At 55.5% G+C, this 43,030-nt stretch carries 36 protein-coding genes; 21 read left to right on the forward strand and 15 right to left on the reverse strand.

The features are described 5' to 3' along the window. Positions 1-163: 163 nt before the first annotated feature. The 7 genes from mgtE to GX839_07470 form a co-directional block, all read right to left on the reverse strand. The gene (gene mgtE, locus GX839_07440; protein ID NLB05284.1) at positions 164-1,522 is read right to left on the reverse strand and encodes a magnesium transporter; all 1,359 of its coding nucleotides are present in this window, start codon (positions 1,520-1,522) and stop codon (positions 164-166) included. A 92-nt stretch (positions 1,523-1,614) separates the two neighbouring features. Next, positions 1,615-1,995, reverse strand: coding sequence for a RidA family protein (locus tag GX839_07445; protein ID NLB05285.1), 381 nt, complete (start codon positions 1,993-1,995; stop codon positions 1,615-1,617). 92 nt (positions 1,996-2,087) lie between these two features. Beyond that, a complete protein-coding gene (gene lpdA, locus GX839_07450; GenBank protein ID NLB05286.1) occupies positions 2,088-3,449 on the reverse strand; it encodes a dihydrolipoyl dehydrogenase in 1,362 nt (453 codons plus the stop codon). A 112-nt stretch (positions 3,450-3,561) separates the two neighbouring features. Then, positions 3,562-4,536 carry an ABC transporter permease gene (locus GX839_07455; GenBank protein NLB05287.1) on the reverse strand — a complete coding sequence of 325 codons (975 nt, stop codon included), beginning with the start codon at positions 4,534-4,536 and terminating at the stop codon, positions 3,562-3,564. Next, positions 4,533-5,741: an ABC transporter permease gene (locus tag GX839_07460; GenBank protein NLB05288.1), complete on the reverse strand. Its 1,209-nt coding sequence runs from the start codon at positions 5,739-5,741 to the stop codon at positions 4,533-4,535. Before GX839_07460 ends, GX839_07455 begins: the two co-directional genes overlap by 4 nt. After that, on the reverse strand, positions 5,738-7,270 hold the full coding sequence (locus GX839_07465) for an ABC transporter ATP-binding protein (protein NLB05289.1): 1,533 nt from the start codon (positions 7,268-7,270) through the stop codon (positions 5,738-5,740). The genes GX839_07460 and GX839_07465 overlap by 4 nt, the downstream gene beginning before the upstream one ends. A 212-nt stretch (positions 7,271-7,482) precedes the next feature. Beyond that, entirely contained in the window at positions 7,483-8,676 is a 1,194-nt protein-coding gene (locus tag GX839_07470) for a BMP family ABC transporter substrate-binding protein (protein ID NLB05290.1), read from the reverse strand. Positions 8,677-9,085: 409 nt separating this feature from the next. Here GX839_07470 and GX839_07475 point away from each other — a divergent pair, with 409 nt between their 5' ends. The 3 genes from GX839_07475 to GX839_07485 all read left to right on the forward strand — a co-directional run bounded on the left by GX839_07475 (position 9,086) and on the right by GX839_07485 (position 13,896). Beyond that, entirely contained in the window at positions 9,086-9,889 is an 804-nt protein-coding gene (locus GX839_07475; protein NLB05291.1) for a hypothetical protein, read from the forward strand. A gap of 267 nt (positions 9,890-10,156) precedes the next feature. Next, positions 10,157-11,329 (forward strand): threonine synthase, encoded by a 1,173-nt coding sequence (thrC, locus tag GX839_07480; GenBank protein ID NLB05292.1) that lies wholly within the window; start codon positions 10,157-10,159, stop codon positions 11,327-11,329. Positions 11,330-11,409: 80 nt separating this feature from the next. Then, entirely contained in the window at positions 11,410-13,896 is a 2,487-nt protein-coding gene (locus tag GX839_07485; protein NLB05293.1) for a DUF87 domain-containing protein, read from the forward strand. Positions 13,897-13,906: 10 nt separating this feature from the next. On the opposite strand, the gene GX839_07490 is transcribed toward GX839_07485, so the two are convergent. Beyond that, on the reverse strand, positions 13,907-14,989 hold the full coding sequence (locus GX839_07490) for a lipoate--protein ligase (GenBank protein ID NLB05294.1): 1,083 nt from the start codon (positions 14,987-14,989) through the stop codon (positions 13,907-13,909). A gap of 68 nt (positions 14,990-15,057) precedes the next feature. Here GX839_07490 and GX839_07495 point away from each other — a divergent pair, with 68 nt between their 5' ends. From GX839_07495 to GX839_07515, 5 genes are all read left to right on the forward strand, one after another. Beyond that, positions 15,058-15,534 (forward strand): NUDIX domain-containing protein, encoded by a 477-nt coding sequence (locus GX839_07495; GenBank protein NLB05295.1) that lies wholly within the window; start codon positions 15,058-15,060, stop codon positions 15,532-15,534. Positions 15,535-15,571: 37 nt separating this feature from the next. Further along, positions 15,572-16,387 carry a nucleoside triphosphate pyrophosphohydrolase gene (mazG, locus tag GX839_07500; GenBank protein ID NLB05296.1) on the forward strand — a complete coding sequence of 272 codons (816 nt, stop codon included), beginning with the start codon at positions 15,572-15,574 and terminating at the stop codon, positions 16,385-16,387. Further along, entirely contained in the window at positions 16,377-16,622 is a 246-nt protein-coding gene (locus tag GX839_07505; protein NLB05297.1) for an RNA-binding S4 domain-containing protein, read from the forward strand. Before mazG ends, GX839_07505 begins: the two co-directional genes overlap by 11 nt. Positions 16,623-16,751: 129 nt before the next feature. Then, positions 16,752-17,072, forward strand: coding sequence for a hypothetical protein (locus GX839_07510; GenBank protein ID NLB05298.1), 321 nt, complete (start codon positions 16,752-16,754; stop codon positions 17,070-17,072). A 22-nt stretch (positions 17,073-17,094) separates the two neighbouring features. Further along, on the forward strand, positions 17,095-17,925 hold the full coding sequence (locus GX839_07515; protein NLB05299.1) for a deoxyribonuclease IV: 831 nt from the start codon (positions 17,095-17,097) through the stop codon (positions 17,923-17,925). Positions 17,926-17,944: 19 nt separating this feature from the next. Here GX839_07515 and GX839_07520 read toward each other — a convergent pair whose 3' ends face one another. Further along, complete coding sequence (locus GX839_07520) at positions 17,945-18,244, reverse strand: hypothetical protein (GenBank protein NLB05300.1); 300 nt, start codon at positions 18,242-18,244, stop codon at positions 17,945-17,947. 129 nt (positions 18,245-18,373) lie between these two features. Here GX839_07520 and GX839_07525 point away from each other — a divergent pair, with 129 nt between their 5' ends. Together GX839_07525 and GX839_07530 are read left to right on the forward strand one after the other, a co-directional pair. Beyond that, positions 18,374-19,096 (forward strand): DUF5058 family protein, encoded by a 723-nt coding sequence (locus GX839_07525; GenBank protein NLB05301.1) that lies wholly within the window; start codon positions 18,374-18,376, stop codon positions 19,094-19,096. Between the two features lie 2 nt (positions 19,097-19,098). Then, entirely contained in the window at positions 19,099-19,752 is a 654-nt protein-coding gene (locus GX839_07530) for a hypothetical protein (protein ID NLB05302.1), read from the forward strand. Positions 19,753-19,788: 36 nt separating this feature from the next. On the opposite strand, the gene GX839_07535 is transcribed toward GX839_07530, so the two are convergent. The 3 genes from GX839_07535 to GX839_07545 all read right to left on the reverse strand — a co-directional run bounded on the left by GX839_07535 (position 19,789) and on the right by GX839_07545 (position 23,606). Beyond that, positions 19,789-21,240 (reverse strand): TrkH family potassium uptake protein, encoded by a 1,452-nt coding sequence (locus GX839_07535; GenBank protein NLB05303.1) that lies wholly within the window; start codon positions 21,238-21,240, stop codon positions 19,789-19,791. A 2-nt stretch (positions 21,241-21,242) separates the two neighbouring features. Then, a complete protein-coding gene (trkA, locus tag GX839_07540) occupies positions 21,243-22,601 on the reverse strand; it encodes a Trk system potassium transporter TrkA (GenBank protein NLB05304.1) in 1,359 nt (452 codons plus the stop codon). 138 nt (positions 22,602-22,739) lie between these two features. Beyond that, the gene (locus GX839_07545; GenBank protein NLB05305.1) at positions 22,740-23,606 is read right to left on the reverse strand and encodes a hypothetical protein; all 867 of its coding nucleotides are present in this window, start codon (positions 23,604-23,606) and stop codon (positions 22,740-22,742) included. Positions 23,607-24,075: 469 nt separating this feature from the next. Between GX839_07545 and GX839_07550 the strand changes: the two genes are divergently transcribed. Then, positions 24,076-25,158, forward strand: a complete 1,083-nt coding sequence (locus GX839_07550; GenBank protein NLB05306.1) for a M42 family metallopeptidase — start codon at positions 24,076-24,078, stop codon at positions 25,156-25,158. Positions 25,159-25,167: 9 nt separating this feature from the next. On the opposite strand, the gene gatB is transcribed toward GX839_07550, so the two are convergent. The 3 genes from gatB to aspS are packed head-to-tail and all read right to left on the reverse strand — an operon-like array spanning position 25,168 to position 30,171. Beyond that, on the reverse strand, positions 25,168-26,598 hold the full coding sequence (gene gatB / locus GX839_07555) for an Asp-tRNA(Asn)/Glu-tRNA(Gln) amidotransferase subunit GatB (protein NLB05307.1): 1,431 nt from the start codon (positions 26,596-26,598) through the stop codon (positions 25,168-25,170). Next, positions 26,595-28,067, reverse strand: coding sequence for an Asp-tRNA(Asn)/Glu-tRNA(Gln) amidotransferase subunit GatA (gene gatA / locus GX839_07560; GenBank protein ID NLB05308.1), 1,473 nt, complete (start codon positions 28,065-28,067; stop codon positions 26,595-26,597). The genes gatB and gatA overlap by 4 nt, the downstream gene beginning before the upstream one ends. A gap of 10 nt (positions 28,068-28,077) precedes the next feature. Then, complete coding sequence (gene aspS, locus GX839_07565; GenBank protein ID NLB05309.1) at positions 28,078-30,171, reverse strand: aspartate--tRNA ligase; 2,094 nt, start codon at positions 30,169-30,171, stop codon at positions 28,078-28,080. Positions 30,172-30,406: 235 nt separating this feature from the next. Here aspS and GX839_07570 point away from each other — a divergent pair, with 235 nt between their 5' ends. From GX839_07570 to GX839_07615, 10 genes are all read left to right on the forward strand, one after another. Further along, a complete protein-coding gene (locus tag GX839_07570) occupies positions 30,407-30,883 on the forward strand; it encodes an RDD family protein (protein ID NLB05310.1) in 477 nt (158 codons plus the stop codon). After that, positions 30,870-31,760 (forward strand): patatin family protein, encoded by an 891-nt coding sequence (locus GX839_07575; protein NLB05311.1) that lies wholly within the window; start codon positions 30,870-30,872, stop codon positions 31,758-31,760. Before GX839_07570 ends, GX839_07575 begins: the two co-directional genes overlap by 14 nt. 2 nt (positions 31,761-31,762) lie before the next feature. Beyond that, positions 31,763-32,932, forward strand: a complete 1,170-nt coding sequence (locus GX839_07580) for an exonuclease SbcCD subunit D (protein ID NLB05312.1) — start codon at positions 31,763-31,765, stop codon at positions 32,930-32,932. Beyond that, positions 32,929-36,087, forward strand: coding sequence for an SMC family ATPase (locus GX839_07585; GenBank protein NLB05313.1), 3,159 nt, complete (start codon positions 32,929-32,931; stop codon positions 36,085-36,087). The genes GX839_07580 and GX839_07585 overlap by 4 nt, the downstream gene beginning before the upstream one ends. Positions 36,088-36,193: 106 nt before the next feature. After that, the gene (locus GX839_07590; protein ID NLB05314.1) at positions 36,194-37,267 is read left to right on the forward strand and encodes an alanine--glyoxylate aminotransferase family protein; all 1,074 of its coding nucleotides are present in this window, start codon (positions 36,194-36,196) and stop codon (positions 37,265-37,267) included. Between the two features lie 2 nt (positions 37,268-37,269). Beyond that, positions 37,270-38,166 (forward strand): 3-phosphoglycerate dehydrogenase, encoded by an 897-nt coding sequence (locus tag GX839_07595; GenBank protein NLB05315.1) that lies wholly within the window; start codon positions 37,270-37,272, stop codon positions 38,164-38,166. Continuing rightward, on the forward strand, positions 38,167-39,411 hold the full coding sequence (locus tag GX839_07600; GenBank protein ID NLB05316.1) for a DUF1015 domain-containing protein: 1,245 nt from the start codon (positions 38,167-38,169) through the stop codon (positions 39,409-39,411). An 83-nt stretch (positions 39,412-39,494) separates the two neighbouring features. Beyond that, entirely contained in the window at positions 39,495-40,478 is a 984-nt protein-coding gene (locus tag GX839_07605) for a tRNA dihydrouridine synthase DusB (protein ID NLB05317.1), read from the forward strand. 51 nt (positions 40,479-40,529) lie between these two features. Next, complete coding sequence (locus GX839_07610) at positions 40,530-41,480, forward strand: alpha/beta hydrolase (protein ID NLB05318.1); 951 nt, start codon at positions 40,530-40,532, stop codon at positions 41,478-41,480. After that, entirely contained in the window at positions 41,480-42,859 is a 1,380-nt protein-coding gene (locus tag GX839_07615) for a tryptophanase (GenBank protein NLB05319.1), read from the forward strand. The genes GX839_07610 and GX839_07615 overlap by 1 nt, the downstream gene beginning before the upstream one ends. The last annotated feature ends 171 nt before the right edge of the window (positions 42,860-43,030 follow it).

Raw genomic sequence — 43,030 nt, forward strand, 5'->3', positions numbered from 1 at the left:
ATTTCCTGTATGATTGCCATGAGATTCCTCCTTCAACCGCAAAGGCGGTGTGTGCTTTACTCACCTTAGCAGTTTAGGAAGGAATCTCTTTTTCTCCTACCGACCTACAAATACGTTACTCGAACTTTGTGGGGATTATGTGAAGATTTAAACCGGAACCGGATCAGATTTTCAGGAGGGCGACGGCGATGGCAAAATAGATGGCCAGGGCAGCGGCGTCCACCAGGGTGGTAATGAGGGGCGCAGCCATGATGGCCGGGTCAATTCTCAGTTTTTTTGCGATCAGGGGCAGGATGCCGCCAATGACTGCTGCCATGAAAACTGTCGCAATCATGGCCAGGGCCAGGATCAGGGCCGTTGTGAAATCCCGATAGATCAGATAGACCCGCACGAAGTTCACCGCGCTCAAGACCGTGCCCATCAGAAGGCTGGTCGCCGATTCCTTGATGATTACCCTGAAAATATCGCTGATTTTTATCTCACCCAGAGTCATGCCGCGGATCATGAGGGTGCTGGACTGGGAACCGACGTTGCCGCCGGTGTCGGTCAGCATGGGGATAAAAGAAACGAGCAGGGGGTAAGCGATGAAAGCTGCTTCATGTTTTTCCAGGATCAGGCCGTTAATCATGCCCGACACCATGAGGATGAAAAGCCAGGTGATGCGGTGCATGCCATGCTGCCAGAAACTGGTTTTCAGATAAGGTTTCTCAGAGGGGGCGATGGCGGCCATCTTTTCGAAGTCTTCCGTTGTTTCTTCCTGCATGACATCAACGGCATCATCGATGGTCACGATGCCGACCAGACGGTTTTCGTTGTCGACCACCGGAATAGCCAGGAAGTTATATTTGTGGAAAAGTCTGACCACTTCCTCACGGTCCATGGTGGTGTTAACACTGATGATATCGGTCTCCATGATGTCCCCGATTCGTTCCCCGTCGTCAGCCAGGAGGATGGCTTTGACAGAAATGACGCCCTCCAGAAAACGCTGTTCATCGGTGACATAGCAGGTGTAAATGGTCTCACGGTCTTCGCCGAAGGTCCGCAGATGGGTAATGGCCTGGGCCACAGTCATGTCCTGTTTCAATCGGGTGTACTCCGCGGTCATGATGCTGCCTGCCGAATCTTCGGGGTATTGGAGGTAGCGGTTGATGACCCGCCGTTTATCAGGATTGGTGAGCCGCAGGATGCGGTTGACCATATTGGCCGGCATTTCTTCAAGGAAATCGACTGCGTCATCGACGAAGAGTTGATCAAGCATCTGGGTGGTCTCTTCATCAGTGAATGCCTCGACGACGCGCCGCTGCGTGTCGGATTCGAGATGGGCGAAAACTTCAGCGCAGATCTCCTTGGGGAGCATACGGAAAACAAAAGCGGTCTCATCGTCCGGCAGGGTTTCCATGAACAAGGCGATATCGACTTCATTGTCTTCCCGGAGCTCGCTTAATAGAGAGGCGTAGTCCCTGTCATTCAAAAGTTCGGTCAAATGACTGATGTAGAGTTTTTCGTCCATTTTTTCACTCATGACATCCGCCTCCTTTGCTTATCCTGAAAAAAGAGAAGTCCGACGCTGGATGACCGGCGTCAGACTCCTGCTTGTTTGGGTAATCGGCCGGCCTATTCCATTGTCGCGATGCATTCGATCTCTACCTTGGCGCCACCCGGCAATGCTCGCACCTCATAGCAGGCCCGGGCGGGGTACGGACTTGGGAAGTAGGCGCCATAGATTTCATTGACAGCCTTGAAGTCGGCCATATCAGTCAGCAGAACGGTCGTTTTGACCACCTGTTCCGGTCCCAGTCCGGCTTCCTTCAAGAGGGTGTCCAGATTGGCAAGTGCCAGTTTTGCCTGATCTGCTGCTTTGTCGGGCATAACACCGGCCACGGGATCAATTCCCAGTTGTCCCGAGATAAAAAGGAAACCATTGGAGGCAACGGCAGGTGAATAAGGGCCGATGGCCTTTGGAATATGGTCGGAATGAATCGCAATTTTCGGCATGGCATTCTCCTCAATGCTAACTGGATGCACATACGCGTCAGGCTCTGGCGCCCACATTATTCTGTCTTAGTTTACCACAGGTGCGGGCGTCGCTATTTGAGCTGAAAGAGCGCTTCACGTACGATTTCGCAGACCGTGGGATGAGGGAAAACGGTCCGCTTCATGGCATCCAGGGACATTTTCTGTTCGATCATAATCCCGAAGGCCAGGATCATCTCAGAGGCGTAGGGGGTCAGCAGATGGCAGCCCAGAAGCACCTTGCTTTCCTGGTCGAAGAGCAGTCTGCAAAGACCGGTACCGCGCTCCGTTTCCGCCTGATAGCGACCGGACCAGCCCATGGGAATCTCGACTTCCAGGTAAGCGCAGCCCTGGGCTTCCAGTTCTTCTTTTGTTTTCCCGACACCGGCCACTTCCGGGTCGGTATAGATGACTGAAGGTATGGCGCAGTTGGACATGCGGTCGTCGATTCCCAGCATGTGATTGACAGCCACTTCGCCTTCCCGGCTGGCCGCATGCGCCAGCATGAATCCGCCGACCACATCTCCGATGGCGTAGACCCCGGGGCAGCTTGTCTCCATCTGCTCATTGACCACTATGGCTCCCCGGTTTACAGCTACGGGCAGCTGTTCCAGACCAAAACCGGAGGTGACAGGCCGCCTTCCACAGGATAAGAGGATGATGTCTCCGGACTCTTGATGCTCCGCGCCATCTTTCTCAAAGAATACCGTTCCGCCATCGACGCGGGTGACACAGGCCGAAAGGTGGAAAACCATGCCAAGATTCTCGTAAACTTGCTGCAGACGGCGGCCAATTTCAGAATCGATGGTGCCTGCGATATGATCCAGCATTTCCACGACCACGACCTGTGAGCCTACAGCCTGGTAATAACAGGCCATCTCCAGACCGATGACACCGCCCCCGATGACAACCAGCCTTTGAGGGATTTCTTCCAGGTCAAGGATCTCACGGTTGGTGATCACCGTCTTGCCCAGTCCTTCACGAATACCTGGGAGGGGGAGAATAACGGGTTCGGAACCCGTTGCGATCATGAGATTCCTGCCTTCGTAAAGCTCTTTGTCCGCTTGAACCCGAAAGGGATCTCCTTCCCGGGGGAGAATCATGGCCATTTGATTGATGACTTCGACGCCAGCTTCATTCATCTGATTCCTAATGCCGGCCACCAGTCTTCGGACCACCTTCTTTTTTCGCTTGATCACGGTCAGCTGATCGTAGGAAACTGCCTCGGCCTTGATCCCGAAAGCCGCACTGTCCACGGCATGCCTGTAGAGTTTGGCTGAGTTCAGCAGAGCCTTGGAAGGAATGCAGCCTTCGTTCAGGCAGACACCTCCCAGGTTTTCCTTTTCAAAGAGGGCAACGGAAAGGCCTGCCCGTCCAGCACGTTCAGCGGCGACATAACCACCGGGGCCTGCCCCGATAATAATAAGATCGTACATGGTTTACTCCTTTTGTCATGGCTGTTTTGATCCTGAATTACTATAACAGACCCCCGGGCATAAAAAAGCCCGCCGGTCCAAACCGGCGGGCCTGACATGAGATGTGCCGGAATCAACGCTCCTCCCGGAAATAGTTCAAGCCGGTGCCAGCGGGCTGCGCGTGTTCCTTGATCTGCATCATGCTGGTGATGATGAGGACAATAATGGTGGCGATGTAGGGAAACATGCGGTAAATCGGTACAGGCAGGCCCTTGATGGGAACGTACATGTACATGACGCTGAGGCCGCCGAATATGATGGCGCAGTAGATGGCCCGGAGGGGATTCCAGGTCGCGAAAATTACAAGCGCGATGGCAAGCCAGCCGTAGCCGCTGATGCAGTCATGAACCCAGATGCCCTTTTGGTCCACCATGGACATGTACATGCCGCCCAGGCCACACAGGCCGCCTCCAACCAGCGCTGCCAGGTAACGGTAGCGCGTGACGTTGATGCCGGCGCTGTCTGCCGTCGCCGGGCTTTCTCCGACTGCCCTCAGCGACAGGCCTTTTCTGGTCCTTCTTAAAAACCAGCCCATCAGGATGGCAATGGCCAGGGCCAGGTAGACCAGCCAGTTGTATTTGAAGAAAAGTGTTCCGATAACAGGGATTTCCGCCAGTTTGCCAAAATTAATCCGCCCGTACATGGCCTTGGTCTGGTCGTTGACCGTCACGTAGCCGCCGGCTTTGTGGCCCAGCACTTCCCCGAAAAACTTGCCAAATCCTGTTCCGAAGATGGTCAGGGTCAGGCCGGTGACATTCTGATTGGCCCGGAGGGAGACGGTCAGCACGGCATAGATCAAGCCGCCAAGCGCTCCGCATAGAAAAGCGAAAATGAAGGCGAAGACCGCCGCCAGCAAGCCGCCCTGGCCGAACCACTGCTCGACATACCAGGCACCGGCCAGACCCGCGATGGCCCCCATGTACATCATGCCCTCAACACCCAGGTTAAGGCTGCCTGACTTTTCCGTCAGGATTTCCCCGCAGGTGGCAAGCAGGAGCGGTGTACCGGCCAGAACAGCCGCATTGAGGAGATTGATAAGGGGATTCATACCGACACCTCTTCGATCATTTTTTCAATCCTGGCCCGGCTGTGCCGGAAGACCAGCTTGTATTCCAGGAACAGTTCACAGCCCAGCATGAAGAAAAGGATGATGCCGGTCAGCAGATCGGCGGCTGACGCGGGAATCTTCATGGTGGACTGGATGGCCAGGGACCCCTTTTTCAACATGGCAATAAAGATGGAAACGGGAATCATAATAAAGGGATTCAGCTTGGACATCCAGGCGACGATGATGGCTGTGAAGCCGACTCCCCCGGCGGTTGTTTCCGTCAGGGTGTAGTCGGCGCCGGCCACCTGGAAATAGCCGGCAAGGCCGCAAAGGGCGCCGGAGATCAGAAGTGTCCGGATCTGGATCCAGCCGGTACTCATCCCCGCGTAGCGCGCTGTGTTCAGTGAGTCGCCGATGACGGAAATTTCATAGCCGTGCTTGGTCTTTTTCAAATAAAGGTAGGCCAGAACAGCCAGGGCAAGCGCAAAAATCCAGCCGATATGGACGCCGAAGACCTTGGGCAAAACGATCTGGCTGAGCGAGCTTTTAAAGTTGATGATTTTGGGAAAAGTAGTCTTCTCCGGTTTCCAGCTGGTCAGGTTTTTGAGGTAGTTGATGTATTCAATGGCGATGTAGTTGAGCATGAGGGTGAACAAGGTCTCATTGGTGCCCCACTTGGTCTTGAAGAGAGCAGGCAGGAAACCAAAAAGAGCCCCGCCGGTAATGGCGGCGAGGATCAACAGGATATGAAGGGGAATGGTGCCGATTTTTGTTCCGCTGTTGATCAAAGCAACGACGATGTGTGACATAAAAATGGCGCCAGCCAGGATCTGACCCTCCCCTCCGATGTTCCAGAACCTCATTTTGAAAGCGAAGGCGATGGCGACGCCCGCGATCAGGAGGGGGACAGCCAACCGGAAAGTTTCCGCTGCCGACGTTTTTGAACCAAAGGAGCCGGTTGCCATGCTGATGTAGGCGTTGACGGGATTTTTGCCAATCAGAACGATCAGGAGAGCTCCGACGAGAAGCGCCAGAATGAAGCCGATCACATAGACCATAACCTTCTGCCCGGCCGGGACGACACCGCGTTTGGCAATTCGGACAAAGGGTTCCTTGATGATGCATACCAGCGGTTCATGTTCAGGCGGGCAGATCACAGCCTGCTCATCTGCCGCCAATTCATTCTTGTTTACGGGGTCTTTCATACGGCGGCAGCTCCTTCCTCTTCATCAACTCTGTGGCCCAGCATCATAAGGCCGATTGCCTGTTTTGAAGTTCTTCGGGGATCAACCAGGCCTGTAACCTGACCTCCGCTCAAGACCAGCAGGCGGTCCGAAATCTCCATCAGGACATCCAGGTCTTCGCCGATGAAGATGACGGCAACCCCCTTTTCCTTCTGTTCATTAAGCAATCGGTAAATGGTGTAGGAGGAGTTGATATCAAGTCCCCGGACAGGATACGCTACGATCAGGAGACGCGGGCTGGAGTCAATTTCCCGGCCGACCAGAATCTTCTGTACGTTGCCTCCCGACAGCTTGCGAATGGGGGTGAAAACATCGGGAGTGACGATTTCCAGCTCTTCGACCAGCCGTTCAGCGACCTTCTGGGGTGTCTTGCGGTCGACCAGAAAACTTTTTTTCCGTTTATAACTCTTCAACATGATGTTGTCGACCATGTCCAGTGACGGCACCAGCCCCATGCCCAGCCTGTCTTCGGGGACGAAGGCCATGGCAATTCCTTTTCTGGTAATTTCATTGGGGGATCTGCCGACGATGTTTTCCTCGACTTCAAAACCGTTGATAAAACTCCGGTACAGGATGGCCCCGCCCGCAACGGGGTGGAGTCCGGTAATGGCCTCACAGAGTTCTTTTTGTCCACTTCCGGTAATACCCGCGATACCCAGGATCTCACCTCCATAAGCTTCAAAAGAGACATCCTCGAGGGCTCTGGTTTTGTCCGGCGTCAGGCAGGTCAATGAAGCAACGCGGAGCACAGGCTTTTTATCTCCGATAATGGGGCGCTCAATTTCGAGCGAAACGGACCGGCCGACCATCATGTCGGTCAGGGATTGGATGGAGGCTTCCTTGGTTTCGACGGTATCGATGTATTCGCCCTTGCGGAGGACGGTGACACGGTCAGAAACGGCCAGCACCTCGTTTAATTTATGGGTAATTAAGATGATTGACTTATTGTCTTCTTTCATGGCCCGCAGGATTTCAAAGAGTTTCTCGGTTTCCTGCGGTGTCAGGACGGCCGTCGGTTCGTCAAGGATGAGAATATCAGCTCCCCGGTAAAGTGCCTTGACAATTTCCACGGTTTGTTTTTCAGAGATGGACATGTCGTAGACCTTTTTGTTGGGTTCAAGATAAAAACCGTACCGGTCCGCAATTTCCTTAACATGCCTGGCCAAAGCACGGCGGTTGACGGTCGTACCCCCCGGCAGGCCCAATACGATGTTTTCTGCCGCAGTAAAGACTTCGACCAGTTTGTAATGCTGGTGCACCATGCCGATGTTGAGGGCAAAGGCGTCTTTGGGTTCACAGATGGCCACAGGTGTCCCGTGTATTCGGATTTCCCCCAGATCGGGAAAGTAAATGCCGGAAAGAACATTCATTAAGGTGGTTTTGCCGCTGCCGTTTTCTCCCAGCAGGGACAAAATCTCTCCCTTTCGAAGTTCCAGATGGACATCTTTCAGGGCTTCAACCGTGCCGAAATTTTTGCAGATATGATTCATTTCGACGACATTGTCGAAATCAAGATGTTGCAACTCTTACATAACTCCCTCCAGCCGGCGCGCAGGGCCCGGAGAAACGTCCTGTGCCGGTCAGTTAAGGCTGCCGCAATGCGGTGTACGCCAAAAGCGACCACATTGCGTCGAAACGAGCATAGGCAGGGAGCGCGTCTCCAGGGCGCGCTCCCGCATTTTCCCGGTAAGCTGACTACTGATCAGTCACCGATCATGGTGATGCCTTCAAGGATGTGATCCCAAGCGGGTGATGAGGCGGGCTCAATATAGGTTTCACCCTCTTTGACGACCACTTCGCCTTCATTGTTGACCAGGGGGCCGGTGAAGACGTCCCAGTCGCCTGAGACAATTTTGGCGCGGGCAGCTTCGATCGCCTCAGCGGTGCCCGGGGCGACCAGGGCCTCGTTCAGCCGGGAGATATCAACGGCGCCCTCAGCCAGTCCTTCACCCCAATCCTTGGGGATAGGCTTGCCCTCCACGTAGTTGGAGACAGCAAGAACCAGATAACGCGACCAGTCCCAGATAGCGGACGTAAGCGTTGCCTTGGGGGCTGCGTCGATCATGTCGGAGTTGTAGCCGACGTGGAAAACGCCTTCCGCTTCTGCAGCCGTTGCAGGGGCGGTCGAGTCACAGTGCTGGCCGATCACATCACAGCCCTTTTCGATCAGGGCCTTGGCGACCTGAGCTTCTTTCTGGGGGTCGTTCCAGGAGCCGGTGTTCATGACGATCATCTCGACATCCGGGTTGACGCTTTTGGCGCCCAGGTAGAAGCCCGTGAAGCCTTGAATGCATTCAGCGAAAGGATGGGCATTGACATAGCCGAGGAGATTCTTTTCGGTCTTCAGGCCGGCAGCAATGCCGGACAGGTAACGGGCCTGATAGATCTTGCCAAAGTAGTTATGGACATTGGGCATGTCGCTCAGGGCGCAACGGAAACCGGAGGCATGGCAGAACTCAACTTCGGGATGGTCTTCGGCGACTGTCAGGACATATTCCTCAAATCCGAAGCTGGTCGCAAAGATCAGGTTACAGCCCTGCTCAACCAGTTCACGCAGGGCGGCCTCGCAGGCCTGATCCTCGTTGGTATTGAATTTGTTGATGATCTGATCATCTCTCAGTCCGAGTTCTTTGGCCATTTTCTGGGTGCCCAGGTCATGGTTGTAGGTGTAGCCCATGTCGCTCGGATCTGTAATATGGACGAAGCCAAGCTTGATGTTCTCAAGCGTCACACCATCCGAGGGTGGCGGCGGGGCCTCTGTCGGTTTTCCCGGCTCAGCTTGTGTCGGTCCGGGCTCGGTCTTACCCGGCTCTTCAGGTTTTTTGTCGCACGCCACCAGGGTCACCACAAAAGCGACGCACAGCAAAATAACAATCCATTTTTTGAAATGTTGCATAGCCTTTTCCTCCAAAAGGGTTATTGTATTGGGTATCATATCACAAAAAGCGGAAGGCAACCGGGTTAACTGAAAGGGATTGGGGCAATCTCCGGCAGGCAGCGGTTAGGATGGAAAATCATTTCAGGAGGGTTCCCGTTCCTTTTATCCGGCAATCCGGGTCTGGTTATCCGCTTCCCTTCAGCTTCAGCCGGCAACACACTCCCAATCTTCCCCGCCTTGAAGGATTTGGCGCAATTCTTTCGGACAAAAGGAGACCTTGCCGCCGGCCGCCGATTCAACAGAAAAATGTCAGGCAAGAGTGATCAAAAGACTGCTAGAGCGTATAATTGGCAGTATAATTAATCAAGGATCACCACTATTGATTCCAACGCATCACTGGCTGGAATTGGAAAGGAAGACGTTCACCATGAAAAAAAGCATAGGGGTTCTGCTTGTGGCGCTTATAGTTTTGATCTTTGCGCTTCCAGGCTGTTCCAGGAGTGTTCCGGAAGGCCCAGGCCAGCCCGCCACTGAAGCGGGTGGAGCCCATAAGACAGAGCCAGCACCGGCCAGGACAGAAACGGGGGGCACCAAGCCTCCAGCCGGCAACAAGGCGGCTGATTCCTACGCGGCATACCAAGAGGCAAAAAGCCAACTGATCACACGCTTGTCTGATGCCGTCTCCGGCAACCCTGAAGCCGGCATGGCCATGCTGTCCTTTCTTGGCATCACCGCGGTTGATCTGGTCATGCTTCCGGCAGCTTTTCTCGGCGCAGATGAAATGACCATGGAAATCGGTTTGGGGATGCTAGGAGCAGAAGGTTTCAAATACGATGTTGACGGCGACAAATCCACTGTCACTTTCAAGGATCAAAGCGGCAAGGAAACGGTTTTTGCAGGAAGGTTCGACAGCAAAGCGGGAGGCTCAATCTTCACTTCAGTTGTTGACGGCAGGGAGGCACTCTATTCCGAGTACCGGCAAACGCCTTATGGCTATGCCGGACAATACTATATTGTGAATGATGACGGCAGCGTCATGCTCTATCTGCTGGCGATTGAAGGCAAGGACGGAACGGTGGGATTTGAGCAGGAGGCAACAAAACCGGAGCCGCTTTCAGGCAATGAGGGACCGGACTTTCCCAAGGCTGCAAAAGAATGGTACAGCATCAAGGGCAAGCAGGTGACCGGGATCAACCCGGACGGCCAGGAGCTTGACTTCTTGATTCCTTAGTAATCAGGGCCATCCACGAAACAAAAAACCGCTTTGCGCCGGAAGATGAATCGGGGTAAAACGGTTTTTTATTCTGCAATGCCCAAGCGTGAGCACGAACGCTTGATGGGCGTGGCACAGGGTTTGTCGATTTGATAAACTGTAAACAATCAGTTGCCTTGTCAGATCCCAGAGGAGTTGAAAATGCCAAAAAACAAATCGAAAATCCCCCACCTGTTGGGATACACCTGCACCCTCTGCCAGCGGCATTATCCTTACAGGGAGGAGATGCTGACCTGCCCGGAGTGCGGCGAAACCGGAATTCTTGATATCGACTACGATTACGATATCATCAGGGAATTTGTCTCGCGGGAGCGTCTTCGCCGTGATCACGATAACAGCATGTGGCGCTACAAAGCTTTATTGCCCCTGGCTGAACGCGATTACTCAGGCTTTTTAAGGGTTGGCTGGACGCCACTTTATCCATCGCTGCGGCTGGGCAGCGAATTGGGGCTCAAGGCCCTTTACATCAAGGATGACGGCCTTAACCCGACCGCCTCGCTTAAGGACCGGGCCAGCGGGGTCGCGGTTGCCAAAGCCATCGAACTCGGCTATGACACAATTTCATGTTCTTCAACAGGCAATGCGGCTTCATCCTGTGCCGGCAACGCCGCCCGGGCAGGCTTGAAAACGGTGATTTTCGTTCCGGAAAGAGCCCCTCAAGGCAAGCTTGCGCAGATGCTTATTTTTGGCGCCCGCGTCGTTTCAGTTGTGGGGGACTACCGCGAAACCTTCAACCTGTCAAAAGCCGCCATCGCCAAATATGGCTGGTACAACCGCAATGCCGGCATCAATCCCGTGATGGCGGAGGGGAAAAAGACGGTATCGCTTGAGATCGCAGAACAGCTCGATTTTGAGCCGACCGACTGGGTGGCCGTGTCCGTCGGAGACGGCTGTACCATCGGCGGCGTCTATCTTGGTTTCAGGGACCTTTACGAACTTGGCCTGATCGAACGCCTGCCCAGGATCTTGGGTGTTCAATCAACCGGCTGTTCACCCTTTGTCGACGCAGCCCGTGACAAGGTACCTCTGAAACCGACACCGGAAAATACCCTGGCTGACTCCATCTCGGTTGGCATACCGCGAAACCCCGTCAAAGCCCTCCGTGCCGTCTCGGCTACCGAAGGCGCCTGGATGGCCGTCCCGGATGAGGCCATTCTGGCTGCTATGAAGGAGATGGGCGAAAAAGAAGGTGTTTTCGGGGAACCGGCCGGCGTCACTTCCTATGCCGGTGTCAAGCAGGCTGTCAGCGAGGGAATCATCAAGGCGGGTGAAACGGTGACCTGCATCTGTTCTGGCAGCGGTTTAAAGGATGTGGCAAATGCCCTGAAAGCTGCGGGAAGCCCGGTCCGGAGCCGGCCCGACCTGGAAGAATTGGAACAAACCGGCCTGTTTGCATAACAAATGTTCCCGACAGATCCGGTGATAATGGGAGATGATCTGAACATTACGAAGAAGCATTTCTGTGAGGAGGGGTTGCGATGAGTCAATATGAAAAACTGGGTGTCTTTTACCTGGGAACTGAAAACAGAGATTTGGACGGGGACGGACGCGCTGATTTCATGTTGTTCGATTCCCGTGATCTGGTCACGCACGCCATGATCGTTGGAATGACGGGCAGCGGTAAAACAGGCTTGGGTATCGACATGATTGAGGAAGCTGCCATGGATGGCATCCCAACCATTGTTGTCGATCCAAAGGGAGATATGGGAAATCTGCTTCTGACCTTCCCTGATTTGAATCCGCAGGATTTTGAGCCCTGGGTTCATCCGGAGGAAGCGGAGGCGGAGGGGCTTTCGGTCAGTGAGCTGGCTGCGAAAAAAGCGGAGATCTGGCGCAAAGGCCTGACTGACTCGATGCAAGACGGCGAGCGGATCCGCGCTTTGAGGCAAAATGCTGAATTTGCCCTCTACACGCCGGGTGGCCAGTTCGGCAGGCCCCTGTCGCTTGAGGGCATGTTTAAAAAGCCCGCCCCTGCCGCCATGGCCGATGCCGAGGTTTTTCAAGAGGTGGTTTCGACGACGGCGACCAGTCTTCTTCACCTGGTCGGCATTAAAGACGCTGATCCGGTTTCGAGCAGAGAGCACGTGTTCCTGTCGACCTTGATTCAAAAGACCTGGCAGGACGGCTATGACCTGGCCATCCCCACCCTGGTTCACTGGATCGGCAAGCCGCCTGTCAAGACCATCGGCGTCATGGATGTTGATACCTACCTGCCGGAGAAGGAGCGCTTTGCCCTGGCCCTTCGCTTTAACAATCTCATCGCCTCGCCTGCTTTTTCGGCCTTCATGGAAGGCGAGCCCTTTGACATCCCCTCCCTCCTTTACACGCCCCAGGGGAAACCCAAGATCTCGATTCTATCGATCGCGCACCTTGCGGATGCCGAGCGCATGTTCTTCGTGACCCTGCTCCTCAACCGCATGATCGCCTGGATGCGGACGGAACAGGGTACTTCATCCCTGCGCGCTTTGTTTTATATGGATGAAGTATTCGGATATTTCCCGCCTATCGCCAACCCCCCGGCAAAAAAACCGTTGCTGACTCTCCTGAAGACGGCCCGAGCCTACGGACTGGGGATCGTTCTTGCCACGCAGAATCCGGGGGATATCGACTACAAGGGTCTTTCCAACGTGGGAACATGGTTTGTCGGGCGGCTGACAACGGAACGGGACCGGACCCGTCTGCTGGAGGGCATGGCGGATGAATCCATTGAGGGAATCAGCCGCGCAGAACTGGGCAAGCTGATCGCCGGGCTCCAGCAACGGCAGTTTATTATGCGCTCGGTCCGCGGGGGTGAACCCCTTCTCTTCCAGACCCGCTTTGCCATGTCCTATCTGGCAGGGCCCCTGACCCGCGATCAGATCAAGTATCTGGCGGCCCAGTCAGGATATTTCCCTCATGCTGCGCCTGAGCCCATCGGGAAACCAGTTGCAGGGGGACCTGATACTGGCTTCTTCGTACCCGAACCCATGCCTGAGCCCTTTGTGCCCCAAGCTGCAGAAGAGGCGGTTCCGGCACCGGCTCCGCCGCCCGTGACCGGTCTGACAGGGCCCCCCATCGAGCAGGCGGCCGTGGCGCCGCAGGCAGCTTCAGGCATTCCGGTCAGTTATTTGCCGGCCACGCCCGGGCAGGTCTACAGGCCGGCCCTGGCCGGTTTTTTGACCGTCTATATCAAGGATGACAAACGGAATATCTCGCATACGGAGACAGTTACACGGTTTACACCACTGGGCGGCGGCGTTGTCCCTGTTGAGTGGGACAACAAGCTTGATCTGGATTTGACTCTTGATGATCTGGAAAAAGAACCCACAAGAGGCGCCACTTTCTCAGATCTGCCTCCGGAGGCCAAGCTGAAAACCAGCTTCACGGCCTGGCAGCGCGCTCTGGTAGATACAGTCTGGCGCGAGTCAGCGGTCGAGATCCGCGAGCACAAAAAGCTGGGCCTTGTTTCGGAACTTGAAGAAGAGGAGCGTGACTTTATCGCCAGGGTCAAGATGGCCGCCCGGGAGCAGCGGGACCGGGAACTTGACGAAATCGAGGCCAAATATGATAAAAAACGTTTGGCCATTGATGAAAGAATCGCCAAGGCCGAAGAACGGGTGGACCGGGTCAAAGACCAGGCCAAGGATGCCAAGATGCAATCAGCCATTTCGTTCGGAGCAGCAGCACTTGGTGCTGTTCTGGGCAAATCCCTGGTTTCGCAGGCTAACGTCTATAAGTCGGCAACAGCGGCCAAGAGTCTGTCGCGTGCCAGTAAGTCCTCCAGCAACGTCGGCCGGGCCCAGGAATCCATGGAGCGGGTCGAGCAGCAGCTGAAGCTGCTTGAGGAAGACATGCAAAAAGACATCAAGGCCCTGAGTGACCGCTATGAGAATGCGGCTGACGATATCGTGACGGTGACGGTCAAACCGCTCAAGAGCAATGTCGTTGTCAATGCCCTTATTCTGGTCTGGATGCCGGGGAACTGATAGCTCAGATCTAGAAAGATTGTTCGCGGATGACATGTCCCATGTCATCCGCGATTGTTTTTTGGGAGATTTCACCGACCGTTTCATCCACTTCGCCGAGACCTGCGATGCGGTCCGCAAGGTGGTGAGAATTGAAAGGAGTTCCGGGCAGGGAGTTGGCTATCTGCCTGAAAAAATCACTGTCCAGGGCATCGCTGAAAATCTGGGCTTCTGAGATTATCCCCTGCTCCACCTTCAGCAACAGTTCCGCCTGCCCCCAGGGGAATCGTCCGGTTTCAATCCTGGCATCAAAGTCGATGGTGTTTCCGTACCGCCATTCCCATGAGGCATAAACTTCTTCCAGCCGGGCAAGTTTTTCTCCCCCCGCGATCCTGCCCGCGTCAACTATCTCCACGCCGGTCCCCTTTCCATATTGGGCCAGGAAGGAGTCAATGACCGAATCGCACAAGGCGGGGATGGTCAGATCGCTTCTGGCTTCAATAAGGTTGATGACGCGGGAAGTCACGGACTTGATGGCGCGGGATTGGAGCTTGAGCTCAGAGACGGTCAGATAACGCAGGAGGGGTTCGAGCCTGGTGTCAACCATCAGGGTGCCGTGGTGGAGCGCCACACCGCGCCAGTAGCGGAAGGCATTGCCTGAGAACTTGCGATCCCCGATCAGGATATCATTTCGTCCCGACCGTACCGCCTGGATGCCGAGCAGGCGGACCGCCTCCAGGATGACATCAAAGTTGCGGCCCAGATCGAAACGGGACCGGGGCAAGATGATGGAAAAGTTCAAATTGCCCAGGTCATGGTAGACCGCGCCACCTCCGGTGCTTCTTCGTGCCAGGCGGCCTCCGTCCCTCTCCAGTGCCCTGGTCCGGCATTCCGCCCAGGCGTTCTGGTTGCGGCCGATGACCACCGTGTGCTCATTTTGCCAAAGATAGAGGATGGCACCGTAACGCCTTTCCGGATCCTTGTCAGAGTCGCTTTGGCAGAGATCCATCAAATATTCCTCAAGTGCCAGGTTGTGCCAGGGGTTGACGGAATCTGCGGTCACGACAAGGAGCGGAAAATCCGCGCTTTTCTTCATGGCTGGCTGCTCTTTCATCTATTTTACTATCCTGCTATTCTAGCTGAAAAGACAAGGTCAGGAAAGGACGCAGGACCGCGCGTGCTATGATCAATGGTATGAAATCTGACGGTTCCGCCTTAATGCCCGCTAAAGCCGGCAGGCCGCTTGTGCGCGAGCGCTCGAGCGGCGCCATTGTCTTGCGTGATATGGACGGTGAAACACGCGTCCTGCTGGTCCAGCACAAGCCGGGCCACTGGTCCTTTCCCAAGGGCCACCTTGAGGCGGGGGAAACCGACCAGATGGCAGCCATCCGGGAAGTCTGTGAAGAAACCGGCGTCAGGATCTCCCTCCTGCCGGGCTTCAAGCGGTCATCGACCTATTCGCCGCGTCCCGGTGTCTTAAAAACAGTCGTTTTTTTCCTGGCTGCCTACCGGGGGGGAGAACTTGAACCTCAATTGAGTGAAGTGCGTTCGGTGCGCTGGATGGGGTTGGACGAGGCGTCAGGATTCCTGATTTTTGACAAAGATCTTGAGATCTTCCACCAAGCCCTGGCCTGGCGTGCTGATTCGGGGGAGGAGTAAGGGCATGGAAACGGCAAAAGAAGGCGGGCAATTTGCCATGAAAGAGAGCTGTACCTTCGACGACTTGCTCGCCATCATGGATTTCCTCAGAAGTGATCAAGGATGTCCCTGGGATCGCATCCAGACACACGAGAGCATCCAGGGCAACATGCTGGAAGAAGCTTATGAAGCGGTTGATGCCATCCAAAGCGGGGATCCGGATAAACTGCGTGAGGAGCTGGGTGATGTGTTGATGCAGGTCGTTTTTCATGCAGGCATTGCCAGGGATGAAGGATATTTCACCTTTGAGGATGTTGTCTCAGGTCTGTGCCGTAAACTGATCTCACGGCACACGCATCTGTTCGGCGACGATCAGGCGACGACACCGGACATGGTTCTTCGAACCTGGGAAAAAAATAAGCGGATCGAGAAAGGCTTTGAAAGTACGGCAGCGTCCATGCGGGCCATCCCGCTTGCCATGCCGGCCCTGACCCGTGCCGACAAGCTTCAAAAAAAAGCGGCGGATACCGGTTTTGACTGGCCCTCTCCCCGGGGTGCCTGCGTGAAAGTCAAGGAGGAACTCCAGGAACTGCTCGATGAAGCCGACCGGGGTGACCCGGTCAGAATCCGTCAGGAAGCCGGGGATCTGCTCTTTGCCGTGGTCAACCTGCTCCGCCTGCTGGGGGTTGACCCCGAAACAGCACTGACGGACTGTTCACAGCGCTTTATCCGGCGATTCGATGCCATGGAGAACCTGGCGAAGGAGGAAGGGGTCTCCCTGAACCGCATGGATTTGGAAGCCATGGACGCCTTGTGGGACCGGGTAAAAAGATCTGAAAGCGAAACCGAAAGGGACCGGGGCTGTGAGGCTTGATAAGTTTTTGAAAATTTCACGTATTGTGAAGCGTCGCACCGTCGCAAATGAAATGGCCGCAGCCGGCCGGGTTGAAATCAACGGAAAACGGGCCAAGCCGGGTGCCGAAGTCAAAACCGGAGATATTCTCCAGATCGGCTACGGGGCAAAGCAGATACGCGTCCGCGTGCTGGAAGTCAGAGAGTATGCAAAAAAAGAAGAGGCGGCATCTCTCTACGAGATCTTAAACAGCTGAAACATCGCTAAATCACCCATTTTGTCACACAATTGTCATATCGGGCCATTTCAGAACATTGCAAAACCGAACAAACTGCTCTACCATTGATTTACTATCAACAGGATGTCAGGTCGACAGGAGCACTCCATGCGATTGAGTTATGCTGAAAACCGCAGAGTTGAGCGCAGGCAATCGTCCCTGTCTTTTTTAGCGCGTTTCTTTGCCGGCGTGGCTGCGATCGTTATTCTGACACTCTGCGTTTCCGCCTATTTTAGCCAGCAAAGTGAATTTGAGCGCCTGACGGCGGAGAGGCGCAAATTGGAGCGCGAACGTGACCGCCTTTATGAAAGGTACGAGTCCTTGAAGAGCCTGGACGAAATTGCTGAATCCAATCAATACATCGAACGCATCGCGCGTGATTACCTCCGCATGGCCATGCCGGGCGACATTCTGATCATCACAGATTAACCCGTTACAGGAGTTCCGGGCGATGCTTTATCTGGGTTGCCATCTGTCGGCATCGGCGGGCTATCTGGCCATGGCCAGGACCGCCCTTTCAATTGGCGCCAACACCTTCCAATTCTTTACCCGAAACCCCAGAGGCGGAAAAGCGCGCGCCCTGGATCTGGACGATATCGAGGCCTATAACCGTTTTGCCAGAAAGAATGGAATCGGAACCATCGTAGCCCACGCGCCCTACACCATGAACCTTTGCTCCGACAAGGCATCCGTTCGTGAATTCGGACGCGATGTCCTTCGTGAAGACCTTGAACGGCTCCAGCACATTGACCATGTCGTCTATAACCTCCACCCGGGCAGCCATGTCGGCCAAGGCAGGGATCGGGGAATGGCCATGATTGCCGACGCACTGAATCAGGTGCTGACCGGAGACATCAAGACGCCGGTGCTTCTTGAGACCATGGCCGGCAAGGGCAGCGAAATCGGCTCCGCTTTCGGCGACCTGGCCGGTATCATCGACGGGGTCGTCCATAAGGACAAGATGGGCGTCTGCATGGACAGCTGCCATATGTATGACGCGGGTTATGATGTGGCGGGGGGCCTCGACCAGCTGCTGTCGGAATTCGACCGGCTTGTCGGCCTGGACCGGCTTCAGGCCTTTCATTTAAATGACAGCAAAAATGAAGCCGGAAGCGGAAAAGACCGGCATGCCAAGATCGGGGAAGGTACAATGGGGCTGGAGGCTGTCGTGCGGATAATCCGCCACCCCTTATTGCAGGGGCTGCCCTTTATTCTCGAGACGCCCAATGAAGTCGATGGCTATGCCAGGGAAATTGCGCTGCTTCGCAGCCTGGCAGGCTGATAGACGCTATTTCCCACATTCAGGCTTGTGGAAAACCGATCAATTCCTTTAGCGAATCGATTTCTTCTACAGCTCTCCCGACGGCATCCTGTGGGATAAAGTAATCGTAGATTCCACTGCCAGCCCCCAGTTCGATGGCCAGGGCAGCGCCTTTTCTGCCACGCTTCAAGTAAGGAATCTCCCGCTCCTCCAGGTAGGATTCAACATGCGCGCTCCAGATCATAGGGGCTGAGATCAGGTAGACCGGCTCATCAGGGGCTGGCCGGTTTCGGTCGCGCAGGGAGGCGTCTTTGGCTCTTCTTTTTAAAAAATTGAACATGGGTACGCGCCACACCTCCTCTTTCCAGTTTGCCCATCCATATCCGGGCACCAGCCGCGGCAAAAGGCCTGCTCTGTTAAAATGCTAACATCAGCCCGCCCTTCTGGGCAATGGAAAGGGGAGGTGTTTATGTTCCATGTCAACCACCCGGTTCTGTACGCCTTGGCATCGCTTGTCATTTTGTACGTGCTGGGGCAGTCAGTCTTTTTTACCATCCAGGCTTACAGGCGCGCCCGTGAGATGGGGATGGAAAAGTCGCTTCTCCGTGCAATCATGCGGGGTTCAGCCATCTTTACCCTGGCGCCTGCGGTAGCCATCCTGATCGGGGTCATCGCCCTGTCCCAGTATCTGGGCCTTCCCTTGCCCTGGCTCCGCCTCAGTGTTTTGGGAGCCATCACCTATGAGCTGCCCGCCGCTTCTGCCGCAGCGTCCGCCCTGGGTATTTCCATAACGGATGCCATCGTGGATGCCCGGGCTTACTCAACCATTGCCTGGGTGATGACCCTGGGGATTCTTTCAGGAATCGTCGTCATCACTTTCTTTCTCAAACGGATTGAAAAAGGCTTGATGACCATCAAGTCAAAGGATGAGAAGTGGGGCGCGCTTTTGATGGATTCACTTTTCATTGGAATGGTTTCCGCTTTTCTCGGCATGATTTTTTCAAAAATCCGTCTTGGCCTGGCCGGGTGGATTCCTGTTTTTGTCATGATTTTCTCATCCGTCCTGATGCTGATTTTCGGCTTTCTCGTCAAAAAGAAGAAGATCGCCTGGCTTGAAAATTATGCCATGCCCTTCAGCATGATGGGTGCCATGGCCTTTTCCATTCCGCTCACTTTTTGGATCGGAGGTTGACCATGAGCCTGTACGAAAGGAAAATTCATCGCTGGGGCCGCCTGTCAGGTATCCTGGCCATTATCATGTTCATCGCCTATCCGCTCCTGATGAGCCTTTACTTCAAGGCCTGGCCCTATCTTGGGGCCCTGGGCAAGGGTTTGCTCGGCGTTGTTCCCATCTTTTACACCATCGGCATCATCGAAGCCTTCACTTACGGACCCATGCTGGGATCCGGGGGCTCCTACCTGGGTTTTGTTACTGGAAATATCACCAACCTGAAAGCTCCCTGCGCCATCAATGCCATGAAGGTGGCAAAAGCGGATCCCGGCACGCCGGAAGGTGAGGTGGTCTCAACCCTGGCGATCGGCATCTCCTCCATGGTAACCACGGTGATTCTTTTTCTCGGCATGATCCTCCTGAGCAGCCTGGCGCCCATCCTGGAATCCCCGGTGTTCAAGCCAGCCTTTGATAATATCCTGCCGGCCCTGTTTGGAGGACTTGCGGTTGTCTTCATCTCCAGGAACTGGAAGATTGCCATCGGCCCCATGCTGTTCATGCTTGCCCTGTTCATCGTGCAGCCCGGCCTGGCGGATGCGGTGAGTGTCCTGGTTCCGGTAGGGGCCCTGATCACCCTGGCTATTTCACGGGTGCTCTACAAAAAGGGAAAGCTGTAGTTTTGAGAAGAGATGAAAAAGGGGCAGGCGGGATGTCTACGAAGTTCTGCGCCAGGTTTTTGGCGAAACGAAGAGCAGGAAGGGGAGGAACTCAAGACGTCCGGCCAGCATAAGAAAGCTCAGGACCATTTTTGTGAAGTCGCTGAAAGCGGAGAAATTGGAAGTCGGCCCGATGCTGGACAAGCCGGGGCCGACATTGTTGACGGCTGTGGCTGCAGCAGAAAAAGCAGTCATCAGATCGGGGCTCTCCAGGGACAAGAGGAGGGTACCGAGGGCCAGGAAAATGAGGTAAATAGAAAGGTAGCGAAGGACAGGCTGCTTATCACTTTCCGGAAGGATCTGGCCATCAATACGCACGGACATGACCTGCCTCTGGTCGCGCGACCGGAAAATCTGCTCGCGGGCTGACTTTAGATAGACAATGAAGCGGGATACCTTCAAGCCTCCCCCGGTCGAGCCAGCGGAAGCGCCGATCATCATGACCAGCAAAAGAAGGACCTGGCTGACGAGCGGCCAGAGGGTGAAATCCTGGGTGGCGTAACCGGTCGTACTCATGATGGAACTCACGGTAAAGAAAGAATGCTCAAACGCTTGCCCGGCGGTCGGGGATTGTCGGAGAATACCCAGGGTAACCAGCAGGGAGACGGTCAGATAAATGCCAAGGTACCAGCGCAGCTCCTCGCTTCGAAGTACCTGACGCAGCCCCTTGCGCAGGCTCAGGAAATAGACCTGGAAATTGACGCCGAAGAGGATCATGGCCGCTGTCAGCACCCAGTTGATGAATGAGCTCTGGTAAAAGCCAATGCTGGCGCTCTTATTGGAGAATCCGCCCGTCCCCGCGGCACCGAAGGCGTGGATGATGGCGTCAAAGACCGGCATGCCGCCCAAACAAAGCAGGACAAAAGTGATCAGGGTCATGACGAAGTAGATGGCGTAGAGGATCATGGCCGTTTTCCGGATTCTTGACACAAGTTTCCCGAAATAAGGGCCGGGCATTTCCGCTTTCATGATGTTGACAGAATCGGCGGGCGAATCGGCATTGATCACAAAGGCGAAGACCAGCACGCCCATGCCGCCGATAAAGTGGGTGAAACTGCGCCAGAAGAGGCAGTAATGTGACATGGACTCCACATCCTGGAGAATGGATGAACCGGTGGTTGTGAAGCCTGAAACAGTTTCAAAAAAAGCGTTGACAAAGCGGGGAATTTCTCCCGCCAGCATGAAGGCCAGGGCGCCCGCCAATGAAGCTGACAACCAGGTCAGAAAGGTGATTACCATGCCTTCGCTGGCGCGAAGCCTGATTCTTTCCGGCCGTTTCAGGGTCATCAGGGTGCCGAGGCCGAAGAAACCGACGGCGACCAAGCCAAAACTTTGGAGAGCCGGCTTGATTTCGCCGAAGACCAGGGCGACGACCAAGGGCAGGAGGAGCAGGAGAGAGCAGATCTGGAAAATCCGCCCCTGAACATAGCGAACTGAATTGAAATTCAATCTCAGCCTCCCAGGATATCGTCAAGGTCGGTAAGTCTTGTTCCGGTGGCGACGACAATGACACGGTCACCCGCCAGGATTTGGTCACCGCCGCCGGGAAAGAGGATTTCCTGACCGCGGGCGATGCAGGCAAGGCGCAGCTGCGGTCGGATATCGAGTTCCAGCAGGGTTTTGCCGATCACCTTGCTTCTGGGATTGGCGACGAACTCCAGAGCTTCAACCCGGCCTTCCTCGAAGCGGTAAAGCGCTTCGACGGAAGATCCCTGTGAATTGTCCAGCGCCCGGATGGTCCGGACGATTTCGTCAGAAACAATGTGATGAGGGGTGAGGACATTTTGTAAATCCGATTCACCTAAAATATTGAGCAGGCGGGTCCGGTTGATTTTTGTGATGGTTTTCTGTACGCCATTATGAGAGGCGACCCAGGAGGCCAGGACGTTCTCTTCGTCGATGCCCGTCAATGAAATGAAAGCGTCGTAGTGCTGGATGTTGCATTCTTCCAGAACCCGCTGGTCGGTTCCGTCAGCGCGGATGACATCCACCCAGGGGTAGTGCTGGAAGACGAACTCAGCAATGCCGCGGTCGCGTTCAATCAGCTTGACGGCATACTTCTGTTTGTTCATCAGGCCCAGGAGCCAGTAGGCGATGGCCCCGCCTCCCGTGATCAGAACATTCCTGATCCGGGGCGCCATGGTGTTGGTGTGGGCATAGAAGTTTTGAAGGGTGTCAACTTCTCCGGTTACATGAATGGTATCGCCGGCATGGATCACACTCTTGCCGTCCGGGACAAAAACCTCGCCGTCACGCCGGATTACGCAGACCATCAAGTCTTCGCCGCACTGGCGCTTGAAATCCAGAAGCTTCATCCCCGCAAGGATGCTGTCCCCGGGAACCCGGACAGCGACGATATATACCTTGCCGCGGAAAAAGCTTTCTACGCTGATGGCAGATGGATAGCGCAGCATCCTCATAATCTCTTTGGCGGATTCCAGGTTGGGGTTGATCAGGAGGTCAATGCCCAGGCTCTGCCTGAAAGCGGGCGTGGGGGGGCTGTAGTCGGGATTGGAGACGCGGGCGATGGTCTTTCCCGCCCCCAGGCTTTGCGCCAGAATGGCGGAGATAAGATTGATTTCGTCCGAGCCTGTCATGGCCATAAAGGCGTCGCATTCACCAACACCTGCTTCCAGCTGGGTGGCATAGCTTGCGGCATTGCCTATCACACCGGAGAGGTCGAATTCCTCCATGATGTCTTCGAACCACTCCTCATTTTTCTCAATGATGGTGACGTCGTGCCCCTCGGCCACCAGCTCCCCTGCAAGGGTGTGCCCGTATTTGCCGGCTCCGGCGATAACGATTTGCATGTTCGGCCTCCATGATGCAGCGGCTGCTTTAATCTCCGCACACCCGTGTTAGACGTATTCTAGCGCAATCCGCCTCTTTCGTGTTCAAATCAGAAGGGGCTGCCCTGCGGCAACCCCTTATTGGTGTAAGAATCCAGTCTATCGGTGTGGACTGAAGAATCGTACGGCTTTTCTTTGAACAACGAATTTTTGCGTTTCATGCCATTTCCCCCGTGCAAGGTTGCTGGCGTAAAAGTAATAGATGGGGTGCTGGACACCGCTCCCGCCTTGATCAAAAACAAAAGCAACCGCCTGCTTGACCGTGTTTGAAACATTGCGTTTGATGGCTGCGGTGTAACCATATTTCCTCTTAATCACCGCTGTGCTGTTGGTTCCTTCTTTCAGCATGGAATCCCGGATGCACTGCGCAACCAGAACGGCTCCAAGATAATCGTTTCCCCATTCGCCCATAACCAGCCCCTCCAAAGTCTGACGGTCCGATACCTGAAGTGTGCAGCCCTGGTAGTTGGGATCAGGTTCTTCGATTTGGATTAGAAACTGGCTGCCGGCATCGGGAGTCGCTTGCGGCCGCGGCTCTTCTTCAGCTGCTGCCTGTGTTTCGGCGTCTGCCCCGCTCTGCGTTTCTTTACTCTCCGCTTCTTCTCTTTCCGACTCTTTATTCTCTGCTTCTTTTTCCACTTGGAGGTTCTGTTTCCTCAGTTGATTGTCAATCAGTTCGCGTTTGGGCGGTTTGGCGGGAATTTCGCTTTTATGCTGAAATGCCTTGATCTCCGGGATCAGGCCCGGGGTTTTTGTCTGTCTGCGGCTGAGAGGCGATTCCTCAAACAAGATCAGTTCCTCAGCGTCTTCCGGCCGTATGTGGGGTTCCTCATCAAGGGATTCTTCTGCGAGTGGGTTCGCCTGGGATTCCTCTTTATGACCGATGGCCGGCAGGATTGTCAGAGCGATCGCCAGGATCAGCAGGCCGGTCACGGTTTTCGCATTTCTTTTTATTTTATCTTTCATAACAGTTCTCTTGTCTTTCTTTCATTCCCGGCGCTGCGCACAAATGTATGCAGGTTAAAACGACAATGGATTTGCGCGAGGAGGGAGTTTTATTTAGACCGCGTACCAGAATAGACCAGTCCAGCTGCATTTGAAAGCGTGAAAAAGCCGAATCCATCAGGGGCGAGGAGGCAGTTCCTTGTCAGATCGGTTGATTGGGTGCTGTGCATACGTCAATATAATTAAGCAATCAGTAACAATGATTGTTCATAATAGACAAAAATTTTCTGCTAAATGCTCCTTGTTCGAAAAATCCGGCAGATTGCAAAAGCCGGCCGCTCAAGGCTCTTACCTTCCAGCACCCGGCCCGGCTCACTTATTAAAGGTCAGGCGGTTTCCCAGGCAGGGTCGGGATTCCATGCACAGCCGGGGGAAAGAGGATAAAATGAAGACAATCAATTGCTTTTATCGGGATCTGAGGAGGTTGATGATGGCTAGCCGTACGTTTCTGGAGATGATGAAAGCCTATTCCGAGGCCAGGGGCCCTTCTGGATTTGAGCATGAGGCGGCGGATCTGGTGATCCAATACACGGGCGACCAGGGTGAAGTAATACGCGACACCATGCAGAATGTTTTCGTTCACCGCCACGGAAATGCGGGTGACCGCGTCCGCGTCCAGCTTGATGCCCATCTTGATGAAGTCGGTCTGATTGTCCAATCGATCAAACCCAACGGGATGCTGGGTGTGCTCCCACTCGGAAGCTGGGTGCCCGGCAATATTCCGGCACATCTTTTCCGCGTGCGGACCCGTGAACGCCGATGGATTCCCGCTATTGCCTCCAGCAAACCGCCTCATTACCTGACCGAAGCCGAAAGGAAAGAGGGGATCACCATGGAGCAGATCGAACTCGACATCGGCGCCGGTTCAAAGCAGGAAACTGAGGAGGAATTCGGTGTCGGCCTGGCGGCCCCCGTGGTTCCTGACGTTACCTTTGTTCATGACGAGGCGCGCGGTCTGCTCCTGGGAAAAGCCTTTGACTGCCGTCTGGGATGCGCCGCCATGACCGAAACCCTGAAAGAACTCCAGGGTGAGGCACTTGGGGTGGATGTCACCGCTGCCTTTTCCGTTCAGGAGGAGATCGGGGGCAGGGGGGCCATGGTGACTGCACGCCGGACCGGCGCCGACCTGGCCATCGTGTTTGAAGGGACACCTGCTGATGACAACTTCGCGCCCGCCGGCCATAGTCAGACAGCACTCGGCAAAGGCCCCATGCTCCGCCACATCGACCGGTCCATGATCACCCATCCCGGTTTCCAGCGCTACGCGCTGGCCCTTGCTGATGAAGAGGGTATTCCGGTCCAGGAAGCTGTCAGAAGCGGCGGCGGGACAAACGGAGGCTTGATTCATACGCAGGGGGCGGGGATTCCCACCATTGTCATCGGCATCCCGGTCCGCTACATCCATACACATTACGGCTGGGCCAGGCTGGGTGATGTGGAAAAGGCGGTCAGCCTTGCTGCCGCCCTCATCCGGTCCTTTGACGGGACCATCCTTGACCGCTTGATTTACTGAAGGTTCGCTTTAAAGACTGCCAATCGTTTCCCGGATCATGGATTCGGCCAAAATGGGATTGGCTCTGCCACCCGTTTCTTTCATGACACCGCCAATCAGTGAACGCATGGCGCTGTCCTTTCCCTTGAGGAAATCCCTGACCGCGCGCTCATTGGAAGCGACCGACCGCTCAACTGCCGGCCGCAGTTTTTCTTTGTCGTTGATCTGAGCCAGCTCGTGTTCCTCGATGTAGGAAGCCGGATCGAAGTCTTCTTCCATCAAAGCCTTGAGCACTTGCCTGCCCGTGTTGCTGTTGATCTCGCCCTTGGCCAGCAGGTCTGCCAGTTTTCCCAGACTGACGGGGTTCAGCAGGTCGTCTGTCGTGTCCTCGGTGTAAAGAGGCGCGACATCCGCCAGGATCAGGTTGACCAGGGTTTTTGGATTGGAAGTGACTGCAACTGCTTTTTCGAAGAAGTCAGACAACTCCTTGTCGTCAGTCATCCGTTCGGCTTCATAGGCTGTCAGGCCGTAATCTTCCATGTACTGCGCCTTTCGCTCGTCCGCAAGTCTGGGGATGACGGCACGGATTCTTTCGATTTCCGCTGCTCCGACTTCGACCGGAACCAGGTCCGGGTCGGGGAAATAGCGGTAATCGGCAGCTTCCTCTTTTTTCCGCATGGAGGAGGTCTGACCTGTTTTTTCATCAAAACGTCGGGTTTCCTGGGTGATGGTGCCGCCTTCTTCAAGCAGTGCGACCTGGCGTTTGAATTCGCTCTCGATGGCCCGGGCCACAAAGTTGAAAGAGTTCAAGTTTTTCAGTTCAACCCGGGTGCCCAGAGTCTGGTCACCCTTTTTCCGGACCGACAGGTTGACGTCGCAACGGAGTGAACCCTCATTCATCTTGCCGTCGGAGATGCCTGTATAGCGTGCCATGGCCCGAAGCTTGCGCAGGTAGGCGACGGCTTCATCGCCGCTCCGCAGATCGGGTTCCGAGACGATTTCGATCAGGGGAACTCCGCAGCGGTTGCAATCGACCAGGGTGCCCTGGCCGGCAAGATGGATCAGTTTGCCGGCATCCTCCTCAACATGGATGCGGGCAATACGAATGCGTTTGCTTTCATCCCCCGACAAGATATCCAGGTAGCCGTCGGTGCAGAGAGGGAAGTCATTCTGGGTGATCTGGTAAGCCTTGGGCAGGTCGGGGTAAAAGTAATTTTTCCGGTCGAATCGCGACCAGGGTTCAATTGAGCAGTGGGTTGCCAGCCCGGCCCGGATGGCGAACTCCACCACTTCCCGGTTCAGGGCGGGAAGCGCACCGGGCATGGCCAGGCAGACGGGGCAGACCTGAGTATTGGGCGGCGCTCCGAAGGTGGTGGCACAGTTGCAAAAAAGCTTGTGCTCTGTCTTCAGCTCAATGTGGACTTCAAGGCCAATAACAGACTCGTAATCCGCGTAGTTCATGGCGTCACCTCCGGCGCGGCGGGAATGAGGCCGTGCGCATCTTCGTAAAGAGCGGCCAGCTGGTAAAGCAGGCTTTCCGAGAAAGGTTTTCCCATGAGTTGCATGCCAACCGGCAGACCCTGTCCGGTCAGGCCCAGGGGCACGGAAAGAGCAGGCATACCGGTCAGGGAAGCGGGGAGAGTGAAGCGGTCATTGCTGTACTTGCTTCCTCCCAGCTCTTCAGGCAGGCTGCCCAAAGGCCATGCCGGCGTTGCCGTGACCGGGGTCAGGATGGCCTGGCAGGTCTGAAAGACCTTTTTGAACTCCTCCATAACGAGGGAACGCGCCTGAGCTGCCTTATAAAAATAATCGCGGTAGTTGTCTTCGGAGAGGGTGAAGGAGCCCAGGAGGATGCGTTGCTTAACTTCAGGGCCCAGAGCCTCGGAACGGGACCTGGTATAGACATCCTCCAGGTTTTCCTCACCCTGGCTGCGATAGCCAAAGTGGATGCCATCATAGCGGTTCATGGCCGAAAAGCCTTCAGCACTGGAAAGAATGTAATAAGCGGCAAGGGAGGCATCAAGGGTTTTCAGGTCGACCGGAATGATCCTAAGCCCCTGGCTTTCATAGAAGCGGAGCGCCTTCTCAAGAAGATCATGCACTTGGGGGTCCAGGTCATCGGATGCAAAATAGGATTCCGGCCAGCCGATTGTCAGCTGAGCGGGCACCTCCCCGATGGCATCCAGGAAGGAACCACCCTGCCGGTCAAGGCTGTGAACATCCTTTCTGTCCCGGACCGCAATGGCGTCCAGGACCAGGGCATTGTCCCTCACGCTCCTGGTCATGGGGCCCACCTGGTCGAGCGAGGCGGCGAAGGCTGTAACACCGCGTCTTGAGACCAGGCCATAGGTCGGACGGAGGCCGACAAGGCCGCAGAGGGCAGCGGGCTGGCGGATGGACCCGCCCGTGTCTGAGCCCAGGGTGAAACAGGCTTCGCCCGAGGCGACCGCCGCCGCAGAACCGCCGGAACTCCCGCCGGGAACACGTGTCAGATCGTAGGGATTGCGTGTCGGATGGAAAGCAGAGCTTTCGGTCGAATGGCCCATGGCGAACTCATCCATATTGGTTTTCCCTAAAAGCACCATTTCCTGCTGCCTCAGGAGCCGCCAGACAAAGGCATCATAGGGGGGAATGAAATCTTTCATCATTCGGGAGGCATTGGTTGTCGGGATCCCGCGTGTCGCGATATTATCCTTAAGCGCGCCCGGAATACCTGCGAGCGGAGGAAGTTGAAGTCCCCCGGCGATCAGCTGATCGACCCGGTCCGCCTGCTTTAAGGCAGATTCGCGGGTCAGCGTGATGTAAGCGCCAATCCTGTCTTCGCCCTGATCAATAGTCCTGAAGACGGCTTCAGCCAGCTCACGGGCCGAAAAGTCGCGGCTTCTCAAAGCCCCGGCTATTTGTGTCAATTCCATCTTTCGATAATCCATTTGCTCTCCCTCACTCGACCACCGGGGGTACGAGAAAGAAACCATCCTGCTCCGCCGGCGCACTTTGGAAAATTTCCTCCCTGGTAGGCGGTCGGTCATCTGCTTCCGTCAGGTGGACATTGCGGGCAGCTGACGGCGAGTAGAGAGGTGGCACATCCCTGGTATCAATTGAGTCAAGCGCATCAGCCAGTGCGATCAGCTCCCGAAGCTGGCGGCGTGTTTCTTCTTCCTCTGGCGCGGTCAGCCGGAGCCGGGACTGGGCTTCCAGTTTTTTAAGGTCAATCTCGCGGATCCGCTCTTGCCTGCCCGGCCGGGCAGGATCCCGTGAAACGGGGCTGTCATCGCCGGCCAGCTGGATCCCCAATTCCACCAGTTGTTGGGGATCGACTGGGGAAGGGGCTTCTGTCATGGGGTCGGAAGCATCCTTTGTTTTGGGAAAAGCAATCACATCGCGCAAAGAAGGCCGGCCTGCCAGAATCATGACCAGCCTGTCGAGGCCAAAAGCAAATCCGCCGTGGGGAGGTGCCCCATACTGGAAGGCCTTCAGCATGAAACCGAACCGCTCTTGAATATCTTTGTCAGACAGGCCCAGCGTCTTGAAAACCTGCGTCTGGATATCTTTGCGGTGGATCCTGATACTGCCCGAGCCCAGTTCTGTCCCGTTCAGGACCAAATCGTAGGCCTGGGACCGGACACGGGCGGGGTCCGTTGAAAGAAAGTCCAGGTCCTCCGCGAAGGGCATGGTGAAGGGATGATGCTGGGCCAGATAGCGGCCTTCCTCCGAAGAGAACTCGAACATGGGGAAGTCGGTGATGAAAGCGAAAGCAAAGCGGCCGGGTTCCCGGAGGCCCAGAAGGTCAGCCAGCCGGAGCCTTAATGTGCCTGTCACGCGGCGTGAAAGGTCAAGCGGGCCAGCGGAGAAAAGGACGAAGTCACCCGGCGAGGCTGAAACCTGGCGCAGGATCTCCTCGATTTGCTCCGGGTCAATAAACTTGGTCAGGATGGAATAGATCTCTCCCGAGGAACGCCAGGCAATCCAGGCCATGCCACCGGCTCCCTCGGCGAGGGCATGCCCGGTCAGTTCCTCAATGGTTGTACGTGAGAAGTCAGCCTGCCCGGGAACTGTGATGGCGCGGACGACGCCTCCCTCTGCAACAGCCTGGGAAAAGACGGAAAAACCAGTCTGGCCGGCGATCTCTGTGATGTCGACGATAGGAAGATCAAAGCGCAGATCCGGCTTGTCCGTACCGTACCGGTCCATGGCCTCCTCCCAGCTCAGCCGGGGGAAGGGTTTGGGAAACTCCGCACCCACCACTTCCTTCATGACTTGCCGGAAAAGGGATTCCAACAAAAGTATGACGTCTTCCTTCTCCACGAAGGACATCTCAAGGTCCAGCTGGGTAAATTCAGGCTGGCGGTCAGCCCGCAGGTCTTCGTCTCTGAAACAGCGGGCAATCTGGTAGTAGCGGTCAAATCCTGAAACCATCAGGAGCTGCTTGAAGAGCTGAGGTGATTGGGGAAGCGCGTAAAATGAGCCCGGGTGAACCCGGCTTGGAACCAGGTAATCCCGGGCGCCTTCCGGTGTGCTTTTAGTCAGGAGGGGGGTCTCGATATCAACAAAGCCCTCCTGATCCATGAAACGCCGTATAGCTCCTGTCACCTGATGGCGGAAGCGGATGTTGTCACGAAGCTGCGGCCTGCGCAGATCGAGAAAACGGTAAGCCAGGCGCAGTTCCTCTCTGACATGGTCAGCATCTGAAGGATCAAAAGGGAGCGGGTCACAGTGCGCAAGCAGCTGGGCTTCCCTCACGCGAAGCTCGACTGTACCCGTGGCAATTTTTGGATTGACGGTTTCTTCTTCCCTCAGGTGGACGACTCCCCTGACGAGCAGGACCGACTGATTGCGGACCTGCTCAGCAAGCTCAAAGGACTTGGCTGTCGTGTATTCAGGGTTGAAGACCGCCTGAAGCACGCCCTCACGGTCAGAAACATCGACAAAAATCACCCCGCCCATGTCGCGCTTGGTGTCGACCCAGCCGCAAGCGGTTGCCTCCCGGCCCACATCACGCTCTGAAAATAAACCGCAGTATTCTGTTCGTTCCATATGACCGTTCCCATCTCCCGGAAGGCAGGTGTGATCAGCGTGTTGCGAGCACACAAAAACAGACCCATGCTCCGGCAATTGCCTGTATTTTATCATACCGGGCCCTGGCGGATCAGGCGATAAGGGCAGGCAAGAACAGACCGGTCCAGGCCTGCCCGGGCACTTCAGTCTTTATGATAAACTCGTAGCAGGAAAGCAGAGGGGTTTTGGCGGGCTCATGTCAAGGCACTGGATCGTGAAGAAGGAAAAAGACGATCGCGGTGCCCTTTTATATTTGTGGAGGCGGTTATTTGCGCGGCTTGTCGATTTTCTGCTCTGGCTGGCACTCTGTTACTGGCTTGAAGAGAAATTTTTCCTTCAGTCCTCTTCGCACAGCCTGGCACGTTTTGGCATCGACCAACTTGTCGCCTGTGGTCTTATGGTCCTGACCGAACCACTGTTTTTGTCATCCTTGTCGACCAGTCCCGGCAAAGCGCTGGCAGGCCTTCGGGTCGTCAGCTCGTCAGGAAAGCGGTTGACCCTGAAGCAGGCCTATGACCGGGCTTGGCTGATCTGGCGCCATGTGCTCGGCTTCGGTCTGCCCTTTTTCAGAGTTGTTAAACTTTTCAGGGCATATACCGCCAAGCGCCATGGTTTTTTCTTTGACTGGGAAAAGAAAACTTTTTTCCGGCCCCTTCTGGCAGGGGCCAAGGGAGTGTATGGAAGAGAGTAATGCAATCCGGAGCAATGTTTTTCACACGGCACTCATTTTTGAGGGTGGCGGCATGCGGGCCTGTTACACCGCCGGGTTTGTCTCCATGCTGCTCGAGCACGCCATCTATTTCAACTATGTCGCAGGAATATCCGCCGGCGCTTCCCACGCGGTCAACTACCTTTCACGCGATCCGGTGAGGGCCCGCCGTTCATTCACCGACATCGTACAGGATCCTTCTTTTGGCGACATCAGCTCCTGGCTCAAGGGTGACGGCTACTTCAACGTCGACTACATTTACTCGAAATCTCCCCGGGCGGACGGGGCACTCCCCTTCGATTTTGAAACCTTCACCAGGAATGAGGCCGAGTGTGCGATCGGCGCCTTTCTGCGTTACGAGGGACGAATGGTCTATTGGCATCGAAGTGACATGACTACCGTCGAGGCGCTGAGCCTCCGCGTCCGGGCTTCCTCTTCCCTGCCTTACCTGATGCCGGAAACAGAGGTCGACGGCAAGATCTATCTGGACGGGGGACTGCATGTAGGAATCCCGCTGGATATTGCCATGGAAGACGGCTACGACCGCTTTGTCATTGCGCTGACGCGCGAGCGGGGCTTCCGGCTCGAGCCCGTCCCCCACAACCGAATAATGAACCGTATACTGGACCGTCATCCCATTGTAAAAGAGGCCCTGACGACCCGGCATCTCCGATACAACCGCACGCTCGATGCCATCGAAAAACTCGAAAAAGAAGGCAGGGCCTACGTCTTCTATCCGGAAGCGATCGATCTTACCCTGATGGACCGGGACAGGGAAAAGCTTCTGAGCCAATACATCGAGGGACATGAGCAGGCGGTACGCGAACTTCCCCGCCTGAGGGAATTTTTGGGAGGCTGAGCATGCAATTCGTTCACATGGCAGATCTTCATCTGGGTAAGCGGCTGTACGAATTCCCGCTGATTGACGATCAGCGGGTCATGCTTGAGTCAGTCATCTCCCTGTGCCGGACAGAAAGTCCCGATCTGCTGCTGATTGCGGGTGATGTTTTTGACAAGGCGATTCCATCCATCGAAGCCATCGGCTTGTTTGAATCTTTCCTGGTCGGCCTCTCGCAGGCCGGGATACCTGTCATGATCGTGGCGGGCAACCACGATTCCGGCGACCGCCTGTCTTTCGGCAATACCTTTTTTGCCTCGCATGGGATCCACGTTGCGGGCCCATTTGCAGGAAAGCTGGAAAAGGTCGTCATGGCCGACCAGCATGGACCCGTGACATTCCATCTCATGCCTTTCATCCGCCTTGCCGACGTCCGTCGCTTTTTCCCCGGCAGCCGGCTCGATACAACAGCTGACGGTGTGGCGGCAGTTCTCTCAACTGCCGACCGCGGCCCCGGCCGCCATGTCCTGGTAGCCCATCAATTTGTGACTGCGCGTGGCATCGCGCCCCTGCGGTCAGATTCTGAAGTGCTTCAGGTTGGGCTGGCAGACGAAATCGACGCGTCAATTTTTTCGGGTTTTGATTATGTGGCCCTGGGGCATCTCCACGGAAGACAACAGGTTGGCCCCGGACCTCTCCATTACGCGGGTTCACCCCTGGCTTATTCTTTCTCGGAAGTTAATCAAACCAAGGGTGCGCTCATAGTGGATCTGCTCCCGGGAGAAGAACCCCTTATCCGCCAGATCCCGCTGGCCAAACGCCATGCCATGCGCCGGATCCGGGGGGCCATCGGAGAGCTGCTTGCGCTTGGGAAGGCGCTGGAAGAAAGGGAAGATCCCTCCCGTTTCGATTATCTGGAAGTGACTCTGACTGATCAAGGGGCCGTGGCTGATCCCATGAACCGGCTGAAAACCGTTTATCCTCACGTCATGCGGCTCCTGTTTGACCGGGACGGCAGTGATGAGATGAGGGACGCCCTGATCAGTGAGGACGATTTCCGTTCAATGAGTCTGGTCCAGCTTTTCGCTGAGTTCGTCATCGCCCAGACGGGTCATCCCCTGACGGACCTGCAAAAACAGGTGGTTGAGCAGGTGGCGGCAAAAATCGAATCAGGGGCTGGAGCAGGCAGATGAAACCCGTACGGATGACACTGAGCGCTTTCGGACCTTACGCCAGGGAGACGAGTATTTCTTTTGAAGATGTCAGCCAGGGAATCTTTCTGATTTCCGGCGAGACGGGTTCGGGCAAAACCATTATCTTTGACGCCCTCATGTATGCGCTCTATGACGATACAAGCGGCGAGTCCCGGGGCAATCATTCCCTGCGATCCGACTTCGCGGCCCCGGAAACTGAAACTTTCGTCGAGCTGGTCTTCAGTCTTCATTCGCAGGAATACAGGATACGGCGCTCCCCCCGCTACCTGCGGCCCAAGAAATCGGGAAGGGGGGAAACGGAGCAGGCTCCCGCAGTCGAACTCAGCCTGCCGGACGGCCAAGTGCTGACCTCAAAGACGCAGGCGGATCAAAAAATAAGAGAACTAATCGGCCTTGACAAAGACCAGTTCAGGCAGGTCGTTATGATTGCACAAGGGGCCTTTTTCGAGCTGATCGAAAGGTCCAGCAATGAACGGGCCGCCATCTATCGCAAGCTTTTCGACACCCTTCCCTACCGCGAGATGCAGGAAGGCCTGGGCAGCCTTTACAAGGAAGCGAGAGATAAGAGCAAGCTTCTGACCAACCGGCTTTTTGTGGACCTTGCCCGCTTTGACATTCCTCCAGGGGAAGAGGAACTGAAAAACCGGCGTGACGCCATTGTTGCCGGTGAGGAGCGGTGGGCCGTTGAGAAATTGATGGCCGGGCTGGATCGTCTGGTGTCCGGGTTGAAAGAGCGCGCAGACCAGTCGGAGGAAGAGCTGGAGTCAGGACGCAGCCGCCTAAGGAAAGCCCGGGAATCGCTGGCAAAACTCCAAAGCGACAATGAGCGGATCGATCAGTTTGAAGCAGCCCTCCGCACAGAGAAGCAACTGGCTTCCGAAGAAAAGTCGTATCTCGAAAAAGTTGCCAGACTTGAGCAGGACAGGCGGGCCTCCAGTATGGTCCTGGTTCCCTTTGGCAAAAGGGAAGACGCGGAAGCGCGGATCCTTTCTGCAGGCCGGCAACTGTCAGAAGCGAAAATCAACCTTGACAAGGCCGAAGCTGAACGAAGCGCGGCAGTCCTTGCCATCGAGGCAGCTAAGGAAAACAGCCACCGGCTGGAATCACTTCCAGCAGAGATAGGTGCCTTGGAAAAAGAAGACAAAACACTCCTTAAGCTGCAGTCTCTGGAATCGACGCAAAAGAAAATCGATGAAAAGATCGGCAGGGCGTCCAGTGAGCTGGATCAGCTCTCCGGGCAGCACCATGACCTGTTATCCGCAATCAGGCAGGACGAGAGGGAGCTTGAAAACCTAGCCGATGTCGACCGCAAGCTTGGGCAAAGCGAGCAGCAGCTTGACAAAATATCAAAGGCCATGGCCCGGGCGATGGAAATCCGGGCCGGTCTTTCACAAACACTTCTGGATTTGGAGGTGCTCCAAGGTGAAAGACAGGTGCTTGAAAGATTGATCCCGGAGTGGAAGGCCGACGATGCCCGGGCCAGGGAGGCGTCGGCACAGCTTTTTCTGGAGCAGGCCGGCTTGCTGGCTCTTGAACTGGAAGAGGGGAAGCCCTGTCCGGTGTGCGGTTCGACCGATCATCCTCAAAAAGCAGCCGTCTCGCTCACCGCTCCGTCGAAAGAGGAAGTCGACCGCCTTGCGGAGAAAGCCGACAAGAGCAGGTCTTTGGCGGAGGCCAGAAGCGGGGATATCCGGGGGTTGACCGAGCGGATTGATGTGGCGTTGCGGCTGCACAAAAAAGAGATGGAATCCTTGCTGGACAGGAAGATCCCAAGCCTGCCAGACCCGGTGAAGCAAGCAGGGCTGCTGGAAGAAGAGCTGGAGCACTTTTACGCCAAGGGGCGAAAGGAGCTAGCTGTGCAGGAAGCTGGTCATCGGGCCGAAAAGGCTCGTGCGGAACGCCGTGATCATTTGAAAGCGAAAGGGAAGACCGATCACCAACTTCTCGCAGACCTGGAGCAACAGAAAAAAGAAAGCGAACAGAATCTCGCCCAAATCAGGGAAGAGGCAGCACGCCTGCGGGGTGAAGCAGCCTCCTTGCGTGAGGGGCTTTTGGGCCTGGACCGGGCTGCAGTCAGGGAGAAACTTAAAGAATGCCGCGCTTCGTATGAAAGACTGAAAAAGAAAAGTGACCAAGCGCTGCAAAGCGATCGGGAAACCATGTCAGCCCTGACAGCGGCGCAAACGCAGGTATCTTCCCTTCAATCACAGCTGCTGGTTCTCGAAGAGGAGAAAGCAGTACTTGAAAAGAATCTGATCAAGGCCCTGGAAAAAGCTGCCATTCCCTCTGAAGAAGCCTATAAGAGGATGCTCCTGAACGACAGGGACAGGCGCATGCTCCAGGAGGAAGTTGAAGCAGGCAAGGCCGCGCGTTTGGCAAATGAGAGTGACCTTGAACGATTGCGAAAAGAAACGGCGGGTTTGTCCAGGCGTGATGAACAGCAGGAGTCAGATCTGCTTGAAAGACTTGAGACAGAGCAAAAGCAGCGTGAGAATGACTTGAGCTCCGCCAAAACCCGGTTCGAAATCGCCTGCACTTCCCTCCAAGCCATCAAACAGTCATTTTCCCGGACAGCTCAGGCGGCCGAAGAAGAGAGCCTCCTGAAGGATCTTTCTGATCTTGCCTCCGGCCAGTACCGGGAGGCGGATCAGATCAGTTTTGAAACCTACGTCCAGACCTGGTATTTTGCCCGGGTAATCCGGCACGCCAATATGAGGCTTTCGCAGATGACGGGAGGGCGCTATATCCTGCGCAGAACAGAAGAGGCGAAGGACCGGCGATCGCGGACCGGCCTCGATCTTTCGGTTGAAGATTTGTGGAACGCAAAGATCAGGTCTACCTCTTCCTTGTCGGGCGGTGAAAAGTTCCAGGTGGTGCTGTCACTGGCACTGGGTTTATCGGATGTGGTCATGGCTCACGCGGGAGGTGTCGAGATTGACTCGCTTTTCATTGATGAGGGGTTTGGGAGCCTCGATGAAAATTCACTTCAGGAAGCCATGGGAGTCCTGCAGGGCCTGGCAGAGGATAATCGCATGATCGGCCTGATTTCACATCTGTCCCTGCTTCATCAGGCCGTTGACAGGAGACTGGTCGCAAAAAAGGGCGAAAACGGCAGCAGCATCGCCTGGGAATGAGCGGAAGCCAAAGAGGCATTCACGTGGTATAGTGGTTGCGGCAAGAAAGAAGCGGCGACAGGCTTCTTCACAATATGGATACTTTTGTCGTTAAGGAGGAGGATTTATGTACAAAAAACTTTTTATTCCGGGGCCAACAGATGTCACGCCCGAGGTACTGGAGAAAATGGCTACGCCCATGATCGGGCATCGCACGAAAGAGGCGACAGCGCTCCAGCAAAGTGCATCTGAAAAACTTCAAAAACTCATGTATACAGAAAATACCATCCTCTTGTCCACCTCGTCGGGGACCGGCCTGATGGAGGGTTCCATCCGCAGCTGCACGCTTAAGAAGGCGGCTGTTTTCTCCGTTGGGGCCTTTGGTGACCGCTGGTATGATCTGGCTGAACAAAACGGGGTGCCGGCCGATATCTTCCGGTCCGAACCGGGCCAGCCGACGACACCTGAAATGGTTGATCAGGCCTTGAGCACGGGTGACTACGACGTGGTTACCGTAACCCACAATGAGACCAGCTCTGGCATCGTCAACCCCTGTGCGGAGATCGGCGAAGTGATCCGGAAGTACCCCGGTGTCCTTTACCTGGTCGATGCGGTCTCTTCCCTGGGAGGCGCCAAAATTGAGGTCGACAAATGGGGGATTGATGTCTGCATCGCGTCGACACAGAAGTGCCTGGCGCTGCCTCCGGGGCTCAGTCTCTGCTCCGTGTCGGAGAGGGCAATTGAAGCGGCCAAACAGGTTGAAAAACGCGGTTATTATCTTGACCTGGTCCGCCTTTACAAGCGGGTGAAAAAAGATTACCAATATCCCTCCACACCCTCGTTGTCGCACATGTTTGCCCTTGATTACCAACTGGACCGGATTCTTGAGGAGGGTCTGGACAACCGTTTTGACCGTCACCAGAGGCTGGCGGAGATAGTCAGGGCCTGGGCGGAAAAACACTTTTCGCTTTTTGCCAAAGAGGGCTTCCGCTCCAATACCGTGACCTGCATCAACAATGAAGATGCCTTTGTCTTTGCCGATCTGAGCAGTGCCTTGCTGGAACGTGGTTTCCGGATCGGAAGCGGTTACGGGCCTTTCAAGGCCACTACCTTCCGGATCGCGACCATGGGAGAACTGCAGGAGGAGACTTTGCGCGAGCTCCTGGCAAATATTGATGAAATTCTGGGACTGGAGGCATAAAGATGGCATTGATTTTGGCCAATGATGGCATTGATAAAAAAGCTGAACTTAAGCTGATCGAACTCGGCCATGAAGTCGACACAAAAAAATATGAGGGGGAGGATCTGCTGAAAAGACTTGGTGAAGTGGATTGCGTAATCGTCAGAAGTGCGACCAAGATCCGCGATCCCCAGGTCGATGCCGGAGCGTCAGGCAAACTGAAGCTGATCATCCGCGGCGGCGTGGGACTTGACAACATCAATGTCGACTATGCTGAATCCAGGGGCATCAAGGTGCGCAACACGCCAGCCGCTTCGAGCAGTGCCGTAGCCGAGTTGGCGCTTGGCCACATGTTGACCATGGCCCGCCACATCGGAGAGGCCAATGTCACCATGCGGCAGGGCAAGTGGCTGAAAAAAGAATACTCCGGGACGGAGATCGCCGGCAAGAAATTGGGCCTCATCGGGTTTGGCCGGATCGGCAACTCACTGGCTGTCAAATGCCTGGCCCTTGGCATGGAGGTCATGTTCACCGATATCCAGGATTTGGAGTGTGACATCTGCCCCCAGGTCAAATTCGATCAGGTGCTGGCTGAGTCAGATTATGTTTCCATCCACATTCCTTTTGAAGGCGGCGCCCCGCTGATCGGGAAAAAGGAAATCGACCGGATGAAAGACGGGGTCTTCATCATCAACTGTGCCAGGGGCGGGATTGTAGACGAAGATGCCCTGGTTGATGCCATCGAAGCGGGCAAGGTGCGCGGGGCTGCCCTGGATGTTTTCCGGGAGGAGCCTCTGACCAACCAGCGCCTGCTCCAGTGCGACAAAATTTCGCTGACTCCGCACATCGGCGCTGCGACGGCTGAAGCCCAGGCACGGATCGGCGACGTGATCGTCGATATTGTCAAGGAGATCCTGTAAATGGCGGTAGTAAGACCTTTCAGGGCCGTACGCCCCCTTCCCAGTCTGGCTGAACAGATCGCCAGCTTGCCTTATGATGTCATGGACCGGGCGGAAGCCAAAGCCATGGCAGGGAACAATGAGTTAAGTTTTCTTCACGTAGTGCGGGCAGAAATTGACCTGCCCGATTCGGTCGATGATTATGCGGACCAGGTCTACGAAAAAGGATGTCAGCGTTTGCGCCGGATGATGGCGGACGGCGTCCTGGTTCAGGATCAGCAGCCTTTCTTCTACATCTACCGGCAGATCATGAAGGGCCGCGTCCAGACAGGTCTGGTTGCGACCTTTTCAGTCGATGAATACCTGTCCAACAAGATTAAGAAACACGAGTTCACCCGCAAGGAGAAAGAAGTGGACAGAACACGCCATTTCGACACCTGCGATGCCCATACGGAGCCCGTTTTCCTGACTTACAGGTGGCAGGAGGCCATCGACCGGCTGATCGCCGACTTTATCAAATTCACGGAACCCGTCTACGATTTCAAGACGGAAGACCAGATCACTCACATTTTCTGGGTTCTGGATGATCCTGAAACTATTTCCCAGTTGGAATCACTTTTTGCCGGGATCCCCTCGCTTTACATCGCCGATGGCCATCACCGCTCGGCTGTGTCCGCCAATGTAGCGCTGAAGAGGCGGGAAGAGTATCCCGATGCGCCTGCTGATGCTGAATTCAATTATTTCATGGCCGTTGTCTTCCCGGACCAGGATCTCTTCATCATGGACTACAACCGTCTGGTCAAAGACTTGAATGGCATGACACCCGCGGAGTTCCTGGAAAGGATTGGCGGGATTTACCAGGTTGAGCGGGTGAACCAGGCTTTCCATCCTCACCGGAAAGCGGAGATGTGCATGTATCTGGATGGCAGCTGGTACAAGCTGACCGCTCCCCCCTCTCTTTTTGAGGGCCTGGATCCGGTCCGCCGGCTCGATGTTTCGATTTTGCAGGACAATGTTCTGACGCCCCTGCTCGATATCGACGACCCCAGAACCTCCATGCGAATTGACTTCGTTGGCGGCATCCGGGGGCTTGACGAGCTGAAGCGCCGCGTTGATGCTGGCTGGGCCGCAGCCTTTGCCATGTGCCCGACTACCATGGATGACCTGCTGGCCATTGCGGACGCGGAAATGGTCATGCCGCCAAAATCGACCTGGTTTGAACCCAAACTGAGGTCGGGGCTTTTCGTCCACCTGCTTTCCAACTGACGTTCAGGCAGGAATCAGACGGGACCATGCCACAGCTGGATAAAGCCCTTCCTCATCGGTTATCGGCCGAAAGGGAGGGCTTTTTGCCAATCTTTGAAGCCCTGCCGCTCGGCCTGGCCCCCATGGCGGGTTTTTCCACCGCACCTTTTCGCACCCTGGCCGCACGGCTGGGGGCTTCCTTCACCATAACCGAGCTGGTGTCCGCTCGCGGAATCCGCCATGATCCCGGCCTGAAACGGTCGGCCCGCTATCTGCAGCCGACCGGAGGGGACAAGCCCTGGGGGATTCAGCTTTTTGGCCAGGATCCGGGGGATTTTGCCTTTGCCATCGACCGTGTGCTGTCAGAACCGCTCTATCGGCCAGTTTCTTTCATCGATATCAATATGGGCTGCCCTGCCCCCAAAGTCCTGAAGGAGGGGGCAGGCTGTGCATTGATGCGGGACAGACAGCAGGTCGAGCGGATTATCAGGGCCGCCGTCCGGACCGCAGGGAGGGAGGGTTGCCCGGTAACCGCCAAGATCCGGTCAGGCATTTCTCCCGATGCCGTCAATGCTGTCGAAATTGCCAGGGCCATCGAACAGGGCGGCGCGGCTGCAGTGACTGTTCACGCCAGAACCCTTGATCAGTATTACCGGGGCAGGGCTGACTGGGAAGTCATCGGCCGGGTGAAGCAGGCCCTATCCATCCCTGTATTTGGAAACGGTGACATCAGGCAGCCGGGCGATCTGGAAAAAATGCGGTCGGAAACGGCCTGCGACGGTTTTATGGTCGGCCGGGCCGCCCGGGGCAACCCCTTCATTTTCAGGGCCCTCCGACAGGGGCCGTCCGAAGTATCCACGGATCAATGGCTGGCTGTCATGATCGAACACCTGGATGCGACGGTTGAAGCCCTGGGGGAGACGACTGCTGTCAAGGAAATGCGATCGCATTTCGCTTTTTACCTGCGGGGATTCGAAAGGTCTCCGCAGTTCAGGCGGCAGGTTATGGTGCCGGCAAGACGTGATGGTGTGGTCGCCGTTTTGCGGGAAGCCGCAAAGTTCAGACAGGCCAGCCGTTTGCTATACTGAAGCTCAATCAAACTGAAAATTCGACTCATCGTGTCAGCAAGGAGAGTGAGTATGGAAAGGAAAACGGAATACATCGATTCGTCCGATGGCAGTACGCACTTATACGTGCAGATCTGGGAACCCGACGGACCTCCAAGGGCCGTCCTGCAAATCGCGCACGGCATGGTGGAGTTTATTGATCGTTATGACCGTTTCGCCCGCGTTCTGGCGGGCGAAGGCATTTTAGTCGCTGGAAACGATCACCTGGGACACGGGGGGTCGGTTAAGTCAAAAGACGATTGGGGGTTTTTTGCCGAAAAAAACGGCAACCGCTGTGTCGTGGAAGACATGCGCTCCCTGCAGTATCTCCTGCGGGAGCGGTACCCATCCATTCCGCAGTTTATTCTCGGGCATTCCATGGGATCCTTTCTGGTGCGCCAATACCTCCATACCTACCCGGAAGACCGTTTTTCCGGTGCCATTATCCTGGGGACAGGCATGCAGCCGGCCTGGCTTCTGTCAACAGGCCTGATCCTGGCCAGAATTATCAGGGCAGTCAAGGGGCCGCGTCACCGAAGCAGGTTCCTGACCAAACTGTCGCTGGGCAGCAACAACAAACATTTCAAGCCCAGCCGGACCCCCTGCGACTGGCTGACACGGGATCAAGCCATTGTCGACCTTTACTGCGCTGACGAACGCAACCGGTTCAAGTTCACAGCCAGTGCCTTCCTTGACATGTTTGAAGGCATTAGAACCCTCTATTCAAAGAAGAACCTGAAGAAGATGGACACAAGGACACCCCTGCTGATCGCAAGCGGGAGTGATGACCCGGTGGGATCCATGGGCAAGGCGGCGCCCGCTTATGGCAGGCAGCTGAAAGCGCTGGGATTTCAGGACGTCACAGTCAAACTCTACCCGGGGGCGCGCCATGAGCTGGTCAATGAGACAAATCATGACCAGGTGGACCAGGACATCATTTCTTTTGTCCTCGAGCACACAGACTTGAAAAGCAGGAGCGAATGATGGCGACTTACATGCCGGAACCTTATCGGATCAAGATGGTCGAACCGCTGAAAGTGACCACCAGGAAAGAACGTGAAGAAGCGATCCGCCGGGCACACTTCAACCTGTTCGGTCTCAAAAGTGATGAAATCTACATCGACATGCTTACCGACAGCGGAACAGGCGCCATGTCAGACCGCCAATGGGCGGCCATCATGATGGGGGATGAAAGTTATGCGGGGTCCCGCAGTTACTACAGCCTGATGGAGGTCTGCCAGGAGCTTTTTGGGTGGAAATACTTCCAGCCGGTCCATCAGGGACGGGCCGCGGAAAAAGTCCTCTTTCCCAACCTGTTGAAAAAAGGACAGATCTCCATCTCCAATATGCATTTTGATACGACTGCCGGACACGTCATGCTGTGCGGCGCCAAACCGGTCAACTGCGTCGATCCGCGGGCACTTGATCCGGATTCCCTTTATCCCTTCAAGGGCAACATGGACAATGCACACCTTGAAGAGTTGATTGAACAATACGGCCACGGCCAGGTGGGCATGATCGTCATTACTGTGACCTGCAATTCTGCCGGAGGCCAGCCCGTTTCCCTGGCCAACATGGAGGAAACAGCAGCCATTGCCCGGCTGCACGGGATACCGCTCGTCATTGACGCGGCCCGCTTCGCCGAGAACGCCTTTTTCATCAAAGAGCGCGAAGAAGGTCAATCAAGCCGATCCATCCGCGAAATCGTCCGCCTCATGTTTGCCCATGCGGACGCCTTCACTTTCTCCGCCAAGAAAGATGGCATCGTCAACATGGGCGGACTGGTGGCCGTGCGCGAGGACGAAAAACTGATCGAAGGCGTAAGACGCCAGGTGGTTCCCAGTGAGGGCTTCTTGTCCTACGGAGGCCTGGCGGGCCGCGACATGGAAGCACTGGCGGTGGGTCTGGAAGAGGGTCTTGACGAGGCCTTTCTTCGTTCCTATACGGGCCAGACCCGCTATCTGGTCGACCGTTTCATTGAGGAGGGGATTCCCTGCCAGCGGCCAGCGGGCGGGCATGCGGTTTTTGTCGATGCCGGAAGGCTTCTGCCCCATATCTCCTACGACCGCTTCCCCGCCCAGTCTCTTTGTGTCGAAGCGTACCGGGAAGCGGGAATTCGTGGCTGTGATGTCGGGTCCTTCATGCTGGATCCTGATCCCGTCACAGGCCTTCAACCGGAGGCAGCCATGGAATTCGCCCGCTTTTGCATCCCCAGGAGGACCTACACCCAGGCCCACCTCGATTACGTCGTCGCCTCCATGATGCGGGTCATGGAAAAAGCAAATACCCTCAGGGGCTACCGGATTGTCCGCGCGGAAAAAATTCTGCGCCATTTCACCGCCAGGCTGGAACCTGACGACTGATCTTTGCCGCCCGCGTACGGGGCCGGCTGGCTGAGTTTGCATACGTTATAACCTGACTTTTACAGTTTGAGCTGAATCACCCAATCCATTTACGGCATCCACTATCTCCCAAACTCGCCTAATGCGCAGGTTTGGGAGTTTTTCCATGAGGGAAATGGCGCCCGGCTATTG

Source organism: Fastidiosipila sp., assembly GCA_012511175.1.
In the GTDB taxonomy this organism is placed as follows: Bacteria; Bacillota; Clostridia; order Saccharofermentanales; family DTU023; genus UBA4923.

Excerpts from the sequence above, each read along its gene's own strand:
- GX839_07465 (NLB05289.1), bottom strand. The coding sequence starts at position 7,270 with ATGAATCATATCTGCAAAAATTTCGGCACGGTTGAAGCCCTGAAAGAT.
- GX839_07545 (NLB05305.1), bottom strand. The coding sequence starts at position 23,606 with ATGAAAGATAAAATAAAAAGAAATGCGAAAACCGTGACCGGCCTGCTG.
- gatA (NLB05308.1), bottom strand. The coding sequence starts at position 28,067 with ATGGATTATCGAAAGATGGAATTGACACAAATAGCCGGGGCTTTGAGA.
- GX839_07490 (NLB05294.1), bottom strand. The coding sequence starts at position 14,989 with ATGAAAGAGCAGCCAGCCATGAAGAAAAGCGCGGATTTTCCGCTCCTT.
- GX839_07575 (NLB05311.1), top strand. The coding sequence starts at position 30,870 with ATGGAAGAGAGTAATGCAATCCGGAGCAATGTTTTTCACACGGCACTC.
- GX839_07460 (NLB05288.1), bottom strand. The coding sequence starts at position 5,741 with ATGAAAGACCCCGTAAACAAGAATGAATTGGCGGCAGATGAGCAGGCT.
- GX839_07475 (NLB05291.1), top strand. The coding sequence starts at position 9,086 with ATGAAAAAAAGCATAGGGGTTCTGCTTGTGGCGCTTATAGTTTTGATC.
- GX839_07595 (NLB05315.1), top strand. The coding sequence starts at position 37,270 with ATGGCATTGATTTTGGCCAATGATGGCATTGATAAAAAAGCTGAACTT.
- thrC (NLB05292.1), top strand. The coding sequence starts at position 10,157 with ATGCTGACCTGCCCGGAGTGCGGCGAAACCGGAATTCTTGATATCGAC.
- GX839_07445 (NLB05285.1), bottom strand. The coding sequence starts at position 1,995 with ATGCCGAAAATTGCGATTCATTCCGACCATATTCCAAAGGCCATCGGC.
- GX839_07515 (NLB05299.1), top strand. The coding sequence starts at position 17,095 with ATGCTTTATCTGGGTTGCCATCTGTCGGCATCGGCGGGCTATCTGGCC.
- GX839_07580 (NLB05312.1), top strand. The coding sequence starts at position 31,763 with ATGCAATTCGTTCACATGGCAGATCTTCATCTGGGTAAGCGGCTGTAC.
- mazG (NLB05296.1), top strand. The coding sequence starts at position 15,572 with ATGAAAGAGAGCTGTACCTTCGACGACTTGCTCGCCATCATGGATTTC.
- GX839_07470 (NLB05290.1), bottom strand. The coding sequence starts at position 8,676 with ATGCAACATTTCAAAAAATGGATTGTTATTTTGCTGTGCGTCGCTTTT.
- trkA (NLB05304.1), bottom strand. The coding sequence starts at position 22,601 with ATGCAAATCGTTATCGCCGGAGCCGGCAAATACGGGCACACCCTTGCA.
- GX839_07510 (NLB05298.1), top strand. The coding sequence starts at position 16,752 with ATGCGATTGAGTTATGCTGAAAACCGCAGAGTTGAGCGCAGGCAATCG.
- lpdA (NLB05286.1), bottom strand. The coding sequence starts at position 3,449 with ATGTACGATCTTATTATTATCGGGGCAGGCCCCGGTGGTTATGTCGCC.
- GX839_07495 (NLB05295.1), top strand. The coding sequence starts at position 15,058 with ATGATCAATGGTATGAAATCTGACGGTTCCGCCTTAATGCCCGCTAAA.
- GX839_07520 (NLB05300.1), bottom strand. The coding sequence starts at position 18,244 with ATGTTCAATTTTTTAAAAAGAAGAGCCAAAGACGCCTCCCTGCGCGAC.
- GX839_07615 (NLB05319.1), top strand. The coding sequence starts at position 41,480 with ATGGCGACTTACATGCCGGAACCTTATCGGATCAAGATGGTCGAACCG.
- mgtE (NLB05284.1), bottom strand. The coding sequence starts at position 1,522 with ATGAGTGAAAAAATGGACGAAAAACTCTACATCAGTCATTTGACCGAA.
- GX839_07485 (NLB05293.1), top strand. The coding sequence starts at position 11,410 with ATGAGTCAATATGAAAAACTGGGTGTCTTTTACCTGGGAACTGAAAAC.
- GX839_07600 (NLB05316.1), top strand. The coding sequence starts at position 38,167 with ATGGCGGTAGTAAGACCTTTCAGGGCCGTACGCCCCCTTCCCAGTCTG.
- aspS (NLB05309.1), bottom strand. The coding sequence starts at position 30,171 with ATGGAACGAACAGAATACTGCGGTTTATTTTCAGAGCGTGATGTGGGC.
- GX839_07590 (NLB05314.1), top strand. The coding sequence starts at position 36,194 with ATGTACAAAAAACTTTTTATTCCGGGGCCAACAGATGTCACGCCCGAG.
- gatB (NLB05307.1), bottom strand. The coding sequence starts at position 26,598 with ATGAACTACGCGGATTACGAGTCTGTTATTGGCCTTGAAGTCCACATT.
- GX839_07530 (NLB05302.1), top strand. The coding sequence starts at position 19,099 with ATGAGCCTGTACGAAAGGAAAATTCATCGCTGGGGCCGCCTGTCAGGT.
- GX839_07525 (NLB05301.1), top strand. The coding sequence starts at position 18,374 with ATGTTCCATGTCAACCACCCGGTTCTGTACGCCTTGGCATCGCTTGTC.
- GX839_07455 (NLB05287.1), bottom strand. The coding sequence starts at position 4,536 with ATGAATCCCCTTATCAATCTCCTCAATGCGGCTGTTCTGGCCGGTACA.
- GX839_07585 (NLB05313.1), top strand. The coding sequence starts at position 32,929 with ATGAAACCCGTACGGATGACACTGAGCGCTTTCGGACCTTACGCCAGG.
- GX839_07550 (NLB05306.1), top strand. The coding sequence starts at position 24,076 with ATGGCTAGCCGTACGTTTCTGGAGATGATGAAAGCCTATTCCGAGGCC.
- GX839_07610 (NLB05318.1), top strand. The coding sequence starts at position 40,530 with ATGGAAAGGAAAACGGAATACATCGATTCGTCCGATGGCAGTACGCAC.